The organism is Agrobacterium tumefaciens str. B6 (assembly GCF_001541315.1).
GTDB classification, from domain to species: domain Bacteria; phylum Pseudomonadota; class Alphaproteobacteria; order Rhizobiales; family Rhizobiaceae; genus Agrobacterium; species Agrobacterium radiobacter.
This window is the reverse complement of record NZ_LMVK01000023.1, coordinates 1-56,850: the sequence shown is the minus strand read 5'-3', so window position 1 is coordinate 56,850 and position 56,850 is coordinate 1. Positions and strand designations below refer to the sequence as shown.

General features: G+C 60.1%; 51 protein-coding genes (1 of these 51 only partly in view). 31 read left to right on the top strand and 20 right to left on the bottom strand.

Annotated elements, in window-relative coordinates:
- On the bottom strand, positions 1–832 hold the 5' portion of the coding sequence (gene ytfQ / locus ASB65_RS16430; RefSeq protein WP_003506544.1) for a galactofuranose ABC transporter, galactofuranose-binding protein YtfQ. It extends 128 nt beyond the left edge of the window; only the first 832 of its 960 coding nucleotides appear in the window; it begins with the start codon at positions 830–832; the stop codon falls past the left edge of the window.
- 521 nt (positions 833–1,353) lie between these two features.
- On the opposite strand from ytfQ, the gene ASB65_RS16425 reads away from it, so the two are divergent.
- Positions 1,354–3,165 (top strand): IlvD/Edd family dehydratase, encoded by a 1,812-nt coding sequence (locus ASB65_RS16425; protein WP_060724705.1) that lies wholly within the window; start codon positions 1,354–1,356, stop codon positions 3,163–3,165.
- A 140-nt stretch (positions 3,166–3,305) separates the two neighbouring features.
- Here the strand turns inward: ASB65_RS16425 and ASB65_RS16420 are convergent, their stop codons facing one another.
- The 10 genes from ASB65_RS16420 to ASB65_RS16375 form a co-directional block, all read right to left on the bottom strand.
- Positions 3,306–3,533: a hypothetical protein gene (locus tag ASB65_RS16420; protein WP_003506553.1), complete on the bottom strand. Its 228-nt coding sequence runs from the start codon at positions 3,531–3,533 to the stop codon at positions 3,306–3,308.
- Positions 3,534–3,571: 38 nt separating this feature from the next.
- Complete coding sequence (locus ASB65_RS16415; RefSeq protein ID WP_003506554.1) at positions 3,572–3,976, bottom strand: VOC family protein; 405 nt, start codon at positions 3,974–3,976, stop codon at positions 3,572–3,574.
- On the bottom strand, positions 3,973–4,479 hold the full coding sequence (locus ASB65_RS16410) for a helix-turn-helix domain-containing protein (RefSeq protein ID WP_060724972.1): 507 nt from the start codon (positions 4,477–4,479) through the stop codon (positions 3,973–3,975). The genes ASB65_RS16415 and ASB65_RS16410 overlap by 4 nt, the downstream gene beginning before the upstream one ends.
- 66 nt (positions 4,480–4,545) lie before the next feature.
- Complete coding sequence (locus tag ASB65_RS28540; RefSeq protein WP_003506556.1) at positions 4,546–4,734, bottom strand: hypothetical protein; 189 nt, start codon at positions 4,732–4,734, stop codon at positions 4,546–4,548.
- 164 nt (positions 4,735–4,898) lie between these two features.
- Complete coding sequence (locus ASB65_RS16400) at positions 4,899–6,017, bottom strand: pyridoxal-phosphate-dependent aminotransferase family protein (protein WP_060724704.1); 1,119 nt, start codon at positions 6,015–6,017, stop codon at positions 4,899–4,901.
- A gap of 9 nt (positions 6,018–6,026) precedes the next feature.
- Positions 6,027–6,806 (bottom strand): ABC transporter ATP-binding protein, encoded by a 780-nt coding sequence (locus tag ASB65_RS16395; RefSeq protein ID WP_003506558.1) that lies wholly within the window; start codon positions 6,804–6,806, stop codon positions 6,027–6,029.
- Complete coding sequence (locus ASB65_RS16390) at positions 6,803–7,606, bottom strand: ABC transporter ATP-binding protein (protein ID WP_060724703.1); 804 nt, start codon at positions 7,604–7,606, stop codon at positions 6,803–6,805. Before ASB65_RS16390 ends, ASB65_RS16395 begins: the two co-directional genes overlap by 4 nt.
- Complete coding sequence (locus ASB65_RS16385) at positions 7,603–8,433, bottom strand: ABC transporter permease (RefSeq protein ID WP_060724702.1); 831 nt, start codon at positions 8,431–8,433, stop codon at positions 7,603–7,605. The genes ASB65_RS16390 and ASB65_RS16385 overlap by 4 nt, the downstream gene beginning before the upstream one ends.
- Positions 8,430–9,419, bottom strand: coding sequence for an ABC transporter permease (locus ASB65_RS16380; RefSeq protein WP_060724701.1), 990 nt, complete (start codon positions 9,417–9,419; stop codon positions 8,430–8,432). Before ASB65_RS16380 ends, ASB65_RS16385 begins: the two co-directional genes overlap by 4 nt.
- A 9-nt stretch (positions 9,420–9,428) precedes the next feature.
- The gene (locus ASB65_RS16375) at positions 9,429–11,039 is read right to left on the bottom strand and encodes an ABC transporter substrate-binding protein (RefSeq protein WP_060724700.1); all 1,611 of its coding nucleotides are present in this window, start codon (positions 11,037–11,039) and stop codon (positions 9,429–9,431) included.
- Positions 11,040–11,414: 375 nt separating this feature from the next.
- On the opposite strand from ASB65_RS16375, the gene ASB65_RS16370 reads away from it, so the two are divergent.
- A complete protein-coding gene (locus ASB65_RS16370; protein WP_060724699.1) occupies positions 11,415–14,120 on the top strand; it encodes a DNA translocase FtsK in 2,706 nt (901 codons plus the stop codon).
- 91 nt (positions 14,121–14,211) lie between these two features.
- Complete coding sequence (locus ASB65_RS16365) at positions 14,212–15,288, top strand: Ldh family oxidoreductase (protein WP_060724698.1); 1,077 nt, start codon at positions 14,212–14,214, stop codon at positions 15,286–15,288.
- 33 nt (positions 15,289–15,321) lie between these two features.
- Here the strand turns inward: ASB65_RS16365 and ASB65_RS16360 are convergent, their stop codons facing one another.
- Positions 15,322–17,316: a putative bifunctional diguanylate cyclase/phosphodiesterase gene (locus ASB65_RS16360; RefSeq protein ID WP_003506574.1), complete on the bottom strand. Its 1,995-nt coding sequence runs from the start codon at positions 17,314–17,316 to the stop codon at positions 15,322–15,324.
- A 316-nt stretch (positions 17,317–17,632) separates the two neighbouring features.
- On the opposite strand from ASB65_RS16360, the gene ASB65_RS16355 reads away from it, so the two are divergent.
- From ASB65_RS16355 to ASB65_RS16315, 9 genes are all read left to right on the top strand, one after another.
- A complete protein-coding gene (locus tag ASB65_RS16355; RefSeq protein ID WP_060724697.1) occupies positions 17,633–18,679 on the top strand; it encodes a class I SAM-dependent methyltransferase in 1,047 nt (348 codons plus the stop codon).
- Between the two features lie 91 nt (positions 18,680–18,770).
- Complete coding sequence (locus tag ASB65_RS16350) at positions 18,771–19,595, top strand: bifunctional allantoicase/(S)-ureidoglycine aminohydrolase (RefSeq protein ID WP_035213010.1); 825 nt, start codon at positions 18,771–18,773, stop codon at positions 19,593–19,595.
- A gap of 168 nt (positions 19,596–19,763) precedes the next feature.
- Entirely contained in the window at positions 19,764–21,266 is a 1,503-nt protein-coding gene (locus ASB65_RS16345; protein WP_035213033.1) for a sensor domain-containing diguanylate cyclase, read from the top strand.
- Between the two features lie 276 nt (positions 21,267–21,542).
- The gene (locus ASB65_RS16340; protein WP_081088443.1) at positions 21,543–22,733 is read left to right on the top strand and encodes an efflux RND transporter periplasmic adaptor subunit; all 1,191 of its coding nucleotides are present in this window, start codon (positions 21,543–21,545) and stop codon (positions 22,731–22,733) included.
- An 11-nt stretch (positions 22,734–22,744) separates the two neighbouring features.
- On the top strand, positions 22,745–25,879 hold the full coding sequence (locus ASB65_RS16335; protein WP_060724695.1) for an efflux RND transporter permease subunit: 3,135 nt from the start codon (positions 22,745–22,747) through the stop codon (positions 25,877–25,879).
- A gap of 118 nt (positions 25,880–25,997) precedes the next feature.
- Complete coding sequence (locus ASB65_RS16330) at positions 25,998–26,621, top strand: TetR family transcriptional regulator (RefSeq protein ID WP_031234023.1); 624 nt, start codon at positions 25,998–26,000, stop codon at positions 26,619–26,621.
- Between the two features lie 201 nt (positions 26,622–26,822).
- Positions 26,823–28,346 carry a sugar ABC transporter ATP-binding protein gene (locus ASB65_RS16325; protein WP_020810940.1) on the top strand — a complete coding sequence of 508 codons (1,524 nt, stop codon included), beginning with the start codon at positions 26,823–26,825 and terminating at the stop codon, positions 28,344–28,346.
- Between the two features lie 49 nt (positions 28,347–28,395).
- Positions 28,396–29,397: an ABC transporter permease gene (locus tag ASB65_RS16320; RefSeq protein WP_003506587.1), complete on the top strand. Its 1,002-nt coding sequence runs from the start codon at positions 28,396–28,398 to the stop codon at positions 29,395–29,397.
- Between the two features lie 72 nt (positions 29,398–29,469).
- Positions 29,470–30,423, top strand: coding sequence for a substrate-binding domain-containing protein (locus ASB65_RS16315; protein WP_020011756.1), 954 nt, complete (start codon positions 29,470–29,472; stop codon positions 30,421–30,423).
- A 56-nt stretch (positions 30,424–30,479) separates the two neighbouring features.
- Here the strand turns inward: ASB65_RS16315 and ASB65_RS16310 are convergent, their stop codons facing one another.
- On the bottom strand, positions 30,480–31,373 hold the full coding sequence (locus tag ASB65_RS16310) for a LysR family transcriptional regulator (RefSeq protein WP_003506591.1): 894 nt from the start codon (positions 31,371–31,373) through the stop codon (positions 30,480–30,482).
- A gap of 537 nt (positions 31,374–31,910) precedes the next feature.
- Between ASB65_RS16310 and odc2 the strand changes: the two genes are divergently transcribed.
- The 6 genes from odc2 to ASB65_RS16280 all read left to right on the top strand — a co-directional run bounded on the left by odc2 (position 31,911) and on the right by ASB65_RS16280 (position 37,398).
- Complete coding sequence (gene odc2, locus ASB65_RS16305) at positions 31,911–33,044, top strand: ornithine/lysine decarboxylase (protein ID WP_003506594.1); 1,134 nt, start codon at positions 31,911–31,913, stop codon at positions 33,042–33,044.
- 193 nt (positions 33,045–33,237) lie between these two features.
- Positions 33,238–33,807 carry a GNAT family N-acetyltransferase gene (locus ASB65_RS16300; RefSeq protein ID WP_003506595.1) on the top strand — a complete coding sequence of 190 codons (570 nt, stop codon included), beginning with the start codon at positions 33,238–33,240 and terminating at the stop codon, positions 33,805–33,807.
- Positions 33,808–33,952: 145 nt separating this feature from the next.
- Positions 33,953–34,354, top strand: coding sequence for a MarR family winged helix-turn-helix transcriptional regulator (locus ASB65_RS16295; protein WP_020813368.1), 402 nt, complete (start codon positions 33,953–33,955; stop codon positions 34,352–34,354).
- A gap of 87 nt (positions 34,355–34,441) precedes the next feature.
- Positions 34,442–35,737 carry an MFS transporter gene (locus ASB65_RS16290; RefSeq protein ID WP_060724694.1) on the top strand — a complete coding sequence of 432 codons (1,296 nt, stop codon included), beginning with the start codon at positions 34,442–34,444 and terminating at the stop codon, positions 35,735–35,737.
- 309 nt (positions 35,738–36,046) lie between these two features.
- Positions 36,047–36,745 (top strand): OmpW/AlkL family protein, encoded by a 699-nt coding sequence (locus ASB65_RS16285; RefSeq protein WP_060724693.1) that lies wholly within the window; start codon positions 36,047–36,049, stop codon positions 36,743–36,745.
- Between the two features lie 209 nt (positions 36,746–36,954).
- The gene (locus ASB65_RS16280; RefSeq protein WP_020813365.1) at positions 36,955–37,398 is read left to right on the top strand and encodes a glyoxalase superfamily protein; all 444 of its coding nucleotides are present in this window, start codon (positions 36,955–36,957) and stop codon (positions 37,396–37,398) included.
- 72 nt (positions 37,399–37,470) lie between these two features.
- Here ASB65_RS16280 and ASB65_RS16275 read toward each other — a convergent pair whose 3' ends face one another.
- The 4 genes from ASB65_RS16275 to ugpB all read right to left on the bottom strand — a co-directional run bounded on the left by ASB65_RS16275 (position 37,471) and on the right by ugpB (position 41,650).
- The gene (locus ASB65_RS16275; RefSeq protein ID WP_060724692.1) at positions 37,471–38,532 is read right to left on the bottom strand and encodes a sn-glycerol-3-phosphate import ATP-binding protein UgpC; all 1,062 of its coding nucleotides are present in this window, start codon (positions 38,530–38,532) and stop codon (positions 37,471–37,473) included.
- Positions 38,532–39,380, bottom strand: coding sequence for a sn-glycerol-3-phosphate ABC transporter permease UgpE (gene ugpE, locus ASB65_RS16270; RefSeq protein WP_060724691.1), 849 nt, complete (start codon positions 39,378–39,380; stop codon positions 38,532–38,534). The genes ASB65_RS16275 and ugpE overlap by 1 nt, the downstream gene beginning before the upstream one ends.
- 9 nt (positions 39,381–39,389) lie before the next feature.
- Positions 39,390–40,271 carry a sn-glycerol-3-phosphate ABC transporter permease UgpA gene (gene ugpA / locus ASB65_RS16265; RefSeq protein ID WP_060724690.1) on the bottom strand — a complete coding sequence of 294 codons (882 nt, stop codon included), beginning with the start codon at positions 40,269–40,271 and terminating at the stop codon, positions 39,390–39,392.
- A 68-nt stretch (positions 40,272–40,339) separates the two neighbouring features.
- Positions 40,340–41,650 carry a sn-glycerol-3-phosphate ABC transporter substrate-binding protein UgpB gene (gene ugpB, locus ASB65_RS16260; protein ID WP_174014776.1) on the bottom strand — a complete coding sequence of 437 codons (1,311 nt, stop codon included), beginning with the start codon at positions 41,648–41,650 and terminating at the stop codon, positions 40,340–40,342.
- A 363-nt stretch (positions 41,651–42,013) separates the two neighbouring features.
- On the opposite strand from ugpB, the gene ASB65_RS16255 reads away from it, so the two are divergent.
- The 3 genes from ASB65_RS16255 to ASB65_RS16245 all read left to right on the top strand — a co-directional run bounded on the left by ASB65_RS16255 (position 42,014) and on the right by ASB65_RS16245 (position 43,920).
- Positions 42,014–43,120 carry a CobW family GTP-binding protein gene (locus ASB65_RS16255; protein ID WP_236734540.1) on the top strand — a complete coding sequence of 369 codons (1,107 nt, stop codon included), beginning with the start codon at positions 42,014–42,016 and terminating at the stop codon, positions 43,118–43,120.
- Complete coding sequence (locus ASB65_RS16250; RefSeq protein WP_003506739.1) at positions 43,117–43,401, top strand: hypothetical protein; 285 nt, start codon at positions 43,117–43,119, stop codon at positions 43,399–43,401. Before ASB65_RS16255 ends, ASB65_RS16250 begins: the two co-directional genes overlap by 4 nt.
- Positions 43,402–43,482: 81 nt before the next feature.
- A complete protein-coding gene (locus tag ASB65_RS16245; RefSeq protein WP_060724971.1) occupies positions 43,483–43,920 on the top strand; it encodes a YqaA family protein in 438 nt (145 codons plus the stop codon).
- Between the two features lie 204 nt (positions 43,921–44,124).
- On the opposite strand, the gene ASB65_RS16240 is transcribed toward ASB65_RS16245, so the two are convergent.
- Entirely contained in the window at positions 44,125–45,330 is a 1,206-nt protein-coding gene (locus ASB65_RS16240) for a GTP-binding protein (RefSeq protein WP_060724687.1), read from the bottom strand.
- A gap of 299 nt (positions 45,331–45,629) precedes the next feature.
- Here ASB65_RS16240 and aztA point away from each other — a divergent pair, with 299 nt between their 5' ends.
- From aztA to aztC, 3 genes are read left to right on the top strand one after another with little or no spacing between them, the layout of a single operon-like run.
- Positions 45,630–46,457, top strand: coding sequence for a zinc ABC transporter ATP-binding protein AztA (aztA, locus tag ASB65_RS16235; RefSeq protein ID WP_060724686.1), 828 nt, complete (start codon positions 45,630–45,632; stop codon positions 46,455–46,457).
- Positions 46,450–47,316 (top strand): zinc ABC transporter permease AztB, encoded by an 867-nt coding sequence (gene aztB, locus ASB65_RS16230; RefSeq protein ID WP_080868659.1) that lies wholly within the window; start codon positions 46,450–46,452, stop codon positions 47,314–47,316. Before aztA ends, aztB begins: the two co-directional genes overlap by 8 nt.
- 29 nt (positions 47,317–47,345) lie before the next feature.
- Positions 47,346–48,371 (top strand): zinc ABC transporter substrate-binding protein AztC, encoded by a 1,026-nt coding sequence (aztC, locus tag ASB65_RS16225; protein ID WP_060724684.1) that lies wholly within the window; start codon positions 47,346–47,348, stop codon positions 48,369–48,371.
- 129 nt (positions 48,372–48,500) lie between these two features.
- Here aztC and ASB65_RS16220 read toward each other — a convergent pair whose 3' ends face one another.
- On the bottom strand, positions 48,501–48,929 hold the full coding sequence (locus tag ASB65_RS16220; protein WP_236734541.1) for a GNAT family N-acetyltransferase: 429 nt from the start codon (positions 48,927–48,929) through the stop codon (positions 48,501–48,503).
- A gap of 193 nt (positions 48,930–49,122) precedes the next feature.
- On the opposite strand from ASB65_RS16220, the gene ASB65_RS16215 reads away from it, so the two are divergent.
- The 7 genes from ASB65_RS16215 (at position 49,123) to ASB65_RS16185 (ending at position 56,072) form a co-directional block, all read left to right on the top strand.
- Positions 49,123–49,596 (top strand): ribonuclease H family protein, encoded by a 474-nt coding sequence (locus ASB65_RS16215; protein ID WP_060724970.1) that lies wholly within the window; start codon positions 49,123–49,125, stop codon positions 49,594–49,596.
- A gap of 309 nt (positions 49,597–49,905) precedes the next feature.
- Positions 49,906–50,598, top strand: coding sequence for a FadR/GntR family transcriptional regulator (locus ASB65_RS16210; protein ID WP_003510400.1), 693 nt, complete (start codon positions 49,906–49,908; stop codon positions 50,596–50,598).
- Positions 50,595–51,767 (top strand): PLP-dependent transferase, encoded by a 1,173-nt coding sequence (locus ASB65_RS16205; RefSeq protein ID WP_020813353.1) that lies wholly within the window; start codon positions 50,595–50,597, stop codon positions 51,765–51,767. Before ASB65_RS16210 ends, ASB65_RS16205 begins: the two co-directional genes overlap by 4 nt.
- Positions 51,768–51,805: 38 nt before the next feature.
- On the top strand, positions 51,806–53,065 hold the full coding sequence (locus ASB65_RS16200) for an ABC transporter substrate-binding protein (protein ID WP_003510398.1): 1,260 nt from the start codon (positions 51,806–51,808) through the stop codon (positions 53,063–53,065).
- A gap of 147 nt (positions 53,066–53,212) precedes the next feature.
- Positions 53,213–54,157: a carbohydrate ABC transporter permease gene (locus ASB65_RS16195; protein ID WP_003510397.1), complete on the top strand. Its 945-nt coding sequence runs from the start codon at positions 53,213–53,215 to the stop codon at positions 54,155–54,157.
- A gap of 3 nt (positions 54,158–54,160) precedes the next feature.
- Positions 54,161–54,991, top strand: a complete 831-nt coding sequence (locus ASB65_RS16190; protein WP_003510396.1) for a carbohydrate ABC transporter permease — start codon at positions 54,161–54,163, stop codon at positions 54,989–54,991.
- A 4-nt stretch (positions 54,992–54,995) separates the two neighbouring features.
- Positions 54,996–56,072: an ABC transporter ATP-binding protein gene (locus ASB65_RS16185; protein WP_060724682.1), complete on the top strand. Its 1,077-nt coding sequence runs from the start codon at positions 54,996–54,998 to the stop codon at positions 56,070–56,072.
- A 10-nt stretch (positions 56,073–56,082) separates the two neighbouring features.
- On the opposite strand, the gene ASB65_RS16180 is transcribed toward ASB65_RS16185, so the two are convergent.
- Positions 56,083–56,850: ABC transporter ATP-binding protein (locus ASB65_RS16180; RefSeq protein ID WP_060724681.1), on the bottom strand; the 768-nt coding region annotated here is incomplete at its 5' end.

Sequence of the window (56,850 nt, the reverse complement as noted above, 5' to 3'; positions counted from 1 at the left end):
CGAAGGCCGGGCCGGCCATGTCAGGCGTCAGTTCGACGGTGGCGTTGGCTTCACCGGCTGCCATGGCCTTGAAGATGTCAGGCACGGCATCGATGGAGACGATCTTGATGTCGGTTCCGGGCTTCAGACCGGCTTCCTTGATCGCCTGGATCGCACCGACGGCCATGTCGTCATTGTGGGCGTAGACCGCACAGATGTCCTTGCCGCCGCCTTCGGCCTTGATGAAGCTTTCCATCACTTCCTTGCCCTTGGTGCGGGTGAAGTCACCCGTCTGCGAGCGTGCGATCTTGATGTTCTTGTGCGAGGCAATGGCTTCTTCGAAGCCCTTCTTGCGGTTGATGGCGGGCGAAGAGCCGGTCGTGCCCTGCAATTCCACCACCTTGCAATCCTTGGAGCCGACGTCCTTGACCAGCCAGTCGCCGGCAACCTTGCCTTCATGAACCTGATCGGAGGTTACGGCGGTCAGGTAAAGATCGTCCGGAGCCTCGATTTGGCGGTCGAGCAGGATGACAGGGATTTTTTCTTCCTTGGCTTCCTTCAGCACGGCATCCCATCCGGTCGCGACGACCGGCGCGATCAGGATCGCGTCCACGCCCTGCGCGATGAAGCCGCGAACGGCCTTGATCTGGTTTTCCTGCTTCTGCTGCGCGTCGGCGAATTTAAGCGTGACGCCGCGCTTCTCTGCCTGCTGTTTGGTGACGGTGGTTTCAGCCGCGCGCCAGCCGGATTCCGAACCGATCTGCGAGAAGCCGACGGTAAGCGATTTGGCGGAAACACTTGATGCAAGGCACAGCGAAACGGCGACAGTAACTGTCGCGAGAGCTTTTCTCATCTTAATCCTCCCAGAGATGATGTCAGCGTGACGGAGACACTATGAGCATATAGTAATACTCTTGAAAAGAGGCATTTTCGCATATTTCAATTTCAGAATGGTGTATCTGGTCTCGGATTTTGAAATATATCAATTAATATCAAATGGATAAACGATTCATGTTTTGTGGTTCAAACAGCCGGCACTGCTGCTGCTCACACCGCTATAGCGCTTGACAGCATATGGCTGCGTCTAATAGTAATACAAATAAGAAGATGATTTTTGCCGGAATTTTGGGTCTTGTGATCGGAGTTCAATCGGCAAAAGAGGGAGGGAGATTCCTTTGCGCAATCCTGCGATGGCCGTAAATGCCGAAAAATATTCGGTTAAAGCCGCAGAGCAGCCCAAGCCTACTCGTCTGGGCTCTCACTGTCGGTTATGCGTGATCTCCGAAAGCTGATTCCATTTTCCTTGCGCACAACATAAGCTTGTCGCATTTCGTAATATTTTACCGTTGGCCACTTCCGGCTGGAGACCGCATCATGACCAAATCCGACAATCTGCCCGCAACCCAAGGCAAGCTTCGTTCGCGCGCGTGGTTCGACAACCCCGCCAATGCGGATATGACGGCGCTTTATCTCGAGCGTTACATGAATTTCGGCCTGAGCCAGGCTGAACTTCAGTCTGACCGCCCGATCATCGGCATTGCGCAGACCGGTTCGGACCTTTCGCCCTGCAACCGCCACCATCTTGAACTCGCTAACCGTCTGCGCGAAGGCATTCGTGAAGCGGGTGGCATCGCCATCGAGTTTCCGGTGCATCCGATCCAGGAAACCGGCAAGCGTCCGACCGCCGGTCTCGACCGTAACCTCGCATATCTCGGCCTCGTGGAAGTGCTTTATGGCTATCCGCTCGACGGCGTCGTTCTGACCATCGGCTGCGACAAGACCACGCCTGCCTGTCTTATGGCGGCGGCCCCCGTCAACATTCCCGCCATTGCCCTTTCCGTTGGCCCCATGCTGAACGGCTGGTTCCGTGGCGAACGCACCGGTTCCGGCACCATCGTCTGGAAGGCGCGCGAACTTCTGGCCAAGGGCGAGATCGACTATCAGGGCTTCGTCAAGCTCGTCGCCTCGTCGGCTCCGTCCACCGGTTATTGCAACACCATGGGCACGGCAACGACCATGAACTCGCTTGCCGAAGCGCTCGGCATGCAGCTTCCGGGTTCGGCCGCCATTCCGGCGCCTTACCGCGACCGTCAGGAAGTCTCCTACCTGACCGGCCTGCGTATCGTCGAAATGGTCAAGGAAGACCTGAAACCATCAGACATCATGACCAAGGATGCCTTCATCAACGCCATCCGCGTCAACTCGGCCATTGGCGGCTCCACCAACGCACCGATCCATCTGAACGGCCTTGCACGCCATGTCGGTGTCGAACTGACCGTCGATGACTGGCAGACCTATGGCGAAGACGTGCCGTTGCTTGTCAACCTGCAGCCAGCAGGTGAATATCTCGGTGAGGACTATTACCATGCCGGCGGCGTTCCGGCAGTCGTCAACCAGCTGATGACCCAGGGGCTCATCAAGGAAGACGCGATGACCGTCAACGGCAAGACCATTGGCGACAACTGCCGTGGCGCCATCATCGAAGACGAAAAGGTCATCCGTCCTTACGACCAGCCGCTCAAGGAGCGTGCAGGCTTCCGCGTTCTGCGCGGCAACCTGTTCTCCTCCGCCATCATGAAGACGAGCGTGATTTCGGAAGAATTCCGCAACCGTTACCTCTCCAACCCGAACGATCCGGAGGCCTTCGAAGGCCGCGCCGTAGTGTTCGATGGTCCGGAAGATTACCACCACCGCATCGACGATCCGTCGCTCGGCATCGACGCCAACACCGTCCTCTTCATGCGCGGTGCAGGCCCGATCGGTTATCCGGGTGCAGCGGAAGTGGTGAACATGCGCGCGCCGGATTATCTCTTGAAGGAAGGCGTCAATTCGCTGCCCTGCATCGGCGATGGCCGCCAGTCCGGCACATCGGGCAGCCCGTCCATCCTCAACGCTTCCCCGGAAGCTGCGGCCGGTGGCGGTCTCGCCATCCTGCAGACGGGTGACCGCGTTCGCATCGATGTGGGTCGCGGCAAGGCCGATATCCTGATATCAGGTGAGGAACTGGCCAAGCGTTACGAAGCGCTTTCCGCCGAGGGTGGTTACAAGTTCCCTGACCATCAGACGCCATGGCAGGAAATCCAGCGTGGCATCGTCAGCCAGATGGAAACCGGCGCGGTTCTGGAACCGGCCGTGAAGTATCAGCGCATCGCCCAGACCAAGGGCCTGCCGCGCGACAACCACTAAGGCAAGGCCGTTTCGGCCGACCGCTTTTTAATCAGCCCCGGGGTAAAACCCGGGGCTGAAGCATTTTAAAATACCGTGCTCCGCAACCGCGTAAACTTTGCGGGCGGCCGAAGAGCATGATAGTTTCGTTGCTTATCTGCCTACTTCCCCGATGGGGCTGGCGGCTTTCCCAGATATGGCAGGAAGAACATGTACAGCCCGCTGAAAATAAGCAAAGTCAGCGGCAACAGCGGAGCATAGACGATCACCGATGGCGTCGGACCGAAAGCCATCGAGATGAAGTTCGCCAGAATGGTGATGGTCAGCAGAATGCCCAGCCACCGATGGCTCTGCCTTATCCAGTTTCGCAAGATCAAAGTCGCCCCCAAGAAAAAGCATCCATGATGGAATGTGACACATGGGCGCTTCAGCGGGCCTGAACGAGCTTCCAGCCATTGCCGGAAGGATCGCGGAAGCTCGCATCCACCGAGCCGTAGCGGGCGATCGGTTCCTGGGTGAATTCGACGCCGCGTTTGTGCATCACGTCAAAGGCTTTCTGGCAATCCTCGACCACCAGAACCAGCGGCGGCATCGCGCCTTTGGCCACGGCTTCGTTCAGATTTTGCGCCGTCGCCTCGTCAACGGTCGGAGCCTGTGGCCGAAACAGGCCCAGCTGGAAATCCTGTTGGTCCGGGTGCTGCACGGTCAACCAGCGATAATCGCCGTTGCGCGCGTCGGTGTGCACACGAAATCCAAGTTTTTCGACGTAGAATTGCAGCGCTTCGTCCTGATCATGAACGTAAAGCCCGACAACTTGAACACCATTTTTCATGAGATATCTCCCTTTCGCTCGTCGTGCCTAGCGCTTTTCGTTCGTCGGCGCTTCTCCGAAACTGCGATTGTGAGATGAGGGCGATTTGCGGCGCTGACGAAGCAATGGGGAACCTGCTCGAGATCGGCAGGCGAAAGCCGCATCCGTCGCCGCAATTCACTCGGGTTTTCCCCGGTCACATCGCGGAAAACACGGCCAAATGTGCCGATGCTGTTCCAGCCGGTCTGCAACGCGATTTCGATGATAGGAAGATCGGTGTCACGCAAAAGCGCCACGGCGCGCTCCACCCGGCGGGTCAGTAGATAGCGGTGAGGGGGTATGCCAAAGGCATCGCGAAACGATCTTGCGAAATGGGCCTGCGAGGCGCCGCTGACACTGGCAAGGCGTGAAACAGGCCACGCCTCATGGGCGGCGGCATCCATATGATCCCTGGCGCGCAGAAGACGGCGCAGCAGTTTCAAGTCTCTGTTTGCAGAGTTCTTATCATTTCCGGACCGGCGCATGCGCCAATCATTGAATGAACCGGCGGCCCTTGGCAAGTTTCATGCCCGGCAGGCTACCGAAACCTCCTAGATCACCGGATAAAGCGACCAGAAGAACAGTTCATATTCCTGATCGCGGTCGTCGTCATGCGACTCGTCGTCCGGTCTGCGCGGCGTTTTGTCCTGAAACTCGGTCTCCACCCGCTCATTGACGACGGGCATCCTTCGGCCGATGCCAAAGAGGTCAAAGGAGAGCATGTTGAACCCTGCTACCATGGCCAGTTCCCTTCTTCACGCGAGTTAACGGTGTGTTAAGTTTCGCGCGTTGCCATGATTTCGTCAAGATTGACCGAGGAATTTGTCTACCATTTTTAACAACAATGTCGTGACTGACGTTTCACTGCTGCCGGATTTTGCGCAATGAATGTTTATCGCCACCTTCAAACGCGGTTCGGATCGGCGTCAGAATAGGCTTTTTCGCTCGCTTCCAGCGCGGAATCGGTATCTGCGGCATGGCCGAGGCTTTTCAAGGCACTGGAGAAGGCCACGATATTGGCTTTCACCGCCTCCGGATGCGCCCGTCGACCGGTGTGGTTGAGCCTTATCAGCCGTTCCGCGCCGGGGCCGACCCCGGCGGAAATATCCGCGCCATGCTTTTGGGATGCAGCGGCGAGGAATGCCTTGGCTTCGACGGTATCCGGCAGGATTGCTGTGGAAACGAGGGCGGAGGCGTGCGCCTCCTTCACCCAGGTTGGAATACCGAGCGCCCTGATGCCGTTCCGGGTGGCCGCGGCCGCCCTTTCGTGGCGTTCATTGGCAGATGCCAGACCTTCCGCCTCTATCCGGTCAAGTGCGGCCTCCAGGGCATAGAATTCCAGCGGAGCGGGCGTTCCGGGCAGCGCTCCGCGGCCGGCATCGAGCCAGAGTTTCTTCTGGTCCATAAGCGAGAGCATGGAGTTGTCGGACGCATTCTCGTGCGAAAGAAGCTCCCACGCTTTTTCGCTGACGGAAATCGCGGAAACCCCGGCCGGCCCGGCCAGCGCCTTTTGCGGGCCGAGGACGGCGATATCGATGCCCAGCCGGTCAACCTCGAAGGCATGTCCGCCGATGGACGCGACGGCATCGACGAGGGTCACGATGCCCCTTTGCCGAGCGAGCGTGGCGATGGCGGGCAGAGGGTTGAGAATGCCGCTTGCCGATTCCGCGTGGACGATGGCGAGAAGATCGAAATCCGGCCCTTCGTCCAGCGCCTGCTCCACCTCCTCCAGTGTGACCGGCTTTGCCGGGCTGGCCGTCAGGTTGCGCACCGTCGCGCCACCCCTTTCCAGCCAACCGCCGAACCACGCGCCATAGGGGCTGGTAACGATGTTGAGCGCCCGCAGGCCTGGTCGTGCAAGGCTTGTCGCTGCTGCCTCGAGCGCCAGCACGGCTTCCGCCTGTATGAGAAGGACGTCGTTCCTCGTGCCCATCAAGGCTGCCAGCCGGTCGGCAAGAACGGCATAACGCTCCGCAGGAAAAGCGGGTGGGTCGAGCAGCAATGCATAATCGGGAACGGGCATGTCTTTTCCTTACGTGGTAATGGTCAGTCGCGGTGCGGCGTCGATCAGTGTTCTTGCGGTCGAGGATTGCGGCGCCGAGACGATATTTCCCGTCCTGCCGATTTCAACGATCCGTCCCGCTTCCATGATGGCGACGCGGTGGCAGACGGCGCGGATGACTGCGAGGTCGTGGGAGACGAAAATACAGGAAACGGCCGTCTCCCGCTGTATTTCCACCAGTAGTTCGAGGATTTGCCTGCGAACCGAAACATCCAGCGCGGAGACGGCTTCATCCAGAATGAGAAGTGACGGCTTGAGCGCAATGGCCCGCGCGATCGCGACGCGCTGCCTTTGGCCGCCGGAAAGCTCGAAGACCGATCGGCTGGCATAGCTGGCGGGCAGGCCCACGCGGTCGAGGAGACGGTGTATTTCTGCTGCACGCTCGCGTCTTGCGGCCATGCGATGAACGCGCAACGGTTCGCCGATGGCGTCTTCGACGCTCGCGCGCGGATTGAATGCGCCATGCGTATCCTGAAACACCATCTGCATGTGCTGGCGGGCGGCACGAAGCTTCCCGCCGTCAAGCGCCAGCCAGTCGCGGCCTTTGAAATGGATCGTGCCTTCGTCAGCCGGGATCAGCCGCATCAGAATGCGCGCCAGCGTCGATTTTCCGCAGCCGGAGGGACCGGCAAGTCCCAGCGTCTCGCCGGGCTGAAGCGAAAAGGAGATGTCGGAAAGCGCCGCCACCGTTCTTGCGCCGGTGCGATAGGTTTTCGACAGTCCGTCGACGCTCAGAAGGGCTTCGTTCATGACGCGGCCTCGCTGATCAGCGGCGGGGTCGAGAGATCGAGATAATCGGCAAGCAGCGCACGCGTATAGTCATGGGTGGGTGCGGAAAGCACCCGCCGTGTCGAACCGTGTTCCACTAACCGGCCCGCACGTAGGACCGCGATCTCGTCGGCAAGGCTGGAAGCAAGGCCGATATCATGGGTGATGAAGACCAGCGTTTTGTTTTCCTGCCGCACCAGATCGTCCAGCAGCGTGGCGATGGCGGCCTGACTGACCGTATCGAGCGCGCTCGTGGCCTCGTCGGCAATCAGGATCGAAGGACTGGCGGCAATCGCGGCAGCAATCGCCACGCGTTGCCTCTGGCCGCCGGAAAGCTGGTGCGGATAGGTGGCGAGCAGATGGGAGGGATGCGGCAGCCGCACCCGCTCCAGAAGGCCACGGGCAAGATCGCGCGCTTGCCTCCATGACAGGCCGAGATGCCGCACGGCGCCTTCCGCCACCTGTTCGCCGATGGTGAGAACCGGGTTTAGCGTCGCGCCGGTATCCTGAAAGATCGTGCCGATATCGCGCCCCGGCAGCGGCCTGCCGTGAAACAGGCCGCTATCGCGGCTCCAGGAAATATCACCGGAAACGCGCGCATTGCCGGGGAGAAGCCCGGCAATGGCTCTGCCGAGCGTGGATTTTCCCGACCCGCTTTCGCCGATGATCGCCAGCCTCTGCCCCTGCCGGATGGTCAGCGAAACATTCTGCAAGGCAGGCGCATCGCCTGTCGCATAACAAACGCTGAGATCGTCGATCCGGCACAGCGCATTGCCGCTCATGGCGCTTGCCTCCTTGTCACCATCGCCCTGTTGATGCCTTCTGCGAGAAGATAAACGCCGAGAACCGTGACCAGAAGGCCGATGCCGGGGATGACGGACAAAAACGCAGCTGAGCGCAGGACGTTACGTCCTTCGGCAATCATCGAACCCCAGGTGACGATATTGGGATCGCCGAGCCCAAGGAAGGACAGTGCCGCCTCGGTTAGGATGGCTGCCGCGACGATGATGGCGGCGAGCGCCAGAACCGGCGGCAGGGCATTGGGCAGGATCTGCCTGAACGCGATTTCCAGCGGATGCATGCCGATGGCGCGGGCGGATTGAACATAATCGCGCTCGCGGATGCTCAAGACCTGCGCCCGCATCAGCCGCGCCGGATCAGCCCATGCGCCGAGCGCAATGGCGAGAATGACAATGGGCATGGAGGGACCGATGGTGCTGACGAAGGCGAGTGCGAGCAGGAAATTCGGCACGATCTGAAAGGCGTCTGTGACGCGCATCAAAGCTTCATCCACGAGGCCGCCGGCAAATCCGGCAATGGTGCCGATGACGGTGCCGATAACCAATGCGGCGGCGGCGGCGCCGATGCCGACGAGCAGCGAGGCCTGCGCGCCATGGGCAAGTTCGGCTAGCACGTTGCGGCCCAGCCGGTCGGTGCCGAGAGGCAGGGCGGCATCGGTAAAGGGTGCGATCAGCGGCTCGCCGACGATGGCCAGCGGGTCGCCCGGAAAAACGACGGATGCGGCGAGCGCCGTCATGGCAAGCAGCACCAGAATGATGGCGCCCGTGGCGCCTTCGAAACTGCGCAGCAGCCGGAGAGCGAAACTCATGCCTGTCGCTCCCCGCTGCCGATGCGCGGATCGAGAACGGCATAGAGAATATCGACGGCGAGATTGACGAGGATGACGAAGACGGCGCTGGTCAGAATAATGCCCATCAAAAGCGGCGTGTCGCGGCCGCTGACGGCTTCCTGCGCCAGCCGGCCAAAACCGGGAATGGCCAAGACGCTTTCGATCACCACGCTGCCGCCCAGCATGGTTGCGGCCTGCAGGCCGAGCACGGTGACGGGCGGAAGAGCGGCATTGCGCGCGACATGGCGCAGCACGATCCGCCGTTTGGAAAGCCCTTTTGATCTGGCGAACAGCACGAAATCCAGCGGCCAGACCGCCGCCATGGCGGTGCGCGTGACGCGCAGGAAAAGAGCCAGGTAGATGAGGCCGAGACTGGCCACCGGCAACACGAGATGACGGCCGATGTCGAGAGCCCTTGCAAATCCCTGCTTGCCCGAGGCGATGGGTTCTATGCCTGAGGTGGGAAGCCATTTGAGTTGAACGGCGAAGACGATGGCCAGCACGAGGCCAAGCCAGAAGCCGGGGGGGGCGTAAGGCGCCAGCGAAAGGGGTGAAACCGCGCGGTCCGTCAGCCCGGCGGGACGCGCCCCCGCCACGATGCCAAGCGCGGTGCCGAGGATGAAGGCGAGTGTGGTGGCGCTACCCATCAGGAGAAGCGTGTTCGGCAGCCGCTCGAGGATCAGCCCCAGCACAGGCCGGTCGAAGGCAAGCGACCAGCCGAGATCGAACCGCAGGACCGAACTGGCATAGAGCCAGAAACGGGCCAGCACGGAACCGTTCAACCCATATTGTTCGCGAAGCACATCCCGCAGCCCGGCATCGCCGCCGCCGATGGAGACGAGATAGGCATCCACAGCGTCTCCGGACGCATTTTCAAGCAACACGAAGGTGAAGACGAGAACAATCAGCAACACCGGAATGGCGCTGACTGCCCTTCGCTTCAGCAATGTCGTTGCACGCTTCACGGCGAGACCTCAGGTGTCGACGGTCGTATCCGCCCAGTTGGAAACGGCCCAGCGGGGATTGCTGGCGACATGTTTGACCGTATCGCGTGCCACCGTGATGAAACCCCATTCGGCGACGTTGATCAGCGGCAGATCGGCGGTGACCTGCTTCTGGAAATCCTTGTAAAGCGCCGTGCGTGCCGCCGTGTCCACCGTTACCGCCGCCTTGTCGATCAGTTCGTCCAGCGTCTTGTTCTCGTAACCGCCCTGGTTGGAGAAACCGACGCCCGCCGGAATGCCGGAACGCACGAGAATGGTGGTGGAAATCGCCGGATCACCGCGGAAGACCGGCGGCGCGATGGCGAGATCGAAGGCATGATCGGTGTAGACGGCCTTCTGGTGGGCGGCTGAATCATTATTGACCAGCTCGGCATCAATGCCGACTTCCTGTAGCGCCTGACGAAGATAGGAACCGAACTGTCTGGTTTCATTGAAATAGGGTGCCGGAAGAAGTTTCAGTGAGAAACGTGTTCCGTTCGCGCCGCGCGCATAACCCGCCTCGTCCAACAGGGAATTGGCCTTGGCCACATCGAAATCATAGGTCTCGACATCGTCGGTATAAAATTCCGGCGCGTTTTTCGGCACCGGGCCTGTGGATGCCGTGGCGTAACCGAGGAAGACCTTGTCGATGACGAATTTTTTGTCGATGGCGTGGGCGATGGCCTGTCTGACCTTGAGATCGGCGAGTTCCTTGCGGCGATGGTTGATTTCGACCACCAGCTGATACGTCAGCGCCTCGTAACCATCGGCTATGACCTTGATGCCTGCCACCTTCGAGATACGGTCGAGATCTGCCAGCGGCACGGCGGAAAAGGCGGCGAGCTGGATTTCCTCTGCTTCGAGCGCAGACGCGGCGCCCGCCCGGTCTGGCAGAACGCGATAGATGATCTCATCGAGCTGCGGCTGGTTCTTGCCCCAATAATTGGGATTGCGGGTCAGGCGATAATATTCGCCGGGCTTGTATTCCGCAAAAACGAAAGGCCCGGTGCCGACCGGCTTGGTATTGGCCGGGTTGGTGGCGATATCGGTGCCCTCATAAAGATGTTTCGGCACGACGCTGGTAACGACCGGCAGCGCGTTACGGATGAGCTGGAACGGCGTTGGCTTGGAGAAGCGGAAGATCGCCGTGTGGTCATCCGGCGTGTCCACCTTCTCGAGATTGGCAAAGACCAGCCGTCCGAGATTCTGCAACGGTTTCCAGACGGAGAGCGCCGAAAAGGCCACGTCTGCGGAGGTAAAGGGTTTGCCATCGTGCCAGGTCACGCCCTCGCGCAGCTTGAAGGTGGCGCTTAACCCGTCATCCGATCCCGCCCATTCGGTTGCGAGGCGCGGTTCCAGGCCGTCCTTGCCGTTAAAGGAGGCCTCGGCCAATGGCTCGATGATCTTGCTGGCAATATAAAACACGCCGTTTGAGGCGACGATCGCCGGATTGAGGTTTTTCGGCTCCGAATCGGCCGCGACGATCAGCCGTCCGCCGGGCGTCGCCTGCTGTGCAGCGGCGATGCCCGCAAGCCCCGTGGTTGCGGCAAGAAGAAGCGAGGTCTTGAGAAGCGAGCGACGGGACAGGTGGACAGGCGACATGATTCACTCCGGAAATGAGGGCTGGGCGGGCCTTTCCGCTTGGTCCGCGGCCGGCCGATCTTAAGACTGCAACCTCGGCAGTGTCCACGTTAATTCGCGGGCTTTACAGCAATGATTTTACGTTGCGCGGGCCTTTGCGGAAACAATATGCTTTCCGGCGATAATGCGCTTTTCTCACCTTACCTTCTTGCCTTCGGTGACGCCCTGAAAATTTGATATAACGCAATAAAATTAGATGGTTGGAATGCCGCGCCCTCAGTCACGTGTGCGGTGCACCGCCTGTGCACGGAGTGAAAATCTGCCTCGGTGACCTCGTTTGGAAAGGGGTAATTAACCTTTATTTTTTATTTCAGGGAGACCGAAATATGTACGTTTATGATGAGTGTGCACGCTGCCATGAGCTTCTCCCGATCCAGATTCCAGAATTCGTCCAATAGCGTAGGGGAGGGGAGCGAGAAGGCTCGTCATGCCGGCGGCCAGTCGGTTGCCGGTCAACAGACGGCGGCGATGAAGGCCGGCGCGGCACCCAAGCCGAATGCCGATGTCAGCGCAGCCGACGCCATCGAAGGCCGCGCGGAGATGCCCGGCTGGCAGAATGCTTTTGTGCTCGGCCCGAATGTCCGTTTCACTCGCACGCCGGAAAGCGCGTTTGCGCGGCGCATGCCGGTCGAGACTCCCAATATTCCGGAGGAGGAAGTCCCGGCTGTCGCTCCGCCTGAAGTAGTGGAGCCGGAAACGGTGGAGCAGCAACAGGTTGTGCAGCAGGAGGTTGCTCCTGTCTCTCAACCGGACGTAAAGCCGGCGGAGCAGCGCATGATGCCGCCGCGCATGCCGTTCCTGCCGCAGCCGCCGGATGCCCGGGGTGCCAGGGCGCTGACCTATAAATTGCGGCTGGAGCTTGCCCGCAAGCAGGCGGAAGAGGCGGCTGCCGCTGCCCGGATGCCGGTTCAGACGGAGATCTCCGTAGCCGCAGAAGCGCCTGCGCAGCAGATATTCTCGCCGGTTCAGCCGCAATCCGTCGAGCCCGCTGTCGGTGCAGTTCAGGCCACCGCACCGCAGGCCGTCATTCCGGCTTTCGCCGCCCATCTGCCGGATGAGCTGTTCTGGGAAGTGATGACGCTTGATCTGCCGGGCAGTGTCGGCGAGGGCGTCTCTGCGTCCGCGCGTGCCGTTCTTGCAAATTCGGTCACGGCATCTGCTGTCGTCGCGCCGGTCGCCTTTGCATCGCCCGCCGCCGCTGCGATCGTACTTTCGTCCGAGCCTCCTGTTGTCACCGTGCCCGGCGGTTCCGCGATCAGGCTTTACCGCGAAATCGGTGTGCATCATTCCGCCATCCCGGCCCCCATTCAGGTCGTGGAACAGGAGATCGCGCCGCAGCCCGTCGTGGAGGCGCCGATGGTGGTCGAGACGCAGAGACCTGTGGAGCAGGTTCAGCCGGTGGAGAAAATTGCGGCCGAGCCGCGCTTCACGCCGCGCGCGCCCATCCAGGCCTCGCAGCCGATGTTCCGGGAAGCGCCGGTCTTTGCGGACGGCGAATATGAATACCCCTCCATCGATCTTCTGCAGGAAGCCCGCGTCCAGCAGACCACGACCATGACGCCGGAAGCGCTGGAGCAGAGCGCCGGGCTTCTCGAAAGCGTGCTGGAGGATTTCGGCATCAAGGGCGAGATCATCGATGTCCGCCCCGGCCCGGTCGTCACGCTGTATGAGTTCGAACCCGCCCCTGGCGTCAAGTCCTCGCGCGTCATCGGCCTCTCGGATGATATCGCCCGCTCCATGTCGGCGCTTTCGGCGCGTGTCGCTGTCGTGCCCGGCCGCAATGTCATCGGCATCGAACTGCCGAACCCCGTGCGTGAGACGGTTTATCTGCGCGAACTGATCGAAGCGACGGATTACGCCGAGACCCGCCAGAAGCTCGCGCTTTGCCTCGGCAAGACCATCGGCGGCGAACCTGTCATCGCCGAGCTGGCGAAGATGCCGCACCTTCTGGTCGCCGGCACCACCGGCTCGGGCAAGTCGGTTGCCATCAACACCATGATCCTGTCGCTGCTCTATCGTCTGAAGCCGGAAGAGTGCCGCCTGATCATGGTCGATCCCAAGATGCTCGAGCTTTCCGTCTACGACGGCATCCCGCATCTTCTGACCCCTGTCGTCACCGATCCGAAAAAAGCAGTCATGGCACTGAAATGGGCCGTGCGCGAAATGGAAGATCGCTATCGCAAGATGTCGCGTCTCGGCGTGCGCAATATCGACGGTTATAATGCAAGGGCCGCTGCTGCCCGCGCCAAGGGCGAGACCGTGTTCTGCAACGTGCAGACCGGCTTTGACCGCGCCACCGGCGAGGCGGTCTACGAGCAGGAGGAAATGGACCTCACGGCCATGCCTTATATTGTCGTCATCGTCGACGAGATGGCCGACCTGATGATGGTCGCGGGCAAGGAAATCGAAGGTGCGATCCAGCGCCTGGCGCAGATGGCGCGCGCCGCCGGCATCCATCTCATCATGGCCACACAGCGTCCGTCGGTTGATGTCATCACCGGCACGATCAAGGCGAATTTCCCGACCCGCATCTCTTTCCAGGTGACGTCGAAGATCGACAGCCGCACCATCCTTGGCGAACAGGGCGCGGAGCATCTGCTCGGCCAGGGCGATATGCTGCACATGATGGGCGGCGGCCGCATCGCGCGTGTCCACGGCCCCTTCGTTTCGGACGAGGAAGTGGAAAAGGTGGTCGCGCATCTGAAGACGCAGGGACGTCCGGAATATCTCGGCACCGTTACCGAAGACGCCGACGAAACCGACGAAGAGGTGGAAGAGGAAACCGCTGTTTTCGACAAGTCCGCCATGGGTGAGGACGACAGCGATGATCTCTATGAAAAGGCCGTCAAGGTGGTGATGCGCGACAAGAAGTGCTCCACATCCTATATCCAGCGCCGCCTGTCCGTGGGCTATAACCGCGCCGCTTCGCTCGTCGAGCGCATGGAGCAGGAAGGCATTGTCGGGCCTGCCAACCATGTCGGCAAACGCGCGATCATCGCCGGCGAACGCTCTTCCTATGATGCCATGGGGGCGGAGGACTGATTGAGCCTTCGGGCGTGCGATATTCGATTGCAAAAACGCGCCCCGTGAATAGCTTGTGCGGCATGGATTCTGGAATTGGGAGGATTCCCTCATGGCGCACAGCAATGAAAAAGCCACCGTCCTGGCGAGGCTGGATGAGCTGGAGCGGTTTTGCCGCGCCGTTTTCCTTGCCGCTGGCACCGACGACGAAACGGCCGATGCGGCGACGCGCGCCATGATGCATGGCACGAGGCTCGGTGTGGACAGCCATGGTGTTCGCCTGCTTGCCCATTATATCACCGCGCTTGAAGGCGGGCGTCTCAATCGGCGGCCGCAGATCGCCCGTGTTTCCGGCTTCGGCGCAGTGGAAACGATCGACGCCGACCACGCCCATGGCGCCCGCGCCACCTATGCGGCCATGGACAGCGCCATGGCGCTTGCGGAAAAATTCGGCATCGGCGCGGTGGCGATCAGGAATTCCTCACATTTCGGCCCGGCAGGTGCTTATGCGCTGGAAGCGGCGCGGCGGGGTTATATCGGCCTCGCCTTCTGCAATTCGGACAGTTTCGTGCGCCTGCATGATGGCGCCATGCGCTTCCACGGCACCAACCCTATCGCCGTAGGCGTGCCGGCAGCGGATGACATGCCCTGGCTGCTGGACATGGCCACCAGCGCGGTGCCCTATAATCGCGTTCTGCTTTACCGGAGCCTCGGCCAGCAGCTGCCGCAAGGCGTTGCCTCTGATGGAGACGGCGTCGATACGCGCGATCCGCATGCCGTTGAAATGCTTGCCCCGGTCGGCGGCGAGTTCGGGTTCAAGGGTGCGGCACTTGCGGGAATGGTGGAGATTTTCAGCGCTGTGCTGACAGGCATGAAACTCAGCTTTGATATCGCTCCCATGGGCGGGCCGGATTTTGCCACGCCGCGCGGGCTTGGGGCCTTCGTTCTGGCGCTGAAGCCGGAAGCCTTCCTGGAGCGGGAGGCGTTCGATGAGGGCATGAAACGTTATCTCGAGGTCCTGAGGGAATCTCCCGTGCGGGAAGACTGCAAGGTCATGGCGCCGGGTGACCGGGAGTGGGCGGTGGCCGCAAAACGGGAGAGGGAAGGGGCTCCTGTCGATCCCGTCACGCGGGAGGCGTTCTCGGAGCTCGCGGCAAGATTCTCGGTTAGCCCGCCCGCCTATCATTAAATCTGCCTGCGGCTTTCCGCCTTCAGCCCAGAGTCAGGCGGGGCGCAGCAGCATGTTCGGGTGCGGATAGGCGGTGGCGGCCGGGCCCAGCCTTTCGGCGACGACGGGGCGACCGATATAGTAACCCTGCGCGTAATCGATCTCCATCTGCCGCACCAGCCTTAGCTGTTCCTCAGTCTCCACGCCTTCGATCAGGATTCTGTGGCCGCGGTTGCGGATGAGGCGGATCATGTCCTGCAGCATTGCCCGGCCACGCGGGGTCTTGCTGTCATGCAGGAAGGAGCGGTCAATCTTGACGGTATCGAAATCCGTCATGCGCAGCCACGAAAGGCCGGCAAAACCCGTTCCGAAATCATCCAGCCAGATATTGATGCCGAGCGTCTTCAGGTCGTTCAGACACCGCAGCACGTCAGAATGCATTTCCATGTCGACGCCTTCAGTGATTTCGAAGGCGAGCCTGTTGCCGGCAATGCCGGCCTCCACGAGAATGGCCGCGACCGAGGTGGCAAAACCCGGATTTTTCAATTGCATCGGCGAGACGTTGACGCTGACGACAGCCACCTTGTCATCGGCCAGTATCTGTTTGCAGACGGTCTTGATGGTCCACAGGCCCAGTTCCATGATCGTGCCGGTGCGCTCGGCAATCGGAATGAAAATACCGGGTGCAACAGGGTTCCCGTCCAGCAGGCGAAGCCGCATCAGCGCTTCAACCCCCGCGGTCTCATTGGTCGAGATGTTGAGAATCGGCTGGTAGACGAGGGAAACGAGATTTTCCGCGATGGCGATTTTCAGCAGGGCGGCAATGTTCTCCGTCTCGTCGCTGGTCTGCGGATCATCGGGATCGAACAGCTTCATGCAGTTGCGACCGTTGCCCTTCGCAATATAGAGCGCGCGGTCGGCTTCATTGATGATCTTTTCCAGCTTGGCGTCCGGATTGGGGCGGGTGAAGGACGCACCGATGCTGACAGTGACGATGAAGGTGCCGTCCCGGCGCTGGTCATGGGCGAGCGACAGGTTTTCAACGGTGTGGCGTATCGTCTCGGCAAGTTCGCCAACCTGCTGCTTGGACTTGAACGGCGCCAGCACGATGAATTCCTCACCGCCATAGCGGCCGATTGAGGCGCCGTGTTCGGTGATGGCATCCTGCAGGGCGGTGCCAACGGTCATCAAGCATTTGTCGCCTTCCTGATGGCCGTAACGGTCGTTGTATTTCTTGAAGAAGTCGACGTCGATCAGAAAAACGGCAAAGCCCTCTTCCTTCCTGATCCAATTGTCCCACAGAAGGCGCAGATGATGATCAATGGCGCGGCGGTTCTGCAGACCGGTCAGTGAGTCGGTATTGGAAAGGCGCAGCAGCGCCTGGCCACGTTCGTCCGCGGCCTTCTGTTGGGCCTTTGCCTCCAGCCCGTTCACAAAGACGTGGTAGCGCTCCCGGTTCAGGTTCCAGTTCACGTAGGAAGTGAAGACGAAGCAGGAAATGTAGAAGGTGCCGAAGGCGAATTTGTAGAACGAGTCTTCGGGAAACTGCGTCGCCGCCAGAAAATAGGTAACAAGAATAATGCCCGAAGACACCAGCGACAGATGAAAGCGGAAGGTGAAAAACAGATTGGCGCCCATCATGAAGATCGCCCCGAAAACCATGTAGTAGGACATGTTTTCGGTATTGTCGGTCAGTAGCGAAGGCAGCAGCCAGCCGATATAGCCCATGACGAGAGCGGTAGCGCAGGTAAGATCAAGCGCCGCAGTGCTGGCGCCATTGCGCAGCTGAATTTCCAGCGTCAGCAGCGATGAGATGACGACGGCAAAGCGTGCGAGAATGGTGTAAGATGCGACATCGGGTATCAGAATGATGTCGGTTGCGGCAAACAGCAGATAGATGAAAACAGCGGTCCACAGGCCCCGTCGGATTGAACCACGGCGGCTGCGCTCACCTTCCTGCTGGTAAAGGGCAAGAAGTTCATCAGAAAACCGGGAGTCCGGCCGCCGATAGTCTTGCTGTCCACTCACCTCTCCCAATGTGTGCTTCATGCACTTTCCCATAGTGTTGCGTATACTTTATTAAGTAACTGCTTATTCCACTTTTCCGTGTGCTGTCGCACCCAGTGCGGGTTCCCGTCGATCTCCGCCGATGTGGGCCGAGAACATGGAAAGGAAGAACGCATCATACGTTCGCAACATTAAGTTTCACTAAATCGCGTATCTGCTTTCTCCCGTACTCACGAGTGTGACCAAAAAAATACGCTAATCTACTAATGTATCCCTACACCGCACAAAAATCGAAAGCGAGTGGCCTTCCGTCTCCCAGAAACGTATAGTTAACAATGTGTTAATACTGGAGGCTGAAGTGGTGCGGGTAAAGAAGAAAAATCTTGACGGGGCAAGTCTGATTACCCCGGATACTGTCGCAAAAGAGATTTTTGCACGCAGGACGGAAACATTCGATGAGCAGTTCGCAGTTGCGAAAGCAGAGGTGGCGCTCATTCTCGAATTGGCACAACAGCAATTCGACAATCGTGTTTCGGCGCGTGAGATAATACATAGAACGGCGGGCGCACTTCATGGCCTGCGGGAAAATCTCCACTCCAGCGTGTGGGCTGAACTGATTCCGCTGGTACAGAAACACCCCGTTTCGAGCCATTTTCTGGAGGACCCGTTCACGCGGTGGTCTTTCGAAAAGCCGCGGGGTTATTCGGGCGATGCGCAGCTGCTCGATTTCATTTATGGTCACGACAGTGTTGCCGAACTGGTGAAGAAGGCTACGCCGCTAGGTGCCGCCCTTTACGATTATACGAAGGATGCCAGTTCCTCGGTCGCCGTGCGCGAGCGGCGCGATTTGCTGACACGCTTCGTTGACGAGGCTGCAGCCCGGCACGGCAATGAGACGGAAATCCTCACCATCGCGTCCGGCCATCTGCGCGAGGCGGATGCGTCCATGGCGTTGAAAGAGGGCGGGATCAAGCGCTGGGTGGCGCTCGATCAGGATCCCTTGAGCGTCGGTTCCGTCGCCCGGGATTTTAACGGTAGCTGCATCGAGGCGATCGACGGTTCCGTGCGCGATATCGTGCTGCGCACGCAGGAACTCGGCACTTTCGACCTAGTCTATGCGGCCGGTCTTTACGATTATCTGAACGACCGTGTGGCGATCAAGCTCACGCGGCGCTGCATGGAGATGCTGAAACCCGGCGGCATGTTCCTCTTCGCCAATTTCTCGGAAGACATCGTCGTCGACGGTTACATGGAGACCTTCATGAACTGGGCGCTGCTGTTGCGCTCCAAGGCGGATATGTGGCGGATCGTCAATGCCAGCGCTGATCCTTCCAGCATCGAGGCGGAGGTGTTCTTCGGGGAGAACCACAATATCGTTTACGCAACGATGCGTAAGAAGGCGTGACATCCTTCGGCCAGTCTCTGCTTGCCAATAACTATTTGCTTAAACCTCGTCGCGGGCCTAAGAATCCGCGCCGAATGCGTTGCAGGATGGAATGGCTGAAATGAAGAGATATTATTCGGATATGGGCGGTTTGCCGGGACAGACGGAACTTCTGTCGAGCAAGGCGGTGTTCAAGACCGCTTATGCGGTCATCCCCAAAACCGTCATGTCCGATATCGTGACAAGTGTGCTGCCGCACTGGACCGGCACCCGGGCCTGGATCATCGCCCGGCCGATGACGGGTTTTTCCGAAACTTTCGCGCAATATATCGTTGAGGTGCAGCCCGGCGGCGGCAGCGACCGGCCGGAACCGGACGCACGGGCCGAGGCGGCGATCTTCGTCGTTGACGGCGAAATGACCGTGGAGTTCGAAGGCGTGCAGCATGGCCTGCGAGAGGGTTCCTTTGCCTTCCTGCCTGCCGGCTCCCGCTGGCAGCTTCGCAATTCGGGCAAGGCGCCTGTCAAGTTCCACTGGGTCCGCAAGGCGTTTCAGGCGGTCGAGGGTCTGGAGCCGCCGCCGGTGATCTTCACGCATGAAGATGAAAACACTCTCTCGCCCATGCCCGACACGGACGGCAAATGGGCAACGACCCGTTTCATCGATCCGGAGGATGTACGTTACGACATGCACCTCAACATCGTCACCTTCGAGCCGGGCGCGACCATTCCCTTCATGGAAACCCATGTGATGGAACACGGCCTTTATGTGCTGGAAGGCAAGGCCGTCTACCGGCTGAACGAGGATTGGGTGGAAGTGCAGGCGGGTGACTTCATGTGGCTGCGCGCCTATTGCCCGCAGGCCTGTTATGCGGGTGGACCGGGCCGCTTTCGTTACCTGCTCTACAAGGATGTGAACCGGCACGTGAAGCTCTGGTAACGGGCATCATAGTCACAGAACCCGGGAATTATCGCGCAATCCGAAGGTTTGCGCGATAAATGCTTGCGTTAAATCGAATATCTCTAATAAATCCGGTGATGCGGGCGGCCATTGCCGCCCCGCACCCTTTCGGCCTTCATCCGCATTTACCTCAAGAAGAATGCCCGCATGAGTGAGACGATCGATACCAACATCTTCAACCTCGCGCCCGTGGCGATGTGGATAGAAGATTTCAGCGACGTGAAAAGCCAGTTCGATATCTGGCGGTCGCAGGGCGTCGAGGATATCAGGACGTTTCTTCTCGAAGATTTATCAAGGGTTGCGGCCTGCTCCCAGAAAATCCGTGTGATCAAGGTCAACGTCAGGACGCTGGAGCTGTTCGAGGCGCGTGATCAGGCGCATCTCGTTGACAATCTGCACCGGATTTTTCGTGACGACATGCTGGAAAGCCATGTGAACGAGCTTTCCGAACTCTGGGCGGGCAAGACGGAATTCACCAGCAACGCGGTCAATTATTCAATCGGCGGCAAGCGGCTGGATATTCAGTTGCGCGGTGCGGTCATCCCCGGCCACGAAGAAACACTCGGGCGGCTGCTTTTGACCACCGAGGATGTGACGGAGCGGGAGGAGGCCCGCCGCAAGGAGCGTCTCAACCGCCGTTACGCCGAAGGCATGTTCAAACATTCGCCCGTTTCCCTGTGGGTGGAAGATTTCAGCCGGGTGCGGCGATTGATCGAGGAGGTCAGGGAGCGCGGCATCATCGATTTCCGCGTGTTCATGGATGTTCATCCCGAATTCGTGCGGCAATGCATGAGCGAAATTCGCGTCATCGACGTCAACCGCGCGACGCTCGACCTGTTCTGCGCGCCGGACCGGCAGGTTCTGTTGCAGCGGCTTGGCGATATTTTCCGCGGCGAGATGGAAAAGCCGTTCCGCGAACAGCTGATGGAGCTTTGGAACGGCAATCTCAACCACCATCGCGAGGTGGTGAATTATGCGCTTGACGGTTCGGAGCGGCACGTTCTCCTGCATTTTTCCGTTTTTCCGGGCCATGAGCACGACTGGTCGCTGGTGCAGGTGGCGTTGACGGACATTACCGCGCGCAAGAAGGCTGAAGCCTATCTCGAATATCTCGGCAAGCACGATGTGCTGACCAAGCTGCACAACCGCGCCTTCTATTCGGATGAGTTGAACAGGCTGGAGCGCAGCGCGCTCAGGCCGGTTTCTGCGATCGTTATCGATCTCAATGGCCTGAAGGACGCCAATGACAAGCTGGGGCACGATGCCGGTGACGCTTTGTTGCGGCGCATGGGAGAGGTGCTGAACGGCGTCGTGACCGCGCCGAACCATGCCGCGCGCATCGGCGGTGACGAATTCGCCATCCTTCTTCCCGGCGCCGACAAGCAGGTTGCCGCCGCCATGGTCGAAACCGTTTATGAGTTGCTGAAGATCAACAACCAGTTCTATTCCAGCGCGCCGCTCAGCCTGTCGCTGGGTGTGGCGACCAGCGAGGCCGGCGAGACGATGGAATCGCTGGTGCGCCGCGCCGATATGAATATGTACGAGCAGAAGAACGCCTATTATGCGGCCCTGCGCAACAGATCCGCCGATAATAGCGACACGACGAAGAACGGTCCGCCGGAAGCCACCTCGCTGAAGCGTCTGTTCTAAGCGGGCGGGAAACGGCACATTGCCGTCCCGTTTGCGCCATTTCCGTTTGATGCTCTGGCGATATGGCCACGCGCAGGTTCACTGCCGCCACAGGCGCTTCCCGCAAGGGCGGTCCTCCTTCCCGATTTCTGCAATAGCCATTCCCGTTTCCAAGCCGTCTCACGCCTTCACAAGCGCGTGAGACAGCTTTTGCACTGCAACAATTTCATTGCCAAATTTTACATACGTCTTAGTATGTATGTAAATGTGACCTTTTTTATGGATTCGGAGCGCAGTATGGCGAAGAGATTGAGGCAGATCGCGGCGGTGTTGTTGACAGGCATCGTTTTGGTCGGATGTAGCGATGAGCAGGCCTCAGCGCCCGGCGCGCCGCCGCCCGGTGCCGTGAAGATCGTGACGGTGAAGCAGGAAGAGCTTCCCATTACCAACGAATTGCCCGGGCGCATTGCGCCGACGCGGCTTGCCGAAGTGCGTCCGCGTGTCTCCGGCATCATCGTGGAGCGGGTGTTCGAACAGGGCTCGCTGGTGCAGGAAGGCGATGTTCTCTACCGGATCGATCCCGCGCCGTTTCAGGTGCGTGTCGACAGCGCCGAAGGCACGTTGCGCCGGGCGCAGGCCGCGCAGCTTCAGGCGCGGCAGACCGCCGACAGGCAGCAGCAGCTGCGCCGGTCCAATGTTGGTTCCCAGCAGGAATTCGACAATGCCATTGCCCAGCTGGCGCAGGCCGATGCCGAGGTAGCCGTGGCCGAAGCCGGCGTCGCGGAAGCGAAGCTCAATCTGCAATATGCCGATGTCAAAGCCCCGATCGGCGGCCGGATTGGTCGCGCACGTATTACCGAAGGCGCACTCGTCAGCGCCACCGGCTCGGAAAATCTGGCGACGATCCAGCAGCTTGATCCGATCTATGCCGACTTCACCCAGCCGGCCGCCGATCTCATCCGGCTGCGCAAGGCCCTGCAGGATGGCAAGCTGATGACCGGCCCGAACGAAGCCGAAGTCAACCTGCTGTTCGATGACGGCAGCCGCTACCCCGTTCCGGGCCGCCTGCTGTTTTCTGAAGCCGCGGTGGATGAAACCACCGGTCAGGTGACGCTGCGCGGTGAATTCCCGAACCCGAACGGCGATCTGCTGCCGGGCATGTATGTGCGCGTGCAGATCCAGCAGGGCATCCAGAAAGCCGCCTTCGCCGTGCCGCAGCAGGCGGTTCAGCGCGATGCCGGCGGTCAGGCCAGTGTGCTTGTCGTTAATGCCGAAGACACGGTCGAGCAGCGTCGCGTCAGCGTTGGCCGCGCCGTCGGCGATCGCGGGGGAATTTCCGAGGGCCTGAAGGATGGCGACCGCGTCGTGGCCGAAGGTTTCCAGAAGACCGCTCCGGGCGCGAAGGTGAAGCCGGAACCGTGGTCTGATGAGGCCGATGTCGCCACTGCCGCCGGCAGTGAGAGCGCGGCTCCCGCTGCGAAGCAATAAGGACCGATTTTATGGCACGTTTTTTCATCGATCGGCCCATTTTTGCCTGGGTCGTCGCCATCTTCATCATGCTGGCGGGCCTGCTTGCCATTCCCATGCTGCCGATTGCGCAATATCCGAATGTCGCCCCGCCGCAGATCTCCGTCTCGACCACCTATCCGGGCGCATCGCCGGAGGATATTTACCAGAGCGTCACGCGTCCCATCGAAGAAGAGCTGAACGGGGTTCCCGGCCTGATCTACTTCGAATCGACGTCGGAATCCTCGGGTCGCATTTCCATCAACGTCACCTTTGCGCCGGGCTCCAATATTGGTGAAGCCCAGGTGGAGGTTCAAAACCGCATTGCGCGCGTTGAACCCCGCCTTCCGCAGGCAGTCACGCAGCAGGGCCTGCGTGTGGAGCAGGCGGGCACGTCGTTCCTGATGATGGTGGCGCTCACCTCCGTCGACGGCAACACGGATGCCATCGGTCTAGGTGATTATCTCAGCCGCAACGTTCTGGGTGAGTTGCGCCGCGTTCCCGGCGTCGGCAGCGCGCAATTATTCGCCACCCAGCGCTCCATGCGTATCTGGATGGACCCGGACAAGATGCTGGGCCTCAGCCTGACCTCGAACGACGTCATCGGCGCCATCCAGGCGCAGAACTCGCAGGTTGCCGCTGGCCGCATCGGCGCATCGCCAAATCCCATCGGCCAGCAGATTTCCGCAACCGTCAACGTGCAGGGTCAGCTCACCTCGCCGGAAGAGTTCGGCTCCATCGTGCTGCGTGCCAATCCGGACGGCTCATCCGTCCGGCTGCGCGATGTCGCGCGTGTGGAAGTGGGCGGTGAAAGCTATAACTTCTCGAGCCGCCTGAACGGCAAGCCAAGCGCCGCCATTGGCGTGCAGCTTTCGCCCACCGGCAATGCGCTGCAGACCTCCGAGGGCGTTCGCGCCACGATGGAGGAGCTGTCGCGGTATTTCCCGCCGGGTCTGGAATACGAAATTCCCTATGACACCAGCCCCTTCGTCAAGATTTCGATCGAGAAGGTCATTCACACGCTGCTCGAGGCCATCATCCTCGTCTTCGTGGTGATGTTCGTTTTCCTGCAGAATATCCGCTACACGATCATTCCGACACTGGTGGTGCCCGTGGCGCTGCTCGGCACCTGCGCCATCATGTATGTCTCGGGTTTCTCTATCAACGTTCTGACCATGTTCGCCATGGTTCTCGCCATCGGCATTCTGGTGGATGACGCGATTGTCGTCGTTGAGAATGTCGAGCGCATCATGGCGGAAGAGCATCTGTCGCCCAAGGAGGCCACCCGCAAGGCGATGGGCCAGATTTCCGGCGCGATCATCGGCATCACGCTGGTGCTGACAGCCGTGTTCGTGCCCATGGCCTTCTTCCCGGGCGCCGTCGGCATCATCTACCAGCAGTTCAGCCTGACCATGGTGGTGTCGATCCTGTTCTCTGGCTTCCTCGCCCTGTCGCTCACGCCGGCGCTCTGCGCGTCGTTCCTGAAGCCCATCAAGGCCGGGCACCATGAGAAGAAAGGCTTCTTCGGCTGGTTCAACCGCGGCTTCGACAAGGCCTCGCACAAATATTCCTCGTCCGTCGGCAGCATCATCAAGCGTTCCGGACGCTTCATGGTCATCTATGCGGCGTTGCTGGTCGGCCTCGGCTGGGCGTATATGCAACTGCCGAGCTCGTTCCTTCCGAACGAAGATCAGGGCTACCTGATTGTTGACATTCAGGCACCGGCGGAAGCCAGCAGTGATCGTACGCTGCAATCCATCCAGCAGATCGAAAAGATCTTCATGGAAGAGCCGGCGGTGGATCGTGTGATTGCGGTTTCGGGTTTCTCCTTCTCCGGCTCCGGCCAGAATGCCGGTCTGGCCTTCGCCACCTTGAAGGACTGGAGCGAACGCGGACCGAATGATTCCGCCGCCGCCATATCGGCGCGCGTCAATGCCAAGCTGTGGGGTCTTCCGGACGCCATGTCCTTCGCGCTGTCGCCGCCGCCAATCCAGGGCCTCGGCAATTCCAGCGGCTTCACCTTCCGCCTGCAGGATCGCGCGGGTGCGGGACAGGCTGCGCTCAGCGCTGCCGGTGCGCAACTGATGGCCGCTGCCCGTCAGAGCCCCATCCTTGCCGGCCTTCGCATTGAAGGTATGCCGGATGCGGCACAGGTCAACCTGATCATCGACCGTGAGAAAGCCAATACGTTCGGCGTCACCTTCAGCGATATCAACGCCACCATCTCGGCCAATATGGGCTCGTCCTACGTCAATGACTTCCCCAATGCCGGCCGCATGCAGCGCGTGACGGTGCAGGCGGAGCAGGGCCAGCGCATGAAGACGGAGGATCTCCTGAACCTCAACGTCCGCAATGCCAATGGCGGAATGGTGCCGGTGAGTTCGTTTGCCACGGTGGAATGGGTGCGCGGTCCCTCGCAGGTGGTCGGTTATAACGGCTATCCGGCTGTTCGTATCGGCGGCCAGTCCGCACCGGGCTATTCGTCCGGTGACGCCATTGCCGAAATGGAGCGTCTGGCGAGCGAATTGCCTGCTGGTTTCGGTTTCGAATGGACCGGTCAGTCGCTGCAGGAAATCCAGTCCGGTTCGCAGGCGCCGGCATTGATCGGGCTCAGCGTTCTCTTCGTCTTCCTGCTGCTCGCAGCACTTTACGAAAGCTGGTCCATTCCGCTCTCCGTCATGCTGGTGGTGCCGCTTGGCGTCATCGGCTCGGTGGCGGCTGTCATGCTGCGCGGCATGCCGAACGACGTCTACTTCCTGGTGGGCCTCGTCGCCATCATCGGCCTGTCCGCAAAGAACGCGATCCTGATCATCGAATTCGCGAAGGATTTGCGGGCGGAAGGAAAATCCACCTATGATGCGACGGTGGAGGCGGCGCACTTGCGCTTCCGGCCGATCCTGATGACGTCGCTTGCCTTCTCGCTCGGCGTGCTGCCAATGGCGATCGCCTCCGGTGCGAGTGCGGCGAGCCAGAATGCCATCGGCACCGGCGTTCTGGGTGGCATGATCTCGGCGACGATCCTCGCGATCTTCTTCGTCCCCGTCTTCTTCGTCTTTGTCATGAAGATTTTCGGGGATCGGAAGAAGGAGAAAGAGATTGCTGCTGACGCCCTATCGCCGGCGGAATAAAACGTGTGTGAAGGCCGGGCCAAAAGTCATGTGAATGCGTTCATCTGATTGACAGCCCGGCACTGCAAAGAAGGCACGGTGCGAAAGCGCCGTGCCGCGATTGGAAGGAGACATGAGCATGCGCCGAACCAAGGCCGAGGCAGAAGAGACGCGTCAGGCGATCCTTGCCGCTGCCGAGCGGGTGTTCTTCAAAAAGGGTGTTGCCAACAGCTCTCTCGATGAGGTGGCGGCTGCCGCCGGCGTCACGCGCGGAGCGATCTACTGGCATTTTTCCAGCAAGAGCGATCTCTTTATCGGCCTCTATCAATCGGTGTCCCTGCCGGAATCGGATCTGCTCGATTTCGGCGACCCCGACCTCAAGGGGCTGGCTCTGCTGGCCAAGATCGAGGAAGCGGCCTGCAAGTGGCTGACGCTTCTTTCAAAAGATGAGCAACGCCAGCGCATCATGACCATCAGCCTGCGCACCAATTACTCGGATGAGTTCGCCCCGGTGCTGCACGCGCAGGAGGAACTAGACCGGTATCACAAGGATCGGCTCGAGGGCGCTTTCGCGCGGGCGCAGGCGGAAGGTGCATTCAACGACAACTGGACGGCGGACTCTGCGCTCGACGCGCTCTACTGGCTGCTGAAAGGCATGTGCTCCGACTGGCTGCTGTTCGGCAAGCGTTTCGATCTGGCCAAGGAGGGCGCCGAAGCCGTGCACCGTCTGATGAAGGGTTTCCAGCGCTCCTCCGCATCCTGACAGGACTTTCACGACCTTCTGGCTTGCGGTTCATACGGTCAAATTTGAGTGTATTCTAAAACACCAGCGAAAATTGCTTTACGTACCTCAAAACGGACGCTAGCTTCTTCTTCGAGCTTTGGGAGGAGTTCGTAGATGGTCATTTCAAAGAAAATTAAGGGGCAAGCGCCGTCCGTTCCTGCGGGACACCGGTGACGGCACATGGCTTTTGCTGACGAATCTCCAGACCATGCCCTTATCCGGACGGTTGGGCTGTCGAAGTCTTTCGGGCCGGTACAGGTTCTGAAGGATATCGAGATCGCGGTGCGTGCCGGTGAGGTCCACGCGATCATAGGCGAGAACGGTGCCGGCAAGTCGACGCTGATGAAGCTTCTGGCCGGCAATGAAAAGCCGTCGGGCGGGGAAATCCGCATCGATGGCGAAGCCGTGGCGCTGAGCGGCCCCGTGGATGCTGAACATCGCGGCATTGTTCTCGTGCATCAGGAAATATTGCTGGCGCCCGATTTGACGGTGGCGCAGAACATCTATCTCGGCCGCGAAGTACGCAGGGGCGCCATGGTGGACGACCGCGCCATGCGCGCCGGCGCCCGCAAGGCGATCGCCGATCTTGGCGGTACGATCGATCCGGACGCCATTGTCGGCAGCCTGTCGATTGCCCAGCGGCAGCTGGTGCAGATCGCCCGCGTTCTGCTCGTGCCGCATCGCGTGGTCATTTTCGATGAGCCGACGGCGAGCCTTACGCCCATCGAAACGGATGCACTGCTGAATGTCATCAGGGACATCCGGGCAAAGGGCGTGGCCGTGCTTTACATTTCGCATCGTCTGCCGGAAGTGAAGGAGATTGCCGACCGGGTGACGGTTCTGCGTGACGGCAAGCTGATCGCCTCCCATCCGGCATCGGCGCTGGAGCCTGCCGATATGGCGCGGCTCATGGTGGGGCGCGACGTAGCCAAGCTTTATCCGGACCGCGCCGCCGGCGGCGAACACGAGCCGGTTCTGCAGGTGGAGCATTTTACCGTTCCGGGGTATGCTCAGGATGCCGGTTTCAGCCTGCGCAGGGGCGAAATTCTCGGTTTTGCCGGTCTCGTTGGCGCCGGCAGAACGGAACTCATGGAAGGAATACTCGGCCTGCGCGCCGGGCGGGGAACCGTGCGGCATCACGGCAGGCCGGTGCATTTCGCAAAGGCGGAAGACAGCCTGAAGGCCGGCATCGTTTATCTGAGCGAGGACCGCAAGGGCAAGGGGCTGCTGCTTGGCAAGGATCTGCGGATCAACCTGACACTGGCCTCGCTCAAGAAATTCAGCCGGATGTTCCAGATCGACACGCGGCGCGAAACGGCGGCGCTCGATGATGCGGTGCGCGACTTCGATATTCGCACTGGCCGCAAGGATTTGCTTGCGGGCCAGCTCTCCGGCGGCAACCAGCAGAAGCTGCTGCTTGCCAAGATGATGCTCCTCGATCCCTCCATCGTCATCATCGACGAACCGACACGGGGCATCGACATCGGCACCAAGGAGCAAATCTACCGCTTTATCGCCAAGCTCGCGGATGAGGGGCGCTCGATCATCGTCGTTTCCTCGGAAATGCCGGAGCTGATCGGCATCTGCGATCGTATTCTTGTGATGCGTTCGGGCCGGATCGTCGGTGAGGTGACCGGTGAGCGCATGACTGAAAACGACATCGTGGCGCTGGCGACGGGCGTTCATACGCAGGAACCTGCCTGAGCGCCCGTGTCGCGGGAAATATGGCCTGATAAAGAAACTGAGGGAAAACATGACTGAGGCCGCATTTGATAACGGCAAAACGCCGAAGACCTCGAAGGACTGGGACCTGCGAGCGGTTGCGCCTTTCGTGGCGCTGGCCCTGCTGCTGGTTCTCGGCACCATCGCCAATCCCAATTTCATCGGCATCGACAATCTGTTGAATGTCGTCACCCGCAGCGCCTTCATCGCCATCATCGCGCTCGGGGCCACCTATGTCATCACGTCAGGCGGGCTTGATCTATCGGTCGGCGCCATGGTCGCATTTGTCGCCAGCCTGATGATCCTGTTCATGAATAGCGGTGTCATCGCCAGTCCGCTTTTGATGCTGCTTACCGCCATGGCGCTGGCGCTCGCCATCGGCGCTGCCTGCGGGCTGACAAACGGCCTCATCACTACCATCGGCCGCATCGAACCTTTCATCGCCACGCTCGGCACCATGGGCATTTATCGCGGCTTGACCACGTGGCTGTCGCAGGGCGGCGCGATCACGCTGCGCAACCCGGAAATCCAGACGCTTTATCGCCCGGTCTATTTCGGTAATGTCTTTGGTGTGCCGGTGCCTGTCATCGTCATCTTCGTCACCGCCGCAATAGCCGCCTTCGTGCTCTATCGCACCCGCTATGGCCGGCATCTCACGGCCGTCGGCTCCAGTGAGGATGTGGCGCGTTACTCCGGCATTTCGGTCGCACGGGTCCGCACCATCGCTTATGTGGTGCAGGGGCTCTGCGTCGCCGTTGCGGTGCTGCTTTATGTGCCGCGTCTTGCCTCCACCTCGGCCACGACAGGCATGTTGTGGGAGCTGCAGGCGATCACCGCCGTCGTCGTCGGCGGCACGGCGCTGAGAGGCGGGGTAGGGCGCATCTGGGGTACGATCTGCGGCGCCTTCATTCTGGAGATCGTCGGCAACATCATGATCCTGTCGAACTTCGTCAGCGAATATCTGATCGGCGCCATTCAGGGCGCGATCATCATCATCGCCATGCTGGTGCAGCGCTCGCTCAGCCGCAGGTGACGTATCACGCCGCGCCATGTGGGGCAGGCGCGGTTGAAGGAGGAACGCCCCGGTCTTGGGAGGAAAGAGACTATGCGTAGTAAATTCATCGGCGTGGCCTTTGCCGCGCTGGCCACGGTGCTTGCGGGTTCAGTACACGCACAGGACAAGAAGGTCACCATCGGCGTGTCCATTCCGGCGGCCGACCATGGCTGGACGGCAGGCGTCGTCTATCATGCCGAGCGTGTGGCGAAGCTGCTGATGCAGGAGCATCCGGGGCTCAACATCATCGTCAAGACGTCGCCGGATGCCGCCAATCAGGCGAATGCGCTTCAGGACCTTGCCGTGCAGGGGCTCGATGCGCTTGTCGTGCTGCCGTCCGATCCGGATCCGCTCGTCAACGCCATCAAGGAGATCAAGGACAAGGGCACCTTCGTCGCGCTCGTCGACCGCGCGCCGAGCGTCAACGACAATTCGATCCGCGATCTCTACGTTGCCGGCAACAACCCCGCGCTTGGCCAGGTGGCGGGCGAATACATCAAGAAGACGACGCCGGATGCCGAAGTCGTGGTCATTCGCGGCCTGCCGATCCCGATCGACCAGCAGCGCCAGGATGGTTTCGACAAGGGTATTGCCGGTTCCAGCGTCAAGGTTCTCGACCGGCAATATGGCAACTGGAACCGCGACGACGCCTTCCGCGTGATGCAGGACTATCTGACCAAGTACAAGAAGATCGACGTGGTCTGGTGTCAGGATGACGACATGGCAATCGGCGTGCTGGAGGCTATCCAGCAGGCGAAACGTACCGACATCAAGTATATCGTTGCGGGCGCCGGTTCCAAGGACATGATCAAGAAGGTCATGGACGGCGACAAGCTGGTGCCGGTCGACGTGCTCTATCCGCCGGCAATGGTGGCGACAGCCATGCAGCTGACGGCAGGGCATTTCTACGATCAGGTCCCGGTTGCGGGTGAGTATATCCTCGATGCGACACTGATCACCAAGGACAATGCCGAGCAGTTCTACTTCCCGGATTCGCCGTTCTGATCTGACTTTCAGCCAACACCGACGCCCGCCGCAAGGCGGGCGTTTCATTTGATGGGTTACCCGTTCTTCCTGAACCACGCCGAGAGATAATCGACAAAGCTCCGCACCTTGGCGGGCAGGTAGCGGCGATGCGGATAGACCGCATAAATGCCTCTGTCCTTGGAAATATAATCGTCGAACAGCGTCACCAGCTCACCGGACTGGATGTAGGGTCTGGCGATGAAATCCGGCACCAAGGCGATGCCGAGACCGGCGCGCGCCGCGCGCAACGTCGCCTGCGGGCTGTTGACCTCGATCGGCCCGCTGATGGTGACCGAATTCGAGCCGCCATCCGGCTCCAGATACCGCACTGTATTATGAAAACGCGTATTGGTGTCGATGATGAAAGGCACGCGGGAGAAATCCTGCGGGCCGTCTAGCGGCCCGTGTTGCGCCACGAAATCCGCCGTCGCCACCGCATAGACCCGGAAATCGGAAAGCTTGCGGGCGATGAGGCCCGAATCTTCGAGCCGGGTGATTCGAACCGCGAGATCGAAACCTTCCTCGATCAGGTCGACGAATCGGTCTTCCGCGACGATTTCCAGCGACAGTTCCGGATTTTCCTTGGCAAAATCGATCAGGCTCTGGCCGACATCGGCATCGATGAAGGTGCGGGGAACGGAAATTTTGAGCTTGCCCTTCAGATCGGCATTCTTTTCACGCACCAGATCGGCGAGGTTATCGATCTCCTTCAGAATATCGGAAGCGGTGCGGTAATAGGTATGTCCGGCTTCCGTCAGCGAAAACTGCCGGGTGGTGCGGTTGAGGAGCAGTGCGCCGAGATCATCTTCCAGCTCCCGCACATATTTGGACAGAAGCGCCTTGGAGCGCCCGGTCTTGCGCGCCGCGGCGGAAAACCCCTCAGCTTCGACAACATCGATAAAGGCGCGGATGCGGGTCAGCGTGTCCATGAAAATCCTCCGGTTCGTTCCATATAATTGAACGTGCGCAAGTCACTGTTCAACCCTTAATTCACTGCTGAAAAAATCCGCTCTTTGGTGAAAAATTCCTCTTGATTATGACTGCGAATATTCTTATCTCCCGTGCTGCCCAAAGTCGCACGTGCCCATGTGTGTCCGCCGAGTCCTCGATGTGGTGAGGATTTAGGTAAGGTACCTGGAACTAACCCCTCCAGTCGCTATTCCGGCCAACCGGGAAATGCGAGGACATATGAAGCAACGACGGTGCGGGCCTTTCTGGTTCTCTGCCGGCTTTCCATCAGCCGGGGTACTGAAGAGGCACACCATCATTGCCTGAAGTGCGGTCGGGTCATTCCCTCCAATCGATGGCAGACAAAGCCGAATGATGCTCTGGCAGGGCGTCGTTCACATTCGCGCCTTGAGCGTATGCTATCGAGTCTGCGCCTCCACCGGCTGATTCGTATGCATATCTCGAGCGTCCTTTGTCCTTCGGATTTTTCCGAAGTCGGTTTAACAGGGAATATATCGATGACGACTGCACGCATTCTCGACTTCATCAAGACCCGACGTCCCGAAGGCCCTTGCCTCGTGGTTGATCTCGACGTCGTGCGCGACAATTTCAACGCTTTCCGGCACTCCCTGCCGAACAGCGCCATTTATTACGCCGTCAAGGCAAACCCGGCTCCCGAAATCCTGAAGCTGCTCGCTTCGCTCGGCTCCAACTTCGATTGCGCCTCCGTGGCTGAAATCCAGATGGCGCTTGATGCGGGTGCGACTTCCGACCGTATCTCCTTCGGCAACACCATCAAGAAGGAACGCGATGTTGCACGCGCGCATGCGCTCGGCATCGATCTCTTCGCCGTTGATAGCCACGAGGAAGTCGAGAAGGTTGCCCGTGCCGCTCCCGGCGCACGCGTGTTCTGCCGCGTGCTGACGGATGGCGAAGGCGCCGAATGGCCGCTGTCGCGCAAGTTCGGCTGCGTGCCGCAGATGGCTGTCGACGTTCTGGTCTATGCACATCAGCTCGGCCTCGAATCCTACGGCGTATCCTTCCACGTCGGTTCGCAGATGATGAATCTCGACGCATGGGATGCGGCGCTGGCCGATGCCAAGCGCGTCTTCGCTTCGCTTGCCAAGCAGGGCATCCACCTGCAGATGGTCAACATGGGTGGTGGTTTCCCGACCAAGTACCTGCGCGATGTTCCGGCTGCCGAAGAATACGGCCAGGCGATCGACACGGCGCTGCGCAAGCACTTCGGCAACCAGATCCCGAAGACGATCATCGAGCCGGGCCGCGGCATGGTCGGCAATGCCGGCGTCATCAAGGCGGAAGTTGTTCTCGTGTCGCGCAAGTCCGACAACGACAACCACCGCTGGGTGTTCCTCGACATCGGCAAGTTCGGCGGTCTCGCCGAGACGATGGATGAGGCTATCCGTTACCCGATCCGCACCGAGCGCGATCAGGACGAGATGGAGCCCTGCGTTCTGGCCGGCCCGACCTGCGACAGCGCCGATGTGCTGTATGAAAAGAACATGTACCCGCTGCCGGTCTCGCTGACCATCGGCGACGAAGTTCTGATCGAAGGCACAGGCGCCTATACGACGACCTATTCGGCCGTTGCCTTCAATGGCTTCGAGCCGCTGAAGGCTTACATCATCTGATCCGAACGCCGTCCGCTGAGCAGGGCGGCGTCTCGACCAAGCTTCCGTTCCGGCTTTGCCGATTGTGCTGATGCGCAAATCCCTGCTTGCTGCACCTCTTCCAGCCGAGGAAAGCGTGTCGGCGGGCCGGAACGGCTCCACCATTTTTTTATCAAGGGCCGCGTGTGGGCGGTAGTGTGACGGGAGGCCAAGGATGGCCGCTCTTTTGAATTCGGTACGGGCATTTTTCACACCGCAGACATTTCATGTCGATCAGGAAAATCCGGGCGATGTCGTCGCCCGTGAGAACCTGCTGGACCGCGCCATGGGCGCCGGCCGCCGCCGCAAGTCTTCCGAGAAGCTGCGCGCCGGTCGCGTTCCGGCCGAAGGTCTGGCACTCGTCGCCCGCGATGAGGATGGCCATGTCATCGGCACGGTGCGCCTGTGGAATGTCGAGGCCGGTATCTCCCGCGAAGGCCGCGCTGTCGAAGCGCTGCTGCTCGGCCCGCTGGCTGTCGATGCCGCCCATGAGGGCAAGGGCATCGGCTCGGCGCTGATGCGTGCCGCCATTGGCGAAGCCACCAAGCGCGGCCACGGCGCCGTTCTTCTGGTTGGCGACGCCCCTTATTACGAACGTTTCGGCTTCTTCGCCGACAAGGCCCAGCATCTCATCATGCCCGGCCCGTTCGAGCGCAGCCGTTTCCTGGCGCTGGAACTGAAAGCAGGCTGGCTGGAAGGCGCTGCCGGTCTGCTGGTGGCAAGCGGCCGCAGGCTCTCTGCCTGAACGAACCTCGCTGCTGATATCAAACCCCGGCCCAAAGCCGGGGTTTATTGTTTCTGCTATATGGCCAAGGGAGGTGGCCCTTGCCCGCCGATAATTCCCGAGCACCTCTTGCGCGCAAAAATTTACGGGTATATACCCGAGACAAATGCCAAACGATAGTTGCCACTGCATCCTGTTGCGCAAAGCATCCCGTAAGGTCTCGTCCTATTATGACGAGGCCCTGGCGCCGCTTGGCGTCAATATCGGTCAGTTCAGCCTGCTGCGGAACATCAACCGCACCGCGCCCGTCTCGCTGACCGATCTGGCCGCGCGGGTGGAACTGGATCGCTCCACCGTTGGCCGCAATGCCAAGGTGCTGGCTCGTATGGGTCTGGTGGCCATCGGCCATGGCGAGGATCAGCGGGAAGCGATGCTGACGGTGACGACGGAAGGACACGCGATCCTGAAGGCGGGTGCGCCGCTCTGGGATGGGGTACAGGATGAAATCGAGGCCCGGCTTGGGCCCGAAAAGACAGCACAATTGCAGGAACTGCTCGCAGCCCTGTAATTTTTGGGGATATGCGGGTATCTGCCCGCAATATAGGGTATATACCCGTAAAATATCGGCCACGGCCGCTGGAAAGGGAATTTGAACATGCTCTCCACACGCCTCGCCAGCTGGATGGCCGGCAGAAATCTGCATTATGGCTGGCTCGTTGCCGCAACCACCTTTCTGACCATGCTGGCCACCGCCGGTGCGATGGGATCTGCAGGGGTGATGATCCAGCCGCTGCATCAGGAATTCGGCTGGGATATTGCCGATATTTCCTCGGCAATGGCCGTCAGGCTGGTGCTTTTTGGCCTGCTTGGACCTTTTGCCGCCGCCTTCATGAATCATTTCGGCGTCCGGCAGGTGGTGTCCACTGCGCTTGCCCTGATCATGGGCGGCATCGTCGCCTCCTTCTTCATGACCGAGGTATGGCAATTGCTGCTGCTCTGGGGCGTGGTGATCGGTGTCGGTACCGGCATGACCGCCCTGGTATTGGGCGCCACCGTGGCGGCTCGCTGGTTTTCCAAGCGTCGCGGATTGGTGATCGGCCTCATGACGGCGAGCAACGCCACCGGCCAGCTGGTCTTTCTGCCGCTGCTGGCGGCGCTGACGGAAGCCTATGGCTGGCGAACCGCCCTTACCCTGTCCGTGGCGGTAATTGCCACGGCCATGGTTCTCGTCCTGCTTTGGATGCGCGACCATCCTGCCGATGTCGGCCTGCCGGCCTATGGCGAGACCGTGGTGGCAAAGCCGGTCAAGCAGGATCACAATCTTCTCGCCACATTGCTATCGCCGCTGGTGACGCTGAAGAGCGTATCGGCCAACCCGGTCTTCTGGGTGCTTTTCGGCACATTTTTTGTCTGCGGGCTTTCGACCAACGGTCTTATCCAGACACACTGGATTTCAATCTGCGGTGATTTCGGCATGGCAGCGGTGACAGCGGCGGGCACACTGGCGGTAATCGGCATCTTCGATTTCTTCGGCACGATCTTCGCCGGCTGGCTTTCCGACCGGTTCGACAATCGCTTCCTGCTGTTCTGGTTCTACGGTCTGCGCGGCCTGTCCCTGCTCTATCTCTCATTCTCGGGGTTCAGCTTCGTGGAACTTTCGGTCTTTGCCGTCTTCTACGGGCTGGACTGGGTGGCGACCGTGCCGCCGACGGTGAAGCTTGCCGCCGAGAATTTCGGTCGCGAAAAGGCCGGTCTCGTTTTCGGCTGGGTCTTTGCCGGCCACCAGCTGGGAGCCGCCACCGCCGCCTTTGGCGCCGGTTTCTTCAAGAGCGACTTCGACACCTATATGCCCGCGCTGCAGATTGCCGGTCTGATGTGCATGATCGCGGCCGTATCGGTTCTGCTTCTGCGCAAGCCCGGTTCCGCGAGCCTCACGCCCCAGACCGCGTGAGAGAGGTGATGCACTGAAAAAGGCCTGCTGATGCGGGCCTTTTTTGTGTTTTCCGAGCATGTGCCGGGTGCGGCGTGCACCGCTGCTCGATCGCCGGACGGTTTTGTTGCGCAATTGTCACAATGCGTGCCGGTTATCAGCTCCCTTGCGTGATCGGCACGCCGGTTTGATCCATCTCAATCGGCCTGCCTTTCCCGTTGTCATACTGGCTCCCAAGCGGTTGCGGCCAAGCGAAGATTCGCCAGACCCGCCGTCATCAGCCGGTTTCCGGGGACTTGCCCGGCTGCGGTGCGCTATAGGAGAGATGGAATGACGAACAGAAACAGAAAAACCGCTTTGCTTGCCAGTGTCATGGCTGGTGTTGCGGCCACGCTGATATCCGCCAATGCCATGGCGGCCGATCTGGCCCCGGCAGCGCCGGCGCCCACCGCCGAAGAGGCGATTGCCGCGGCAAGCCCGTGGATGCTGCGCGTGCGCGGCCTCGGCGTCATCACCAATGACAGCGGCAGCGTCGACGGTGTGCCGGGCGCGAGCCTGTCCTATTCGGACACCGTGATCCCGGAACTCGACATCAGCTATTTCTTCACCCCGAATATCGCCGCCGAGCTTATCCTTGGCACCACCTACGCCAAGATCAACGGCGAGGGCGTGCTCGCCGGAACGCCAGTGGGCAAGACATGGCTGCTGCCGCCAACGCTGACGCTGCAATATCACTTCACCGATTTCGGCGCCTTCAAACCCTATATCGGCGCGGGCGTGAACTATTCGCTGTTCTACAACCAGTCGGAAAAGCCCGGTTTCAGCAATCTCGACGTGAAGAACAAGCTCGGTGCTGCTGTGCAGGTCGGTTTCGACTATATGCTGGACGAGCATTGGGGCGTGAACTTCGACGTGAAGAAGATCTTCCTGAAGACCGACTGGACCGCCGAATTGGGTGGCACGCCGATCAGCGGCAAGGCCAAGCTCGATCCCTGGCTGATCGGCGCGGGTATTACCTATCGCTTCTGATCAGGGTTCGATGCTGCGCCGCCTTTGACGGGCGGCGTCATATCGGCTATAGGGACGGCCACGGGCAGAAGAGCCCCGGCCGTCCGCAGGTGTTTGCGCCCCTGGTGAAGCTCTTTTCAGAATAACGGTCATCCCCATGTTTTGCATGTCGTCGATGGCAACGCGGACCCCCTTCGGAACATTCGGCATGCGCATGTTGGAGAACCGTTATGTACGTGTCCAAACCGCTTCCCGCGCTTGAGGGGCTGAAGGAACAGGCGAAACGCCTGCGCGCCGCTCTCGAAGGCGAGGGACAGGCAATCACCCATTCGAAAGCGCTGGAACTCATCGCCGCGCAATATGGCTTCCGCGACTGGAATACCCTCCACGCATCAGCCGGCAACCGCCCCGCCTTCAACCCCTACCTTCTGGGCTCAAGGGTGGAAGGCTTTTATCTAGGCCAGCCCTTCGTGGCCTCCGTTCTGGGCGTGCAGGCGCTCGGCGGCGATCCCGAACGCTACCGGCTGACCCTGCATCTTGACGACCCGGTGGATGTCGTCACCTTCGAAAGCTTTTCCGCCTTCCGGCAGCGGGTTCACTGCAACGTCGATACATCCGGCCGGACGGTGGAGAAAACCTCCAACGGCCGGCCGCAGGTGGAACTGGTGTGGTAAGGAGCCGCCGGAGATTCTAGCAATAGTGCGAGCACCCGCCGAGTGGCGGGTGTCCCGTTTCTGTGGCCAAGCCTAAATCCGCTTGCCCGATGCATCGAACAGATGGAAATCCTTTGCCTGTGCGGCGATCCGCAGCGTCTCGCCGATGCGCAGCTGCGAACGGCCGTGGACGCGGAAGACGATGGCGGTGCCATCCGCGAAGGAGCCATGCACATAACTTTCCGCACCCACCAGTTCCACGGCGTCCACCTGCACCGTGCCGGTGAAGGCGGCGTCCGCAGGGGCTTCATCGGCAAGTGTGATGTCCTCGGGACGAATGCCGAGCGTGGCGACGGTTTGCGGCAGCGCTGTGGTTCCCTGCACCGACCAGCCGGAAGAGCCATTGGCCGTTACCGCGCCGTGGCTCAGAAGGTTCATGGAGGGCGAGCCGATGAAGGTGGCGACGAAGGTGGTGGCCGGTTTTTCGTAAAGCTCGATCGGCGTGCCCATCTGCTCGATGCGGCCGGCATTCAGCACCACCAGCCGGTCTGCCAGCGTCATGGCCTCCATCTGGTCATGGGTCACGTAGACGCTGGTGGTGGCGAGCGAGCGTTGCAGGCGGCGGATTTCGACGCGCATCTGCACGCGCAGCTTGGCGTCGAGGTTGGAGAGCGGCTCGTCGAACAGGAAGGCTGCCGGCTTGCGCACGATGGCGCGGCCCATGGCGACGCGCTGGCGCTGGCCGCCGGAAAGCTGGCGCGGCCTGCGCTCCAGGAACTGTTCGATTTCGAGCGCCCTGGCCGCCTCGGTGATACGCCGATCGATCTCGTCCTTCGGCGTGTTGCGGTTCTTCAGGCCGTAGGCAAGGTTCTGCCGCACCGTCATATGCGGATAAAGCGCATAATTCTGGAACACCATGGCGATGTCTCGGTCCGACGGTTCGAGATCGTTGACGACGCGATCACCGATTATGATCTGGCCGCCCGAAATGCCCTCCAGTCCGGCAATCATGCGCAACAGGGTGGATTTTCCGCAGCCGGAGGGGCCGACGAGAACGATCATCTCGCCGTCGGCGATCTCCATCGATACGCCCTTGATGGCCTCGACATTGCCGCCATAAACCTTGCGGACGTCTTTCAGCGCAATTTTTGCCATTACTTCTCGGTCTCCACCAAACCTTTGACGAACCAGCGCTGCATCAGCACCACAATGATAACAGGGGGGATGATGGCGAGGATCGCCGTCACCATCACATAATTCCAGGGCGTCGAGGCATCGGTGAAATCCACCATGCGCTTGAGGCCGATGATGATCGTGTTCATCTTGGCGTCGTTGGTCACGAGCAGCGGCCAGAGATATTGGGTCCAGCCATAGATGAACAGGATCACGAACAGAGCGGCGATATTGGTTTTCGACAGCGGCAGCAGGATATCGCGCATGAAGCGGAACGGGCCGGCATTATCGATACGCGCCGCCTCGACCATCTCACCGGGAATGGTGAGGAAGAACTGCCGGAACAGGAATGTTGCCGTTGCCGACGCCATCAACGGCAGTGTCAGTCCTGCATAGGTATCGATCAGGCCTAAATCGACGATGACCTTGTAGGTGGGCAGGATACGCACTTCCACCGGCAGCATGAGCGTGATGAAGATCATCCAGAAAAAGCCCATGCGGAAGGGAAAGCGGAAAAACACAATCGCGAAGGCCGACAGGAACGAAATGACGATCTTGCCGATGGCGATGGCGAGCGCCACGACGAAGCTGTTGAACAGCAGCCGCTCGAGGCTGACGCCGACGACACGCTCGACGCCTCCGACCATGGCGTCGGTATAGTTTTCACCGAGATGGCCGCCGGGCAGCAGCGACATTGGCGGGCGGATGATGTCGTTCGACGTCATCGAGGAGGCGACGAAGGTGTAATAGATCGGGAAGGCCACGATGATGATGCCGAGTACCAGCATCAGATGGGCGATCACGCGTGCGACGGGGCGATTTTCAATCATGGGAAATCCTCAGCCGTAATGCACGCGCTTCTCGACGAAGCGGAACTGGAAGGCGGTGAGCGCGATGACGATCACCATCAGGATGACGGATTGCGCGGCGGAAGAGCCGAGATTGAGGTTCACGAAGCCATCATTATAGACCTTGTAGACCAGCGTTTCCGTGGCCTTTGCAGGCCCGCCGCCGGTGACGGCATGGATGATGCCGAAGGTATCGAAGAAGGCGTAGACAGTGTTGACGACCAGCAGGAAGAAGGTTGTCGGCGCAAGCAGCGGGAAAACGATGGTCCAGAAGCGTCGCGCACCACGCGCGCCGTCAATGGAGGCTGCCTCCAGCAATGATTTAGGAATTGCCTGCAAGCCTGCGACAAAAAACAGGAAATTGTAACTGATCTGTTTCCACGCAGCGGCCGCGACGACCAGCAGCATGGCTTGGTTGCCGTTGAGCAGCGGATCCCACATGATGCCGTTACGGCGCAGGATATAGGAGAAGGTTCCCATGGCCGGGTTGAACATGAACAGCCACAACATGCCGGCCACGGCGGGCGCGACGGCGTAAGGCATGATCATCATGGTGCGGTAAAAGCCCTTGCCGCGCACCACGCGGTCCGCCGCCGTTGCCAGAAGCAGCGCCAGCCCCATGGAGACGAGTGCGGTCAGGATGCTGAAGATGACCGTGACCTGCAGCGAGTTCAGATAGCTCTCGTCTGAAAGTACGGCGGAAAAATTGGCCAGCCCGACGAAATTGCTGCTCAGCCCGAAGGCGTCCTCGCGCATGGTCGACTGGTAGAGCGCCTGGCTTGCAGGCCAGAAGAAAAAGATCACCGTGAGGGTGATCTGCGGTGCGACCAGCAGATAGGGCAGGATCTTGTTGGGGAATACGACGCTTTGCACGGCGATCTCCTGATGAGATGGGAGTGCCGCCCGCACCGGATAAGGATGCGGGCGGGGGCAGGGATCGTTTAGTTGCCGATGGCCTGCTTGATGGCCGCATCACCGCGCGTGACAATCTTGTCGAGCGCCGTTTTTGCGTCCTGCTTGCCGGCCAGCATCGCCTCATACTCCTCGTTCATGATGTCGCGCACCTGCGGCAGATTCACGAGGCGCACGCCCTTGGAATTTTCCGTCGGCGGCTTGCCCATCATCTGCAGAAGCGGCGTTTCGCGGGCAGGGTTCTTGTCGTAGAAGCCGGATTTCTTGGTTTCCTCATAGGCCGCGATCGTCACCGGCATGTAGCCGGAGACCTGATGCAGGCGTGCCTGGATCTTGGTCTGGGAGAGGAAATGGAAGAATTCGGCCACACCCTTATATTCGGCATCGCTCTTGCCACCGAAGACCCAGAGGCTCGCGCCGCCCGGAATGGTGTTCTGCGGACCATGGCCCTCATAATAGGGAAGCTGGCCGATGCCGTAATTCATGCCGGTCTTGACGATATCGCCAAGGCCGCCGGATGATTCGGTCAGGATGCCGCATTCTCCGGACATGAACAGCTGCTTGGCCTCCGAAGTGCGACCGCCATAACGGAAGACACCGTCTTTCGCCAGATCGGCAATCGCCTGGAAGTGCTCGACGAAGAGCGGCGCGTTGACTGCGAGCTTCACATCGGTGCTGCCAAGCCCGTTTTCATTACTGCCATAGGAAACGTTGTTCCACGCGGCGAAGTTTTCAGTCTGAATCCAGGTGAGCCATGTGGAGGTGAAACCGCATTGGGCGGCACCGCTGGTCTTGATCTTCTTGGCGGCTTCGAAAACTTCCGGCCATGTCTTCGGCGGGTTGGCGGCATCGAGGCCGGCCTTCTGGAAGACATCCTTGTTGTAATAGAGGATCGGCGAGGACGAATTATAGGGGAAGGACAGCATGGTGCCGTCAGGCTTGGAATAATAGGCGACGATGCCGGCCAGATATTCGTCCTTGTTGAAGGTATAACCGCCTTCCTTCAGAACATCCGCCACCGGCTTGATGGCGCCGGCCGCACCCATCATCACACCCGAGCCGGCGTCGAAGACCTGAATGATCGCGGGCGGCTGCTTGGCGCGGAAGGCGGCAATGCCGGCATTCAAGGTTTCCGGATAGGTGCCCTTGAAGACGGGCGTGATCTTGTAATCTTTCTGGCTCTCGTTGAACTCTTTCGCCAGCGTATCCACGACCTCGTTATTGGCGCCGGTCATGGCGTGCCACCACTGGATTTCCGTTACTGCATATGCATTCGATGTGACAAAAAACGAAAGCGCGGATGCCGCGGCGAGGCGGTAGCTGAGTTTTTTCAAGGTGATTCCTCCCATTATGAAAACAGTAAAAGATACAGCCCCTTAATTGCAGCCTATCCTCCTCGATCCGGCTGCGGGTGATCTTTCCTGTATTAGCACTACCGATTAAAAGCGAACTCTAACGAAAATGCAAGAGAACGTGGAACGATTAAAACGAAAGTGAAGGAAACGGATTTATTATTCCATTTCCTTCGTTCCGTGGTTTTTTCATGCGCCCGAGAGTTGGGAGCATGTGGTCATGACATTTTCTTATCCGGCATAAGGGAATTGCTCTCGCCGGAAATCCCGTAATCGTCATTGATATGTTATTACATTACGTATTATGGTGCCGTGAATTTTATGGATAGCGAAGGTGCTGACGTGTTCGGAATGAAGCGGAAGAAGGCGGTGGAGCGCAGGGACGACCCAACCGTCGCGCCATCCGTCAGCACGGTGCCGGTCACCCTGCTGACGGGTTTTCTGGGGACGGGCAAGACGACGTTGCTGAACGAGCTTCTGGCTGAGCCGGCCATGGGTGATGCCGCTGTCATCGTCAATGAATTCGGCGCGGTGCCCATCGATCACGGTCTGGTTCGCACGGGTTCTGAACGATATTTCAGAACGACGACGGGCTGCATCTGCTGTACCGCCACCAGCGATATCCGCACCTCGCTTTACGAGCTGCATCAGGCCTTTCTGGAAGGGGTGGTGCCTGGTGTATCGCGCGTCGTTATCGAAACCACCGGCCTTGCCGATCCCGCACCGATCATCAACAGCCTGATCGCCGGCGGCACGCCGGCGCTTGGCCTGCGTGATCACATTGTCGCCCGGCATTTCCATCTTTCAGGCGTGGTGACGGCTTTCGACGTTGTCGCCGGCCCGGCGATGCTCGACAGTTTTATCGAGGGCTGGAAACAGCTTGCCTTTGCCGACCACGTCGTCCTGACGAAAACCGATCTTGCGGATGCTGCGGCTATTGACCGCGAAAGCCTCGCCGATCTCAATCCTGCGGCGTCGTTTCATGACCGTAATGCGGCCGGCTTCGACCTGATGTCGTTATTTAAGGCATCGGATTATTCGCTGCGCGGCAAGCCGGAGGATGCGCCGGGATGGTTGGCGGCCGACAGGCTGAGCCTTCATGCCGCCCATCAGCACGATATCAACCGCCATGGTGTCGGGGTCGAGGCCTTCGATCTCACCTTTGACGGCGCTTTGGATCCGCAGGCGATTGTCACTTTTCTTGAACTCGTCACCAGCAATGTGCATTCCGGCCTGTTGCGGCTCAAGGGAATTTTCGGTGCGACTGACGACCCGGAGCGGCCGGTTGTCGCCCATGCGGTGCAGCATCGGCTTTATCCACTGACCCGGTTGGAAAGCTGGCCGGATGGCAACCGCGCAACGCGCATCGTCCTGATCGGCGTGGATATGCCGCAGCAGCCGATCCGCGATCTGTTCGATACATTGGCCTCGCAGGCGGGGCGGAAGGCATTCCGATGACGGTAAAAACGAATCCGCTTGCGCGCAGCGGCTCCGCGATCGTCTCGCAGGCCCGCATCATGAAGGATTGGACGCGGGAGCTGCTGTTTCTTTCAGAAGACGACATCGTCTCCGTCCACGAGATTTCCTGCGCGCTGCCGAATTGCCCGCCGAAGGAAACCGTAATCCTCATTCTGTCCGCATCCGGCAAGACCCGGCAATTGTCGGTTCATAAGGCGCTGCTGGATGTAGCCCGCCATGATGTGGTTCAGGCCATTGCCGCCGATGTGCCGGCCGTGTGAGACGTCGCCCGCTTGACGCCGGGGGCGTCATCCGGCACTTCGGCAAAGACCGTGAGATTCGCGGATGATGAAGGGCAGGCAATGGCCGATCTGGCAGTATATGCGGGTTTGTTTCTGACGGCGTTTATCGCGGCGACCATTCTGCCCATGCAGTCGGAGGCGGCACTGGCGGGCCTCATCCTTCTTAAATCCCAGCCTGTCTGGCTATTGGTCGCCGTGGCCAGCGCCGGCAATGTTGCAGGCTCCTTTGCCAACTGGCTGCTCGGCCGCGGCATTGAGCGCTTTCGGCGTGAACGCTGGTTTCCGGTCGGGGAGGCGACGCTGGAGCGCGCGCAGAACTGGTATCGTCGTTATGGCAAATGGTCCCTGCTGCTCAGCTGGGCGCCGCTGATCGGTGATCCGCTAACGGTTGCCGCCGGCATCATGAAGGAGCGGCTACCGGTCTTCCTGCTGCTGGTCACCATCGCCAAGGTCGGGCGCTATCTTGTGCTGGCGTTGGTAACGCTGAATTTTCTGTAGTGTTTCGTACGCTCATTTTCGCGAAACGGTGGTGCTTGTTTCTTCTCCCCGTCGGGGAGAAGATGGCCTGAAGGGTCAGATGAGGGGGCAAGCGCAGAGATTTGCGAAGAGCTTGCCCCCACAACCCGCTGCCGCGACCTTCTCCCCGGCGGGGAGAAGGCGAAAGACGCATCCGCTCGGCTAAAATGCGGGCGGTGGAGTCAATCAGGCTGCCTGCCTGTCCCAGCTGGCGAAGGGGTCCGGCAGGTGCCGCCATACATCCGGCGTGAATGCTTCGGTATCGATAAGGCAGGCATCGAGCTGCGCGCGGATGCGTGCCTCGCTCATCGGATCGGAGCCGATGAAGACGATTTCCTGTCGCCGGTCACCGAAGACCGGGTCGAGATAGGGCTTCATCATATCCAGAAACTGCTTTTCGCGCGGCCATTGCTCCCTAGGCACGGCGGACCACCAGAGGCCCATCCTGCCGGTGCGGACCAATGCGCCGGCCTGACTGATCTCGCCGACATAACGCGGACGCGTTGCCAGCCAGAAGAAGCCTTTGGCGCGCACCACCCCCGGCCAGGCGCGGTCGATGAAGCGCTGGAACAGTACGGGGTCAAACGGCTTTTGGGCGCGATAGACGAAGGAGCGGATGCCATATTCCTCGGTTTCGGGAATGTGATCCTTGAAGCCGTGCAATTCCTTGAACCACAGGGGGTGTTCTTCGGCCCTGGCGAAATCGAAACGGCCTGTGCCCAGAACCTCCTTCAGCGCTACCTTGCCGAAATCGGCCTCGATGAGTTTCGCATCCGGGTTCAGCCCGACGATGATCTTGCGTGCGGCATCCCTCTCATCCGGCGTGGCGGTGCCGATCTTGTTGAGGACGACGACATCGGCAAATTCGATCTGCTCCACCAGAAGGTCGACGATGGGGCGGTTGGCACCTTCGCCCCCCGTTTCGCCCCGGGCGGCCAGAAAATCGGAAGAACCGTAATCCTTGAGAAGATTGGCGGCATCCACCACCGTCACCATGGTGTCCAGACGCGCGACATCGGAAAGGCTGCGGCCGTTTTCATCGCGAAAATCGAAAGTTGCTGCGACCGGCAGCGGTTCGGCGATGCCGGTGGATTCAATCAGCAGGTAATCGAAACGGCCCTGTTCGGCCAGCGCCCGCACCTCGGTCAACAGGTCGTCGCGCAGCGTGCAACAGATGCAGCCATTGGTCATTTCCACCAACTGCTCTTCCGTACGGGAGAGATTGGCGCCGCCATCGCGCACCAGCGCGGCGTCGATATTGATCTCGCTCATGTCATTGACGATCAACGCGACGCGCAGACCATCGCGATTGGCGAGAATATGATTGAGAAGCGTCGTCTTGCCGGCGCCCAGAAAGCCGGAAAGCACGGTGACGGGAAGTTTTTTTGACATGTGGACCTCGTTCTTTAGCAACGCTCGCGTGGACCTCACGGCGGACACGCGGACGATCTGGAAACGACGGGTTCAATGCTGCCCCGTCCGTATTCTGTAACGTAATAACATTACATATTGACTGCGTGTCAACGGGCGACAGAAAAAAACCTCCCGCAACGCGAGGTGGTCTGTGGCTTGCGCAGAGCGCAACGTCATCTTTCCAAGAGTTAATGTTATTTCATTACATATTCGTTTGACGAATGTAATAACATTACATATTAGGGGTCATCGAATGACATCCTGCCCCGGAGGGATCGATGAACGATCCGTGCCTTGCCTTCAAAAACCTGACACTTGGATATGCCGGCCGCGCGGCGGTGCATCATCTGAATGGCGATATCGCCAAAGGCTCGCTCACTGCGGTGGTCGGCGCCAATGGTTCTGGAAAATCGACGCTGATGAAAGGCATTGCCGGCATTCTGAAGCCGCTCGGCGGCGAGTGCCGGGTGAGTTCAGGTATTTCCGTCGCCTATCTGCCACAGCAATCGGAACTCGACCGTTCCTTTCCGGCGCAGGTGCGGGATCTGGTGGCACTTGGTCTCTGGCCGAAACGCGGCCTGCTCGGCCGCCACCGTCCCGCAGACCGGGCGGCGATGGGCCGCGTCATGGAAGCGGTCGGGCTTTCCGGTTTTGAGAGGCGCAATATCGACTCGTTGTCCGGCGGCCAGATGCAGCGCGCTTTGTTTGCCCGCGCCATGCTGCAGGATGCGCAGCTGATCCTGCTCGACGAGCCCTTCAACGCCGTCGACGAGCGCACCGTTGCCGACCTTATGGTGCTGATCAAATCATGGGTGGCGGAGGGGCGCACGGTTCTGGCCGTCCTTCATGACCATCAATTGGTGCGGCAGCACTTTCCTCAGACCCTGTTCCTTGCCCGGAAGCTCGTCGGTCTGGGCACGACAGCTGATGTCCTCAAGGCGGAGAACATCCGGCAGGCGCGGCATTTCCACGAGGCATGGGAGGAAAATGCACCCTGGTGTGAGCCGGCCGACGAGCCGTCGGCCCAAATAGTCGGGGCAAGTCCGCAAACGGCATCCGTCCATTCCCATGCCCACTCACACGCGAATTTGAATGCCCATGGCTGATATCTTCATCCAACCCTTCGTCCAGTATGTCTTCATGCAGCGCGCGCTTGCCGGTGCCTTGATCCTTGCCATCAGCTGCGGCCCGGTCGGGGTGTTTCTGATGCTGCGCCGCATGAGCCTGACAGGCGACGCCATGTCCCACGCCATCCTGCCGGGGGCGGCGGTCGGGTTTCTGTTCTACGGGCTGGAAATCCTGCCCATGACCATCGGCGGGCTGGCCGTCGGCCTACTGGTCGCGCTGGGCGCGGGTGCTGTGTCGCGCTTCACTATCCAGAAGGAAGACGCCTCGCTTGCCGCCTTCTATCTCATTTCACTGGCGCTCGGCGTGCTGCTTGTATCGTGGCGCGGTTCGAGCGTCGATCTCATGCATGTGCTGTTCGGCACTGTGCTGGCGCTGAACAATGAGGCGCTCGGCCTGATCGGCGGCATCTGCATCGGGACGCTTCTGGTGATGATCACCTTCTGGCGGGCGCTGCTGGCGGAATGCCTCGATCCCCTGTTCCTGCGTTCGGTCAGCAACTGGGGCAGCCCGGTGCATTTCCTCTTCCTCGCCATCGTCGTGCTCAATCTGGTCGGCGGCTTCCAGGCGCTGGGAACGCTGCTGTCGGTCGGCCTGATGATGCTGCCCGCCGCCGCCAGCCGCTTCTGGTCCAATCGCGTCGCGCCCATGTGCTTCATCTCCATCGGCATCGGCATGGTTTCCTGCTTTGCGGGCCTGCTTTTGTCCTATCACGCGTCGCTGCCATCAGGCCCGGCGATCATCCTTTCCGCGGGCGTCATCTATGCGCTCTCCATCCTCGTCGGCACGCGCGGCGTGCTCAGCGATCTTCTCGGTTCCGGCCGTCACAGAGCGGCCTGAAAACAGCGTTCGAAAAAAGGAGAACCTTCATGTTCAAAACCCTCCGTCTAGCAACGGGCGTCAGCCTTCTTTCCCTCTCCCCGGTTCTGATGGCGCAGGCGTCCGCCGCCGAACTCAAGGTCGTGGCGAGCTTCTCGATCATTGCCGATTTCGCCAAAACCGTTGGCGGTGACCGTGTCGAAATCACCACGCTGGTCGGGCCGGATGGCGATGCCCATGTCTATGAGCCGCGCCCGGCCGATGCCGTCGCCGTCAGCAAGGCGGATGTGGTGCTGGTCAATGGTCTGGAATTCGAAGGCTTCCTGAAGCGGCTGATCGACACAAGCGGCACAAAGGCGCCGGTGGTGGAACTGACGAAGGGTGTGGAGCCGCTCAAGCTTTCCGAAGAGCCGGCCGGTCACGCCCATCCGGAAGCGGAAGAAGAGGAAGGTCACGATCACAAGGCAGAAGAAGCCGGCCACAAGCACGAGGCGGCCGAGGCCCATGATCACGATCACGGCCATGAGGGACACCACCATCACGGCGAGTTCGACCCGCATGCCTGGCAGTCGATCAAGAACGCCGAAATCTACGTGAAGAACATTGCCGGCGCCTTTTGCGAGGTCGACAAGGCCGGTTGCGCCCCGTACACCGCCAATTCGGATGCCTATATCGCCAAGCTTGCCGCTCTGAACGAGAAGGTGAAGACCGAGATCGCCGCCATCCCGCCGGAAAAGCGTGTCATCATCACCTCGCATGACGCTTTCGGTTATTTTGAGCATGCCTATGGCCTGAACTTCCTCGCGCCCGAGGGCGTATCGACGGAATCCGAAGCTTCAGCCGCCGATGTCGCCAAGCTGGTGGATCAGGTGAAGCACGACAAGGCTTCGGCAATCTTCGTCGAAAACATCACCGACAAGCGGCTGATAGACCAGATCGCCAGCGAAACTGGCCTCAAGGTTGGCGGCACGCTTTATTCCGACGCGCTTTCGACCGCCGACGGCCCGGCTGCCACCTATATCGACATGATCAACCACAATATCGAGACGATTACGGCGGCCGTTCTCAGCCAGTAAAACGGGCAGTTTCGCTATGAGCTGGGGAGGGTGGCCTGCGCCGCCCTCTCTGCTTTTTGTGGTTTGCCCCTGCAGATATTTATGCAGTTCGACCGCAGGCGCAGAAGCCGTCGAGATTTCGCTGCGTCATCAAAAAACCTTGCGCAGGAAAAACCGGCTGTGCGGCCCGGGATAGTTCTCAATGGTGCCAAAGACCTCGTAGCCTTGCTTCTTGTAAAATTCGGGAGCCTGAAATGCGAAGGTATCGAGCCAGGTCCCTTTGCAACCTTCACCTTTTGCCCAGTCTTCCGCATCTCGAAGTAACCTTGATCCGAGATTTTCGCCACGCATGGCTTCCGGAACGAACAGCAGCTCGATGAAAAGCCAGTCGTAATAGAGCTTCGCCCACAAGCCGCCGCGAACTTCATTTTCGTTATCGCGGAGCAAGAGCGCCAGCGGCTTGTAATTTTCATCTCCCGCTTTTGCGAGATTGTAAGCAAGAAGAGGCTCGAGGATGGCCTTTCGATCCTCTTCCGCTGGCTCCAAAACACGCTGAATAGTCACGAGAGGCATTTCCATCTCCGTCGATTCCTGACCTTGGGAATGAATTCGATAGTAGATGAATGCACGGTTGTCACGCCCACTTGCTGGCGCAAATATGCGGCCTGCTGTGGAGCGAGAAGGCGGGACAGCATCAGAGCGACAATCCCTTCGCGATGGCCCTGGAACTGCTCCTTTAGCGATTTCCATATCGGTGCTACACACCATCTTCATGGCTGATGCGCTTCACATCTTCACCGACGGCTCCTTCGATAATGCCTCCCGATCCGGAGGATGGGCGTTCGTCGTTCATGAAGCAGGCCTTCAAGTCCATTCCGCCTCGGGCAAGACGGTTGGCGCATCGAACAATACGTTCGAGGTCCTCGCTGTCCTGAACGCAATGTCCTGGATCGCCGCCGAGGCGCCAACGCGGGCAGTCACGCTCTGGACGGACGCTGTTCATGTCATTGAAGGCTGCCGCCGATATAGGGCCATCTGGCGCACCAATGGCTGGAAGCGGATCACGCCTAACCAGCGCACCCGCCGAAGATCGATCCCCGACAGGGAAATCTGGCAGCAGCTCGACAACCTGCTGGAGCGGCATCCCCATGTGGTCGTGGAATGGTGCAAAGGGCACTCCGGCACTGTCGGCAATGAGCATGCCGATGCATTGGCGCGTGGGGTAGCCCGCGCTACGGTGGCTTAGCCGGCGGCCGTCAGTCGCCGAGATTCGGTGCGCTAAGCTCTTAACTCCAGTCACTTTCGGTCTCGATCTATTCCCGTATCGGGCGGTTGCGCGGTACTTTTTTACCGCAACGTCAACCCACGTAATCACGCACGGCGACCTGAATCGTTTCAGGTATTCTGTGCCATTTCGGAGGCACAACAGGACATCGTGAAGGAGTGGCTCCACCAGCATCCGTCCTTGCCGGTTGACAATCCATCCACCCTTTGAAATGGTAAGATGTCAGACCAATTTGGAGGGTGCGTCTTGGACAGATCCAGCCGGGAACTCATGCAGCCGATTCCGCCGAGCGACCGCGTGCGCCAGGTCGAGGCCGCTCTTTCCGACTATGTGGAGCGGGCAGGGCTGAAGGCGGGAGACCGGCTGCCGGCGGAGCGGGAACTGATGGCGGCGCTGGGCGTGGGCCGATCCACCATCCGCGAAGTCATCCGCAAGTTTCAGGCGCTGGGTGTCATCGACAGCCGCAAGGGCAGTGGCAATTATCTGCTGAAGCCGATTTCCGCTGCCACCGTGCATATGCCGATTTCCATCGATGCCGAAAGCCTGCGCGATGCGCTTTTGATGACGCTGGAGGTGCGGCGTGGCATCGAAGTGGAAGCGTCCATGGCGGCGGCGCGCCGCCGCACGGCGGAAGATATTGTCACGATGGAAGCGCGGCTCGATGAGATGGAGCGGGTGCATCTGGCTGAAGGCACGTCCGGCAAGGCCGACCTTGCCTTCCACCTCTCCATCTATGACGCCACGCATAATTCGCTGTTCAAGCAGCTGCTGGAGCAGATGCGCGAAGGTTTCGAACGTTTCTGGCTGAAGCCTTTCGACCGGCCGGACTTTGCAAGCCGCTCCTTCCCCTTTCACCGCACGCTGTTCAACGCCATCGCCGCCGGCGATGCGGAGACCGCCCGTGAAGAAACACTGAAAATCCTCGCTGTCGTCGAGGAGGATATCAAGGACATGTCGAAATGAACCAAGGCAACGATCTCTTCGATCCCGCCTCCCTGATCGTCGCCCATGACGAGGCCCACGCTTTCGAAGCCGTGGTGCCGCCACTTGTGCAGACCTCGCTTTTCACCTTTTCCAGCTACGACGAAATGGTTTCCACCTATCGCGGCGAAAAGGTGCGGCCGGTCTATACGCGAGGGTTGAACCCGACCGTGCGGATGTTCGAAGAGATGCTGGCAAAGCTGGAGGGCGCAGAAGATGCGCTGGGTTTTGCCAGCGGCATGTCCGCCATTTCGTCCACCGTTCTCTCCTTCGTTTCGCCGGGCGACCGCATCGTCGCGGTGCGCCATGTCTATCCCGATGCGTTCCGCCTGTTTGGCACCTTTATGCAGCGCATGAATATCGAGGTGGTCTATGTCGACGGCCGCGACGAGGCGGCGGTTGAAAAGGCTATGCCGGGCGCGAAGCTGTTCTACATGGAAAGCCCCACCAGCTGGGTGATGGAGGCCCATGATGTCGGTGCGCTCGCCGCGATTGGCAAGCGCCATGGCGCCGTCACCGTCATCGACAATTCCTGGGCAAGCCCTGTCTTCCAGCAGCCGATCTCGCTCGGTGTCGATCTTGTCGTGCATTCGGCGTCAAAATATCTCGGCGGGCACAGCGATGTGGTCTCCGGCGTGGTTGCCGGTTCCAAGGCGATGATCGACCGTATCCGGGCGGAAACCTATCCCTATCTCGGTGGCAAGATGTCGCCCTTCGATGCGTGGTTGCTGATCCGCGGCTTGCGCACCCTGCCGCTGCGCATGAGGGCGCATCAGGCATCGGCGTTGGATATTGCCAGCCGCCTGCAGGCGCTCGATGTGGTGGAAAAGGTTTGCCATCCGGGATTGGCGAACCGCCTGCCGCCCGGCCTCAACGGTACGTCTGGCCTGTTTTCCTTCATTTTCAAGGAAGGGGTGGATGTGCGCGCTTTTGCCGACCGCCTCAAACTTTTCAAACTGGGTGTTTCCTGGGGTGGGCATGAAAGCCTGATCGTCCCGGGTGAAGTGGTGCTTGAACAGAAGGCGCAGCCAAACTCCGCGCACACGTTCGGCATCAGCGCGCGTTCGGTGCGCCTGCATGTCGGACTGGAGGGCACGGAAGCGCTCTGGAACGATCTCGAACCCGCGATCAAGGCGGCCACGGCCGCCTGACGCGTTTTAAAACTGACGACAAAAAAGGGGAGAACGACATGAAAAAACTGGTAGCAGCAGCAATCTTCACCGCCCTGATGACCGGAACGGCGCTGGCGGACACGACCTTGAAACTGGTCGAAGTCATTACAAGTCCCGAACGGACGGAAACGCTGAAGGGCATCGTTTCGAAGTTCGAAAGCGCCAATCCCGGCACCAAGGTGGAGATCATCTCGCTGCCCTGGAGCGAGGCCTTCCAGAAATTCGCCACGATGGTCTCCGCCGGCGATGTGCCTGATGTGATGGAAATGCCCGACACCTGGCTTTCGCTTTATGCCAATAACGGCATGCTCGAGAGCCTGGAACCTTATCTTGCCAAGTGGGAACACACCAAGGGTCTGAGCGAGCGCACGCTGGAACTCGGCCGCGACGTGAAGAATACGGCCTATATGCTGCCTTACGGCTTTTATCTCCGGGCAATGTTCTACAACAAGAAACTGCTGGAACAGGCCGGCGTGAAGGAACCGCCGAAGACGCTCGACGAGTTTGCCGATGCCTCCAAGAAGGTCGCGGCACTTCCCGGCAAATACGGCTATTGCCTTCGCGGCGGACCGGGTGGCCTTAACGGCTGGGTCATGTTCGGCGCATCCATGGCGGGTTCGAACGAGTTCTTCACCAAGGACGGCGCATCCACCTTTGACAGCCCCGGCTGGGTGAAGGGCCTGACCTACGTGATCGATCTCTACAAGAACGGGTTGGCACCGAAGGACAGCGTCAACTGGGGCTTCAACGAGATCGTCGCGGGCTTTTATTCCGGTACCTGCGCCTTCCTCGATCAGGATCCGGATGCCCTTATCGCCATTGCCCAGCGCATGAAGCCGGAAGATTTCGGTGTCATGACCATGCCGAAGGGACCTGACGGCAAGACCTTCCCGACCATCGGTTTCGCCGGCTGGTCGATCATGTCGGCCTCCGCCAACAAGGACCTCTCGTGGAAGCTGGTCGAGACGCTGGAAGGGCCGGAAGGCAATATCGAGTGGAACAAGAAGACGGGGGCGCTGCCGGTGCACAAGTCGGCGGAGAAGGACCCCTTCTATGCCAGCGAGCAGTTCAAAGGCTGGTTCGATGAGCTGGCGGACAAGAACGCCGTACCCACGACGATGCCGACCTATCTTGAGGAATTCGCCTTCTTCAAGGATTCGCTTGTCATCAAGACATCGCAGGAAGCGCTGCTCGGCGATATCACGCCGGAAGACCTCGCCAAGCAATGGGCTGATTACATGACCAAGGCGCAGCAGAAGTTCCTGGCCTCCAAGTAACGATACGGGTCGGCCGCGCGGGCGTTTATGCCCGTGCGGCGGTCTTGCCGGGCCTTCGCTGCGGCGGGGCTATTCTTGAAATTTTCGGGTCGGCCGGCGCGGGGGTGGGAACATGTCCGTTCCGTCGTCCGATCAGGGAGCGATACAATGTCCTATGCCCATGGCGCCGGGCCGGTGGCCGCGCGCAAACCGGCTGGCAAACCAGCGATGCGAAGGTTTGCCGACTGGGCCGAACCCTGGCTCTACAGTGCGCCCGTGCTTGTGCTCATCGTCGCCGTCATGCTGGTGCCGCTGGTGCTCGGCCTGTCCTATGCGTTTCGCGATGTGCAGCTGCTCAATCCGTTTTCCGGTGGTTTCGTTGGCCTGAAACATCTGGAGGCGCTGTCGCAGGATGCGGCCTTTTACCGGGCCTTGAAAAATACGCTGTGGTGGACCGGTGCTTCGGTGTTCCTGCAATTCTTCTTCGGCCTCATTCTGGCGCTGCTGCTGGACAAGCCTTTCGCGGGCAGGGGGCTGGCGCAGGCGTTGGTGTTCCTGCCATGGGCCGTGCCAACGTTCCTCGCTGGTCTCAACTGGGCGTGGCTGTTCAACCCCGTCATCGGGCCGCTGCCGCACTGGATGGTCTCGCTCGGGCTTCTCTCCGCGCCGAACAATATTCTCGCCGATCCGCATCTCGCCATGTGGGGGCCGATCATCGCCAATGTCTGGTGGGGCATTCCCTTTTTCGCGATCACCCTGCTCGCCGCACTTCAGGCCATCCCGCGCGATCTTTATGAGGCCGCTTCCATCGACGGGGCAAACCCGTTGCAGCGTTTCACCTCGATTACGCTGCCGTTTCTGGCGCCCACTATCGCCATCACAGTTTTGCTGCGTACCGTCTGGATCGCCAATTTCGCCGATCTCATCATCGTCATGACCAATGGCGGACCGGCAGACCGCACCCAGATTGTCGCCAGTTACATCTTCACGCAGGCGTTCCGGCGGCTCGATTTCGGTTATGCCTCGGCCATCGCGCTGGTGCTTCTGGTGCTGCTTCTGGCCTATTCCATGCTCATCGTGCTCCTGCGCCAACGCCTTATCGAGAAGGACTGACCGATGACATCAAGGATATTCCTCACCCTTGCCCATCGCCTGGCGATCCTCGCCTATATCGTCTTTGCGCTGTTTCCGCTGTTCTGGCTGCTCAAGGTCTCGGTCACGCCGAACGACCTGCTTTATAGCGAAGGTGTGCGGATGTGGCCGTCTCACGCGACGCTCGATCATTATCGATATGTCATAGAAAACAGTGCCTTCCCGACATTTTTTAAGAACAGCGTCATCGTTGCCGGCTCCACGGCACTTGCCGTTACGGTGCTCTCGTCACTGTCCGGTTATGCGCTGTCGCGGTTCCGCTTCAAGGGCAAATACTGGATCGTGGCGCTGATGCTGATTACCCAGATGTTTCCGCTGGTCATGCTGGTCGCGCCGATCTTCAAGATGCTGTCGCCGCTCGGCCTCACCAACAGCCTGACGGGTCTCGTCATCGTCTACACCGCCTTCAACGTGCCGTTTGCCACTTTCCTCATGCAGTCATTCTTCGACGGCATTCCGAAGGATCTGGAAGAGGCGGCGATGATCGACGGGGCAAGCCGCTTCACGGCATTCCGCCAGATTATCCTGCCGCTGACATTGCCGGGCATCGCTGCGACGCTGGGCTTCGTCTTCACCGCCGCCTGGAGCGAGCTTCTGTTTGCGCTGATGCTGATTTCCGGCAATCAGAGCGCCACTTTCCCGGTCGGGCTGTTGACCTTCGTATCGAAGTTTTCCGTCGATTTCGGGCAGATGATGGCGGCGGGCGTTCTGGCGCTCATTCCGGCCTGTCTCTTCTTCCTGCTCATTCAACGTTATCTCGTGCAGGGCCTGACGGCCGGCGCGGTGAAAGGATAATCCCATGGCTTCCATCGAGCTGAAGAATGTCGGCAAGACCTATGGCGACCTTGCGGTCCTGCACGGGGTCGATCTGAAGATCGAGGACGGCGAATTCATCGTCCTCGTCGGCCCATCCGGCTGCGGAAAATCGACACTGCTGCGAATGATCGCCGGTCTGGAGGAGATTTCAGCGGGTGAATTGACCATCGACGGTGAGCGCGTCAACGACCGCAAGCCGAAGGACCGGGATATCGCCATGGTGTTCCAGTCCTATGCGCTTTATCCGCATATGAGCGTCGCCGACAATATGAGCTACAGCCTGCGCCTGCGCCGCAGCCCCAAGGAAACAATCGCGGCGGCCGTGGCTGGTGCTTCGGCGAAACTCGGTCTCGATCCCTATCTGGCACGCCGTCCGAAGGCGCTTTCCGGCGGCCAGCGCCAGCGCGTCGCCATGGGCCGGGCCATCGTGCGCCAGCCTAAGGCATTTCTGTTCGATGAGCCGCTCTCCAACCTTGATGCACGGCTTCGCGAGCAGATGCGGGCCGAAATCAAGCGCATGCATGCTGATCTCGGCGCTACCTCGGTTTATGTCACCCATGACCAGATCGAGGCGATGACGCTAGCATCCCGTATCGTCGCGATGAATGCCGGCCATGTGCAGCAGATCGGCGCACCGCTCGATCTTTACGATCGCCCAGCCAATCTGTTCGTCGCTGGATTTATCGGTTCGCCGGGCATGAATTTTCTGGAAGGACGGCTCGGGCGGGAGAATGACCGTAGTTTCGTCGTGCTCGGCGATGGCACACGCCTCGAACTCGGCCGCGACGTGAAGCTTGCCGATGGTGAGCCGGTCACACTCGGTATCCGGCCGGAACATGTCACCGTCTCGCCTGCGGATGGTGCTGTCGAGGCGACCGTCGATCTCGTCGAGCCGACGGGTCTCGGCATCATCCTGCACCTAACCGTGCATGGATTGCCCTTCAAGCTGTTTTCGTCTGATCGGGCGCTGTTGCAGCCGGGCAAGTCCATGCGGGTCGGTTTCCCGCAGGAACGGCTTCATGTTTTTGACCGAAACGGTGTCAGGATCGACGAGGCCTGAACTTAAGGCGTCATATCGCGATGCCCTTGTCATCGAACCTGTGGATTTTGGCATCATCTGGTGTGATGAAGACGGTATCGCCGTGTTTGCATTCGAATTCACCGTCGGTTCTGGCGGTGATGGGGCCGATGCCGGGGACGTCGAGGTGGAGGAAGGGGTCGGAGCCGAGATGTTCGGCAACCGTGACCTTGCCCTGCCACAGGCCGGTTTCTTTCGACAGCGTCAGGTGCTCGGGCCGCACGCCGGCGGGGGTCGCCCCCTTTTGCCGGGCGTAATCGCCGGTCACCAGGTTCATGCGCGGCGAGCCGATGAAGCCGGCGACGAAGAGGTTGCGCGGTGTCTTGTAGAGCTCCATCGGCGAACCGACCTGCTCGATATTGCCGCGGTTCAGCACCACGATCTTGTCGGCCATGGTCATGGCTTCCACCTGATCATGGGTGACGTAGATCATCGTCGTCTTCAGCGTGTTGTGCAGCTCGGAGATTTCCAGCCGCATGGTGCCGCGCAGCGCCGCATCGAGGTTGGAGAGCGGCTCGTCGAACAGGAAGGCTTTCGGTTCGCGCACGATGGCGCGGCCGATGGCGACGCGCTGGCGCTGGCCGCCTGACAGCTGCGAGGGCCGGCGTTCGAGATAATCGGTGAGGTTGAGGATACGGGCGGCATCGTCGACCTTCCTGTCGATCACCGCCTTGTCGAGCTTGGCCATCTTCAGCGGGAAGGCGATGTTGTTCCTGACGCTCATATGCGGATAAAGCGCATAGGACTGGAACACCATGGC

Bases quoted from the DNA above. Each gene is read 5' to 3' on its own strand.
- ASB65_RS16425 (WP_060724705.1), top strand. From the start codon at position 1,354: ATGACCAAATCCGACAATCTGCCCGCAACCCAAGGCAAGCTTCGTTCG.
- ASB65_RS16415 (WP_003506554.1), bottom strand. From the start codon at position 3,976: ATGAAAAATGGTGTTCAAGTTGTCGGGCTTTACGTTCATGATCAGGAC.
- ASB65_RS16410 (WP_060724972.1), bottom strand. From the start codon at position 4,479: ATGCGCCGGTCCGGAAATGATAAGAACTCTGCAAACAGAGACTTGAAA.
- ASB65_RS28540 (WP_003506556.1), bottom strand. From the start codon at position 4,734: ATGGTAGCAGGGTTCAACATGCTCTCCTTTGACCTCTTTGGCATCGGC.
- ASB65_RS16400 (WP_060724704.1), bottom strand. From the start codon at position 6,017: ATGCCCGTTCCCGATTATGCATTGCTGCTCGACCCACCCGCTTTTCCT.
- ASB65_RS16395 (WP_003506558.1), bottom strand. From the start codon at position 6,806: ATGAACGAAGCCCTTCTGAGCGTCGACGGACTGTCGAAAACCTATCGC.
- ASB65_RS16390 (WP_060724703.1), bottom strand. From the start codon at position 7,606: ATGAGCGGCAATGCGCTGTGCCGGATCGACGATCTCAGCGTTTGTTAT.
- ASB65_RS16385 (WP_060724702.1), bottom strand. From the start codon at position 8,433: ATGAGTTTCGCTCTCCGGCTGCTGCGCAGTTTCGAAGGCGCCACGGGC.
- ASB65_RS16375 (WP_060724700.1), bottom strand. From the start codon at position 11,039: ATGTCGCCTGTCCACCTGTCCCGTCGCTCGCTTCTCAAGACCTCGCTT.
- ASB65_RS16370 (WP_060724699.1), top strand. From the start codon at position 11,415: ATGATGAGTGTGCACGCTGCCATGAGCTTCTCCCGATCCAGATTCCAG.
- ASB65_RS16365 (WP_060724698.1), top strand. From the start codon at position 14,212: ATGGCGCACAGCAATGAAAAAGCCACCGTCCTGGCGAGGCTGGATGAG.
- ASB65_RS16360 (WP_003506574.1), bottom strand. From the start codon at position 17,316: ATGAAGCACACATTGGGAGAGGTGAGTGGACAGCAAGACTATCGGCGG.
- ASB65_RS16350 (WP_035213010.1), top strand. From the start codon at position 18,771: ATGGCTGAAATGAAGAGATATTATTCGGATATGGGCGGTTTGCCGGGA.
- ASB65_RS16345 (WP_035213033.1), top strand. From the start codon at position 19,764: ATGAGTGAGACGATCGATACCAACATCTTCAACCTCGCGCCCGTGGCG.
- ASB65_RS16340 (WP_081088443.1), top strand. From the start codon at position 21,543: ATGGCGAAGAGATTGAGGCAGATCGCGGCGGTGTTGTTGACAGGCATC.
- ASB65_RS16335 (WP_060724695.1), top strand. From the start codon at position 22,745: ATGGCACGTTTTTTCATCGATCGGCCCATTTTTGCCTGGGTCGTCGCC.
- ASB65_RS16330 (WP_031234023.1), top strand. From the start codon at position 25,998: ATGCGCCGAACCAAGGCCGAGGCAGAAGAGACGCGTCAGGCGATCCTT.
- ASB65_RS16325 (WP_020810940.1), top strand. From the start codon at position 26,823: ATGGCTTTTGCTGACGAATCTCCAGACCATGCCCTTATCCGGACGGTT.
- ASB65_RS16320 (WP_003506587.1), top strand. From the start codon at position 28,396: ATGACTGAGGCCGCATTTGATAACGGCAAAACGCCGAAGACCTCGAAG.
- ASB65_RS16315 (WP_020011756.1), top strand. From the start codon at position 29,470: ATGCGTAGTAAATTCATCGGCGTGGCCTTTGCCGCGCTGGCCACGGTG.
- ASB65_RS16310 (WP_003506591.1), bottom strand. From the start codon at position 31,373: ATGGACACGCTGACCCGCATCCGCGCCTTTATCGATGTTGTCGAAGCT.
- odc2 (WP_003506594.1), top strand. From the start codon at position 31,911: ATGACGACTGCACGCATTCTCGACTTCATCAAGACCCGACGTCCCGAA.
- ASB65_RS16300 (WP_003506595.1), top strand. From the start codon at position 33,238: ATGGCCGCTCTTTTGAATTCGGTACGGGCATTTTTCACACCGCAGACA.
- ASB65_RS16295 (WP_020813368.1), top strand. From the start codon at position 33,953: ATGCCAAACGATAGTTGCCACTGCATCCTGTTGCGCAAAGCATCCCGT.
- ASB65_RS16290 (WP_060724694.1), top strand. From the start codon at position 34,442: ATGCTCTCCACACGCCTCGCCAGCTGGATGGCCGGCAGAAATCTGCAT.
- ASB65_RS16285 (WP_060724693.1), top strand. From the start codon at position 36,047: ATGACGAACAGAAACAGAAAAACCGCTTTGCTTGCCAGTGTCATGGCT.
- ASB65_RS16280 (WP_020813365.1), top strand. From the start codon at position 36,955: ATGTACGTGTCCAAACCGCTTCCCGCGCTTGAGGGGCTGAAGGAACAG.
- ASB65_RS16275 (WP_060724692.1), bottom strand. From the start codon at position 38,532: ATGGCAAAAATTGCGCTGAAAGACGTCCGCAAGGTTTATGGCGGCAAT.
- ugpE (WP_060724691.1), bottom strand. From the start codon at position 39,380: ATGATTGAAAATCGCCCCGTCGCACGCGTGATCGCCCATCTGATGCTG.
- ASB65_RS16255 (WP_236734540.1), top strand. From the start codon at position 42,014: ATGAAGCGGAAGAAGGCGGTGGAGCGCAGGGACGACCCAACCGTCGCG.
- ASB65_RS16250 (WP_003506739.1), top strand. From the start codon at position 43,117: ATGACGGTAAAAACGAATCCGCTTGCGCGCAGCGGCTCCGCGATCGTC.
- ASB65_RS16245 (WP_060724971.1), top strand. From the start codon at position 43,483: ATGGCCGATCTGGCAGTATATGCGGGTTTGTTTCTGACGGCGTTTATC.
- ASB65_RS16240 (WP_060724687.1), bottom strand. From the start codon at position 45,330: ATGTCAAAAAAACTTCCCGTCACCGTGCTTTCCGGCTTTCTGGGCGCC.
- aztA (WP_060724686.1), top strand. From the start codon at position 45,630: ATGAACGATCCGTGCCTTGCCTTCAAAAACCTGACACTTGGATATGCC.
- aztB (WP_080868659.1), top strand. From the start codon at position 46,450: ATGGCTGATATCTTCATCCAACCCTTCGTCCAGTATGTCTTCATGCAG.
- aztC (WP_060724684.1), top strand. From the start codon at position 47,346: ATGTTCAAAACCCTCCGTCTAGCAACGGGCGTCAGCCTTCTTTCCCTC.
- ASB65_RS16220 (WP_236734541.1), bottom strand. From the start codon at position 48,929: ATGGAAATGCCTCTCGTGACTATTCAGCGTGTTTTGGAGCCAGCGGAA.
- ASB65_RS16215 (WP_060724970.1), top strand. From the start codon at position 49,123: ATGGCTGATGCGCTTCACATCTTCACCGACGGCTCCTTCGATAATGCC.
- ASB65_RS16210 (WP_003510400.1), top strand. From the start codon at position 49,906: ATGCAGCCGATTCCGCCGAGCGACCGCGTGCGCCAGGTCGAGGCCGCT.
- ASB65_RS16205 (WP_020813353.1), top strand. From the start codon at position 50,595: ATGAACCAAGGCAACGATCTCTTCGATCCCGCCTCCCTGATCGTCGCC.
- ASB65_RS16200 (WP_003510398.1), top strand. From the start codon at position 51,806: ATGAAAAAACTGGTAGCAGCAGCAATCTTCACCGCCCTGATGACCGGA.
- ASB65_RS16195 (WP_003510397.1), top strand. From the start codon at position 53,213: ATGTCCTATGCCCATGGCGCCGGGCCGGTGGCCGCGCGCAAACCGGCT.
- ASB65_RS16190 (WP_003510396.1), top strand. From the start codon at position 54,161: ATGACATCAAGGATATTCCTCACCCTTGCCCATCGCCTGGCGATCCTC.
- ASB65_RS16185 (WP_060724682.1), top strand. From the start codon at position 54,996: ATGGCTTCCATCGAGCTGAAGAATGTCGGCAAGACCTATGGCGACCTT.